At 69.5% G+C, this 56,251-nt stretch carries 49 protein-coding genes, 3 tRNA genes and 1 pseudogene (1 of these 53 cut by a window edge); 16 read left to right on the top strand and 37 right to left on the bottom strand.

The window, feature by feature from the left end; genetic code table 11:
* A protein-coding gene (locus EXE50_RS11405; RefSeq protein WP_053770133.1) for a bifunctional 4-hydroxy-2-oxoglutarate aldolase/2-dehydro-3-deoxy-phosphogluconate aldolase crosses the window boundary here: on the top strand, positions 1 to 110 show its final stretch. It extends 535 nt beyond the left edge of the window; 110 of the gene's 645 nt are visible here — the last part of the coding sequence; its start codon lies beyond the left edge, outside the window; its stop codon occupies positions 108 to 110.
* Between the two features lie 210 nt (positions 111 to 320).
* On the opposite strand, the gene polC is transcribed toward EXE50_RS11405, so the two are convergent.
* The 13 genes from polC to rnz all read right to left on the bottom strand — a co-directional run bounded on the left by polC (position 321) and on the right by rnz (position 18,910).
* Positions 321 to 5,417: a DNA polymerase II large subunit gene (gene polC, locus EXE50_RS11400; RefSeq protein ID WP_053770134.1), complete on the bottom strand. Its 5,097-nt coding sequence runs from the start codon at positions 5,415 to 5,417 to the stop codon at positions 321 to 323.
* A 40-nt stretch (positions 5,418 to 5,457) separates the two neighbouring features.
* Complete coding sequence (locus EXE50_RS11395) at positions 5,458 to 5,877, bottom strand: PPC domain-containing DNA-binding protein (RefSeq protein WP_053770135.1); 420 nt, start codon at positions 5,875 to 5,877, stop codon at positions 5,458 to 5,460.
* A gap of 236 nt (positions 5,878 to 6,113) precedes the next feature.
* Positions 6,114 to 6,494: an iron-sulfur cluster biogenesis protein NfuA gene (locus tag EXE50_RS11390; protein WP_053770136.1), complete on the bottom strand. Its 381-nt coding sequence runs from the start codon at positions 6,492 to 6,494 to the stop codon at positions 6,114 to 6,116.
* A 78-nt stretch (positions 6,495 to 6,572) separates the two neighbouring features.
* A complete protein-coding gene (locus tag EXE50_RS11385; RefSeq protein WP_137705137.1) occupies positions 6,573 to 6,902 on the bottom strand; it encodes a DUF5783 family protein in 330 nt (109 codons plus the stop codon).
* A gap of 293 nt (positions 6,903 to 7,195) precedes the next feature.
* Entirely contained in the window at positions 7,196 to 9,325 is a 2,130-nt protein-coding gene (gene katG, locus EXE50_RS11380; RefSeq protein ID WP_137705136.1) for a catalase/peroxidase HPI, read from the bottom strand.
* Positions 9,326 to 9,644: 319 nt separating this feature from the next.
* The gene (lpdA, locus tag EXE50_RS11375) at positions 9,645 to 11,072 is read right to left on the bottom strand and encodes a dihydrolipoyl dehydrogenase (protein ID WP_137705135.1); all 1,428 of its coding nucleotides are present in this window, start codon (positions 11,070 to 11,072) and stop codon (positions 9,645 to 9,647) included.
* On the bottom strand, positions 11,072 to 12,706 hold the full coding sequence (locus EXE50_RS11370) for a 2-oxo acid dehydrogenase subunit E2 (RefSeq protein WP_053770140.1): 1,635 nt from the start codon (positions 12,704 to 12,706) through the stop codon (positions 11,072 to 11,074). Before EXE50_RS11370 ends, lpdA begins: the two co-directional genes overlap by 1 nt.
* 45 nt (positions 12,707 to 12,751) lie before the next feature.
* Positions 12,752 to 13,738, bottom strand: coding sequence for an alpha-ketoacid dehydrogenase subunit beta (locus tag EXE50_RS11365; protein WP_137705134.1), 987 nt, complete (start codon positions 13,736 to 13,738; stop codon positions 12,752 to 12,754).
* On the bottom strand, positions 13,739 to 14,842 hold the full coding sequence (gene pdhA / locus EXE50_RS11360; protein WP_137705159.1) for a pyruvate dehydrogenase (acetyl-transferring) E1 component subunit alpha: 1,104 nt from the start codon (positions 14,840 to 14,842) through the stop codon (positions 13,739 to 13,741). It abuts the gene before it with no gap.
* A 352-nt stretch (positions 14,843 to 15,194) separates the two neighbouring features.
* Positions 15,195 to 15,599 carry a CopG family transcriptional regulator gene (locus EXE50_RS11355; protein ID WP_053770142.1) on the bottom strand — a complete coding sequence of 135 codons (405 nt, stop codon included), beginning with the start codon at positions 15,597 to 15,599 and terminating at the stop codon, positions 15,195 to 15,197.
* Between the two features lie 115 nt (positions 15,600 to 15,714).
* Complete coding sequence (locus EXE50_RS11350) at positions 15,715 to 16,365, bottom strand: RPA family protein (protein ID WP_137705133.1); 651 nt, start codon at positions 16,363 to 16,365, stop codon at positions 15,715 to 15,717.
* Between the two features lies 1 nt (position 16,366).
* Entirely contained in the window at positions 16,367 to 17,293 is a 927-nt protein-coding gene (locus tag EXE50_RS11345; protein ID WP_053770144.1) for a replication factor A, read from the bottom strand.
* Between the two features lie 687 nt (positions 17,294 to 17,980).
* Positions 17,981 to 18,910 carry a ribonuclease Z gene (rnz, locus tag EXE50_RS11340; RefSeq protein ID WP_053770145.1) on the bottom strand — a complete coding sequence of 310 codons (930 nt, stop codon included), beginning with the start codon at positions 18,908 to 18,910 and terminating at the stop codon, positions 17,981 to 17,983.
* A 138-nt stretch (positions 18,911 to 19,048) separates the two neighbouring features.
* Here rnz and EXE50_RS11335 point away from each other — a divergent pair, with 138 nt between their 5' ends.
* A complete protein-coding gene (locus tag EXE50_RS11335; protein ID WP_137705132.1) occupies positions 19,049 to 19,324 on the top strand; it encodes a hypothetical protein in 276 nt (91 codons plus the stop codon).
* A 220-nt stretch (positions 19,325 to 19,544) separates the two neighbouring features.
* Positions 19,545 to 21,488, top strand: a complete 1,944-nt coding sequence (locus EXE50_RS11330; RefSeq protein ID WP_137705131.1) for an ABC transporter ATP-binding protein — start codon at positions 19,545 to 19,547, stop codon at positions 21,486 to 21,488.
* 39 nt (positions 21,489 to 21,527) lie between these two features.
* Here the strand turns inward: EXE50_RS11330 and EXE50_RS11325 are convergent, their stop codons facing one another.
* Complete coding sequence (locus EXE50_RS11325; RefSeq protein WP_199236339.1) at positions 21,528 to 21,863, bottom strand: hypothetical protein; 336 nt, start codon at positions 21,861 to 21,863, stop codon at positions 21,528 to 21,530.
* Between the two features lie 106 nt (positions 21,864 to 21,969).
* Here EXE50_RS11325 and EXE50_RS11320 point away from each other — a divergent pair, with 106 nt between their 5' ends.
* On the top strand, positions 21,970 to 22,731 hold the full coding sequence (locus tag EXE50_RS11320; protein WP_137705130.1) for a creatininase family protein: 762 nt from the start codon (positions 21,970 to 21,972) through the stop codon (positions 22,729 to 22,731).
* A 14-nt stretch (positions 22,732 to 22,745) separates the two neighbouring features.
* Here the strand turns inward: EXE50_RS11320 and EXE50_RS11315 are convergent, their stop codons facing one another.
* The 3 genes from EXE50_RS11315 to EXE50_RS11305 form a co-directional block, all read right to left on the bottom strand.
* On the bottom strand, positions 22,746 to 23,144 hold the full coding sequence (locus EXE50_RS11315) for a DUF5790 family protein (RefSeq protein ID WP_053770150.1): 399 nt from the start codon (positions 23,142 to 23,144) through the stop codon (positions 22,746 to 22,748).
* Between the two features lie 127 nt (positions 23,145 to 23,271).
* Positions 23,272 to 23,487, bottom strand: coding sequence for a hypothetical protein (locus tag EXE50_RS11310; RefSeq protein ID WP_053770151.1), 216 nt, complete (start codon positions 23,485 to 23,487; stop codon positions 23,272 to 23,274).
* A 79-nt stretch (positions 23,488 to 23,566) separates the two neighbouring features.
* Complete coding sequence (locus tag EXE50_RS11305) at positions 23,567 to 24,367, bottom strand: aldo/keto reductase (protein WP_053770152.1); 801 nt, start codon at positions 24,365 to 24,367, stop codon at positions 23,567 to 23,569.
* A 188-nt stretch (positions 24,368 to 24,555) separates the two neighbouring features.
* Here EXE50_RS11305 and EXE50_RS11300 point away from each other — a divergent pair, with 188 nt between their 5' ends.
* The gene (locus tag EXE50_RS11300; protein WP_137705129.1) at positions 24,556 to 26,235 is read left to right on the top strand and encodes a methyl-accepting chemotaxis protein; all 1,680 of its coding nucleotides are present in this window, start codon (positions 24,556 to 24,558) and stop codon (positions 26,233 to 26,235) included.
* Position 26,236: 1 nt separating this feature from the next.
* The gene (locus EXE50_RS11295) at positions 26,237 to 27,001 is read left to right on the top strand and encodes a bacteriorhodopsin (protein WP_137705128.1); all 765 of its coding nucleotides are present in this window, start codon (positions 26,237 to 26,239) and stop codon (positions 26,999 to 27,001) included.
* Positions 27,002 to 27,057: 56 nt separating this feature from the next.
* On the opposite strand, the gene EXE50_RS11290 is transcribed toward EXE50_RS11295, so the two are convergent.
* Both EXE50_RS11290 and EXE50_RS17480 read right to left on the bottom strand, forming a co-directional pair.
* Positions 27,058 to 28,116 carry an Lrp/AsnC family transcriptional regulator gene (locus EXE50_RS11290; RefSeq protein ID WP_137705127.1) on the bottom strand — a complete coding sequence of 353 codons (1,059 nt, stop codon included), beginning with the start codon at positions 28,114 to 28,116 and terminating at the stop codon, positions 27,058 to 27,060.
* Positions 28,117 to 28,238: 122 nt separating this feature from the next.
* Positions 28,239 to 28,397 (bottom strand): hypothetical protein, encoded by a 159-nt coding sequence (locus EXE50_RS17480; RefSeq protein ID WP_167551882.1) that lies wholly within the window; start codon positions 28,395 to 28,397, stop codon positions 28,239 to 28,241.
* Between the two features lie 327 nt (positions 28,398 to 28,724).
* On the opposite strand from EXE50_RS17480, the gene EXE50_RS11285 reads away from it, so the two are divergent.
* Together EXE50_RS11285 and EXE50_RS17475 are read left to right on the top strand one after the other, a co-directional pair.
* Positions 28,725 to 29,822: an anthranilate phosphoribosyltransferase gene (locus EXE50_RS11285; RefSeq protein WP_053770156.1), complete on the top strand. Its 1,098-nt coding sequence runs from the start codon at positions 28,725 to 28,727 to the stop codon at positions 29,820 to 29,822.
* A gap of 243 nt (positions 29,823 to 30,065) precedes the next feature.
* Entirely contained in the window at positions 30,066 to 30,215 is a 150-nt protein-coding gene (locus EXE50_RS17475; RefSeq protein WP_167551883.1) for a hypothetical protein, read from the top strand.
* A 94-nt stretch (positions 30,216 to 30,309) separates the two neighbouring features.
* Here EXE50_RS17475 and EXE50_RS11280 read toward each other — a convergent pair whose 3' ends face one another.
* The 3 genes from EXE50_RS11280 to EXE50_RS11270 all read right to left on the bottom strand — a co-directional run bounded on the left by EXE50_RS11280 (position 30,310) and on the right by EXE50_RS11270 (position 32,256).
* Positions 30,310 to 31,143, bottom strand: coding sequence for an NAD+ synthase (locus EXE50_RS11280; RefSeq protein WP_053770157.1), 834 nt, complete (start codon positions 31,141 to 31,143; stop codon positions 30,310 to 30,312).
* A gap of 127 nt (positions 31,144 to 31,270) precedes the next feature.
* On the bottom strand, positions 31,271 to 31,909 hold the full coding sequence (locus tag EXE50_RS11275) for an NUDIX hydrolase (protein WP_053770158.1): 639 nt from the start codon (positions 31,907 to 31,909) through the stop codon (positions 31,271 to 31,273).
* Entirely contained in the window at positions 31,906 to 32,256 is a 351-nt protein-coding gene (locus EXE50_RS11270; RefSeq protein WP_137705126.1) for a hypothetical protein, read from the bottom strand. The genes EXE50_RS11275 and EXE50_RS11270 overlap by 4 nt, the downstream gene beginning before the upstream one ends.
* Before the next feature lie 81 nt (positions 32,257 to 32,337).
* On the opposite strand from EXE50_RS11270, the gene EXE50_RS11265 reads away from it, so the two are divergent.
* The 4 genes and pseudogenes from EXE50_RS11265 to EXE50_RS11250 all read left to right on the top strand — a co-directional run bounded on the left by EXE50_RS11265 (position 32,338) and on the right by EXE50_RS11250 (position 35,952).
* Entirely contained in the window at positions 32,338 to 33,294 is a 957-nt protein-coding gene (locus tag EXE50_RS11265; protein WP_137705125.1) for a DUF5787 family protein, read from the top strand.
* Between the two features lie 34 nt (positions 33,295 to 33,328).
* Entirely contained in the window at positions 33,329 to 33,736 is a 408-nt protein-coding gene (locus EXE50_RS11260; protein ID WP_053770161.1) for a cyclic nucleotide-binding/CBS domain-containing protein, read from the top strand.
* A 114-nt stretch (positions 33,737 to 33,850) separates the two neighbouring features.
* Positions 33,851 to 35,215, top strand: coding sequence for an LLM class flavin-dependent oxidoreductase (locus EXE50_RS11255; protein WP_137705124.1), 1,365 nt, complete (start codon positions 33,851 to 33,853; stop codon positions 35,213 to 35,215).
* A gap of 363 nt (positions 35,216 to 35,578) precedes the next feature.
* A pseudogene (locus EXE50_RS11250) lies at positions 35,579 to 35,952 on the top strand (tautomerase).
* 46 nt (positions 35,953 to 35,998) lie between these two features.
* Here the strand turns inward: EXE50_RS11250 and EXE50_RS11245 are convergent.
* Positions 35,999 to 36,472: a deoxyuridine 5'-triphosphate nucleotidohydrolase gene (locus EXE50_RS11245; protein WP_053770163.1), complete on the bottom strand. Its 474-nt coding sequence runs from the start codon at positions 36,470 to 36,472 to the stop codon at positions 35,999 to 36,001.
* Between the two features lie 275 nt (positions 36,473 to 36,747).
* On the opposite strand from EXE50_RS11245, the gene EXE50_RS11240 reads away from it, so the two are divergent.
* A complete protein-coding gene (locus tag EXE50_RS11240; RefSeq protein WP_121600376.1) occupies positions 36,748 to 38,733 on the top strand; it encodes an aconitate hydratase in 1,986 nt (661 codons plus the stop codon).
* 246 nt (positions 38,734 to 38,979) lie between these two features.
* Here the strand turns inward: EXE50_RS11240 and EXE50_RS11235 are convergent, their stop codons facing one another.
* The 9 genes from EXE50_RS11235 to EXE50_RS11195 form a co-directional block, all read right to left on the bottom strand.
* A complete protein-coding gene (locus EXE50_RS11235; protein WP_053770165.1) occupies positions 38,980 to 39,633 on the bottom strand; it encodes a 30S ribosomal protein S7 in 654 nt (217 codons plus the stop codon).
* Positions 39,630 to 40,058 (bottom strand): 30S ribosomal protein S12, encoded by a 429-nt coding sequence (locus tag EXE50_RS11230; RefSeq protein WP_006111505.1) that lies wholly within the window; start codon positions 40,056 to 40,058, stop codon positions 39,630 to 39,632. Before EXE50_RS11230 ends, EXE50_RS11235 begins: the two co-directional genes overlap by 4 nt.
* A 202-nt stretch (positions 40,059 to 40,260) precedes the next feature.
* Positions 40,261 to 41,073, bottom strand: coding sequence for a hypothetical protein (locus EXE50_RS11225; RefSeq protein WP_137705123.1), 813 nt, complete (start codon positions 41,071 to 41,073; stop codon positions 40,261 to 40,263).
* A gap of 44 nt (positions 41,074 to 41,117) precedes the next feature.
* Positions 41,118 to 41,537 (bottom strand): NusA-like transcription termination signal-binding factor, encoded by a 420-nt coding sequence (locus EXE50_RS11220; RefSeq protein ID WP_053770167.1) that lies wholly within the window; start codon positions 41,535 to 41,537, stop codon positions 41,118 to 41,120.
* Positions 41,537 to 42,751 (bottom strand): DNA-directed RNA polymerase subunit A'', encoded by a 1,215-nt coding sequence (rpoA2, locus tag EXE50_RS11215; RefSeq protein WP_053770168.1) that lies wholly within the window; start codon positions 42,749 to 42,751, stop codon positions 41,537 to 41,539. Before rpoA2 ends, EXE50_RS11220 begins: the two co-directional genes overlap by 1 nt.
* Positions 42,744 to 45,677, bottom strand: a complete 2,934-nt coding sequence (locus tag EXE50_RS11210; protein WP_199236338.1) for a DNA-directed RNA polymerase subunit A' — start codon at positions 45,675 to 45,677, stop codon at positions 42,744 to 42,746. The genes rpoA2 and EXE50_RS11210 overlap by 8 nt, the downstream gene beginning before the upstream one ends.
* Positions 45,678 to 47,507 (bottom strand): DNA-directed RNA polymerase subunit B, encoded by a 1,830-nt coding sequence (rpoB, locus tag EXE50_RS11205; RefSeq protein WP_053770170.1) that lies wholly within the window; start codon positions 47,505 to 47,507, stop codon positions 45,678 to 45,680. It lies immediately after the preceding gene.
* Positions 47,508 to 47,509: 2 nt separating this feature from the next.
* The gene (locus EXE50_RS11200) at positions 47,510 to 49,075 is read right to left on the bottom strand and encodes a DNA-directed RNA polymerase subunit B'' (RefSeq protein ID WP_137705122.1); all 1,566 of its coding nucleotides are present in this window, start codon (positions 49,073 to 49,075) and stop codon (positions 47,510 to 47,512) included.
* Positions 49,072 to 49,302: a DNA-directed RNA polymerase subunit H gene (locus tag EXE50_RS11195; RefSeq protein WP_004599097.1), complete on the bottom strand. Its 231-nt coding sequence runs from the start codon at positions 49,300 to 49,302 to the stop codon at positions 49,072 to 49,074. The genes EXE50_RS11200 and EXE50_RS11195 overlap by 4 nt, the downstream gene beginning before the upstream one ends.
* A 276-nt stretch (positions 49,303 to 49,578) precedes the next feature.
* On the opposite strand from EXE50_RS11195, the gene EXE50_RS11190 reads away from it, so the two are divergent.
* Positions 49,579 to 49,651, top strand: a tRNA-Asp gene (locus EXE50_RS11190).
* A 30-nt stretch (positions 49,652 to 49,681) separates the two neighbouring features.
* Positions 49,682 to 49,754, top strand: a tRNA-Asp gene (locus tag EXE50_RS11185).
* Positions 49,755 to 49,860: 106 nt separating this feature from the next.
* Here the strand turns inward: EXE50_RS11185 and EXE50_RS11180 are convergent.
* The 3 genes from EXE50_RS11180 to EXE50_RS11170 all read right to left on the bottom strand — a co-directional run bounded on the left by EXE50_RS11180 (position 49,861) and on the right by EXE50_RS11170 (position 52,840).
* Positions 49,861 to 50,865 (bottom strand): histone deacetylase, encoded by a 1,005-nt coding sequence (locus EXE50_RS11180; protein ID WP_053770172.1) that lies wholly within the window; start codon positions 50,863 to 50,865, stop codon positions 49,861 to 49,863.
* On the bottom strand, positions 50,866 to 51,297 hold the full coding sequence (locus EXE50_RS11175) for a histone family protein (RefSeq protein WP_004599099.1): 432 nt from the start codon (positions 51,295 to 51,297) through the stop codon (positions 50,866 to 50,868).
* A gap of 79 nt (positions 51,298 to 51,376) precedes the next feature.
* Complete coding sequence (locus EXE50_RS11170) at positions 51,377 to 52,840, bottom strand: single-stranded DNA binding protein (RefSeq protein ID WP_199241433.1); 1,464 nt, start codon at positions 52,838 to 52,840, stop codon at positions 51,377 to 51,379.
* Positions 52,841 to 53,088: 248 nt separating this feature from the next.
* Here EXE50_RS11170 and EXE50_RS11165 point away from each other — a divergent pair.
* A tRNA-Arg gene (locus EXE50_RS11165) sits at positions 53,089 to 53,161 on the top strand.
* A 370-nt stretch (positions 53,162 to 53,531) separates the two neighbouring features.
* Here the strand turns inward: EXE50_RS11165 and EXE50_RS11160 are convergent.
* Positions 53,532 to 53,888, bottom strand: a complete 357-nt coding sequence (locus tag EXE50_RS11160) for a hypothetical protein (protein ID WP_137705120.1) — start codon at positions 53,886 to 53,888, stop codon at positions 53,532 to 53,534.
* A gap of 196 nt (positions 53,889 to 54,084) precedes the next feature.
* Positions 54,085 to 55,920, bottom strand: a complete 1,836-nt coding sequence (locus EXE50_RS11155) for a cation:proton antiporter (protein WP_053770174.1) — start codon at positions 55,918 to 55,920, stop codon at positions 54,085 to 54,087.
* Between the last annotated feature and the right edge of the window lie 331 nt (positions 55,921 to 56,251).

Here is a 56,251-nt window from a genome sequence, read left to right as displayed (position 1 = left end):
GCGGCGCGCTCGTCGACTACGAGGCCGCCGAGCGCGGCGACTACGAGACCATCACCGAGACCGCCCGCGAGTTCACGCGGGTCGTCGAGGAGGCGCGCGACGACGACTGACCGCTCGGTCCGCACGGTCCTGCCACCGCGTGCCACAGATTCAATAGCGTGGAGACATAACGCGCGATCGGCTTCCGGCCGGCCGACGAGAGGCACGGGCTGGAAGTCGCTCGCAACACGCTGTCGGTATACCCAACCACGCTCGCCGTTTCCTCCCCGCCCGGGGAGGTCGACCCCGTCGTCGCGGAACAGGACGCGACGGCGGGGTCGTCACATGAAGTCCGCGATCCCGGACTGCTTGTTCGTGTCGTCCTCGAATATCGACTCCAGCGACCCCTCTAACACCTTCAGCCGCTGTTTCGTGTAGGGCCGGCAGTCGAACCGCTCGGCCACCTCGATGGCGGTGTCGACGTACTTGCTCACCGACCCCTCGTGGACCGTGAGGTTCACCCGGCCGCCGCACTCGCGGCAGTCCCCGGTCAGCGGCATTCGGCGGTACTTCTCGCCGCAGTCGAGACAGCGCGTCTCCTGCCGCGAGAACGCGCGGAGGTTGCCGATGATGTCCGGCAGGAAGTGGTACTCGATGACGCGCTCGGCCACGTCGGTCTCGTCGACCGCGCGGAGCTTCCGAGCCAGCTCCAGCTGCGCGTCCATCTTCTCCATCATGTCGCCGAGCGTCTTGTACGCCGAGAGGTCCGGGCCCATCGCGATGTCCGTCGTGTCGTGGGTGTGGTCGAACCCGTGGTACTCGTCGTCGGTCCCGAGCGTGTCCTCGCCGATCCGGATCAGCTCCTCGACCGCCTCCGGGTCGGCCAGCTCGCGCGACGCCTCGTACAGCTCCAGCGGGTACTCCCGCACGATGTCGACGTTGTGCGCCTCGTCGTCGATCTCCGAGGGGTCGATTCGCGAAGACATCACTAAGGGTGCATCCATCCGCCCGCCGCGTTGGTCTGGTAAGAAAGTTTTGGAAAAATTAAGTAAACCGTCCATGAGCAGCATTACGCAATCCTCGTCTCCATCGCACTGATCGACCGACAGATCGTTCGCGACGAGTGAATGCGTGTCCTCAACGGTGAGACAGTACACGTGGTCGACGTCGCTCTCGACAGCCTCGACCTCAGCGACGTCTTCGACGAGATACTCGCCGGACCCGCCGTCAGACGCTTTTCGCGCGTACGGTTCGACGGACGAGACGTTCTCAGTCAATCGGTCCTGCTTCCGGGAGAGGTGGAATCCGGCGATTTCGGAGAATCGAACGGCGTCGTGTGACGAGACACTGAGGACGTACGTCTGTGCGGTCATCCGCGTGTCGCTGTCGTCGTAGAATTCGGGGAACTTATCACGGAGCTGAACCCGCTCGGGTCGGTCGACGCTCGCGTGGACTTCGAGCCGCCGCAGAAGGCCGAGCAAGTCTTCGCGAAGCTCTTCGCTGACCGTCGTTGCCGTGATTCGGAGCGATCCGTCGTCGACGCTGCCGTCGCCGCTGAAGTATCCGCTCAGATACGCACCGATGATCTCGTCGGATACGTCGAATATTTGATCGGGGACGCGCTTCGTGTGTGCGTACACGCCGGAGTCGAGCACCGAGTCGAAGAACGCACGCAACAGGCGACCGGAGACGGTCACTTTCGCGTGGTTCTCTTCGTACGGGTCGACCCCGAACTCCTCCCGCAGAACGTCGAGGAAGAACTCCCTCGCTTCCGTTTCCGTCCCGCAGATCGTTGTCTGGTGGATCGTCCCCTTCGGCGTCTCCTGCTCGCGGGCGAACCCCTCCGCCGCGTAGTACCCGAGCAGCGTCGCGACGCGCTCGTTGAGATCGACGAACCGATCGATCTCCGTGCGATCGCGTTTCATTCCGAGCGAGACGTCGTCCGGAACGAAGGCGAGCATCTCGTCGAGCGAGGAGAAGCACCGCAGGAGATACGACACGGGGAAGCTCTCTCTGTACAGGTAGTTACTCAGCGTCTTCTTGTTCGTCCCGAAGACCTCCGTCATGCTCTGGAGCGGGTAGAATCCCCCCTCCCAGTCGTCGGCGAACGCGTCCTCGAAGAGCTCGTACAGGCGGTCCTTGTCCAGCCCTTTGATCATGAGACGGTCGGTCGGAACCGCGTCGGACCGAATAAATTCGGCGAGCAAATCGAACCGGCGTGAGTCGCGGTCGACGTCGTCGACCCCGACCGAATCGGGAATTACGAGTCTGTCGTCCGCGTCGATTTCCCGCGCTTCCTTGCCGGCGACTGCGTCCCGTTCGCCGTCGTACACGTGGACACCGTGGTCAGGAGTGACGGTTATCGATCTGCCGGATTCGGTCCGGACTCGGACGAGGTGGTCCGGTGCGTCGTGCTTGCTGACCGCCTCTACCGGACGAGAGACGCGATCTCCGTCCGCGGTCAGCGACGGAACGCGCAGGTCGCCGTCGACATGTTCCAGTTCGCCGACGGCCGTTCCGAAGTCGTCGAACTCGACCTCAGACCGATCGAGGTACCTCTCGACGAACGCTTCGATTTCGTCGTATCGTAGCTGACCGGTCTCGTCCTCGTACCAGAGTTTCGTCTCCGGGTGGAAGCAGTTCCGCCGCTTGGCGGCGTGGAAGTACGGATGAGCGTATCCCACCGCGGCCGATGTGAATCCTACCACTCTACCGACAGTTGCCGCGCTCGTGTGGGGCGCCATCCCGAAGACGAGCTCGCCGACGAGGTCGTCGCGCTCGTTGACCTCGTAGAAGCGGTCGAGCCCGTAGAACTGTTCGAGCAGGTCGTCGACGAAGTCGGCGGTCTTCAGCATGTGCTCGGCCGCGCCGTCGGAGAGGACGATGTCCTGGACCCGGAGCTCGACCACCTGGTCGTCGTGGCGGAGGGGCTCGCCGTCGATGTCGGTCTCGTACCCGAGTTCGCGGAAGTGGTCCGCGGTGACGTCGAGCTCCTCGGGCCGGACCGCGGTGACCGGGAGGTCGGTCATGTCGTACCGGACCGTCCCGTCCTTGAACGACGTGACGCCGTTCTTCGCGCGGAGGACCCCCTTCTCGATCGGCTCGGGCGTCTTGTTCCGCGAGGTGAGCCCCTGGACCCCCTTCAGGATCTCGAAGGCGGACTCGCGCTCGCCGACCCGCTCCAGCGCGGAGCGGTACGCGTCGTTGACGTCGACCTCTTGATAGCTCGCGGCCGTCACCTCCCACTCGCAGTTCGGGCACTCGACGCGGCCGGCCTCGTCCGGCTCGCAGACGGTGCCGCAGTCGTTACACTCGTAGTGCGGCTCGGTGTGCGTCTCGCAGTCGGGACAGAGCGCGGCGTAGGTGTGCTCGCCGCAGTCGGGGCAGACGCGGTCGGAGACCTCCAGTTCGTGCCGCCCGCGGCGGCCGGTGTCGTCCATGACGCCCGCGGCCTCCGCTACGTCGCGCTGCGGGCCCCCCGCCTCGTTGATCGGGAAGAGCGTGTGGACCGCGGGCGAGAGGTCGCGGCTCTCGGACTTCTCCGGCCGACCCATCCGGTTGCCGATCCGGGTCGGCGCGCGCTCGCGGACCTCGAACGGGGCGACCTCGTTGACCGCGCGAATCGCGTTCTCGCCGTCGGCGTACTCGCGGGCCGCCGCCGAGAGGTCGTCCGCGTCCCACTCCCTGCGGAGGCCGTCGTCGATCCCGAGCGACCGCGCGAGCGGGCGCCACGTCGGGATCCGGAGCGCGTCGGGAGTCGCGGCGTGTTCGACCAGCAGCGACTCCAGGGCGTCCCGGACCGGCTCGGTGCGCTCGATCGCGAGGACGCCGTCGGCGACCTCGCCGGCGGCGACGGCGTCGGCCAGCGCCGCGAACGCGTCGACCGAGACGTCGTGCCAGAGGTAGGTGTACTCGGGGTGGAGCGGGCAGTCGTACTCGCGAGCCCACGCGAGCGCCCGGTCGACGCCCGGGTGTTCTAAGTCGACGTGCGGGTCGTCGCCCATGGCCTGTACGTCGGCGCCGGCCGCCTCGAACTCCTGGACCCACCACTCGGGGGCGTACGACGCGGGCGCGAGCGGGTGGTTGTTCTCGACGAACTCCCCGTAGTTGACGAGGTACTCGCCCAGGTCGAGCACCTTCTCGACCCCGTTGCTGACCGCCTTCGCCTCCTCGGGGTCGTCGATCCGCCGCACCTCGCCGTTCGCCAGGCGGACCGTCGGCCCCTCGATGGAGTCGACGGGGACGACGCCGTGGGCCTTCCCGGGCCGCTCCGTCTTGATCTGCGTGCCCGCCGCGAGGAAGTCGTCGACGATGTGCATGGTCGCCGGGTGGACGCCGCCGGTCGCGAACCCGTGGTTGCGCGCGCGACCGTACCGGAGGCGGAAGCCGCCCGCCTCGCTCGGGTGCGTGAAGACGGGGCGGCCCGCGATCAGGTCCCGGAGGAACTTCTGGGAGGGGTCGGCGCGGGGCGGGCCGTCGGGCGAGTCGTCGGCCGCGGGGTCGGCCGCCGGCTCGTCGGGTTCCCCGTCGGCGTCGTCGCCGTCCTCGTCCGCGTCGCCCTCGGACGCCGGCGCGTCGCCGTCGCCCGCGCCGTCCTTCCCGATCGTCCCGTCGATCAGGTCCTGGAGCCACGGCCAGTCGACCTCGTCGAGGTTCCGGGTGTACCGCTGGATCTTCGGGGCCTTCAGCGCGATCCCCTCGGCGGCGACGAGACACATCCCGCCGCGCGCGGAGTTGGTGTCGACCCGTTCGAGGTCGCGGAAGCCCGAGACCTCCTCGTCGCTCGTCGCCTCCCCGTCGAGCATGACGGGGATGTGCTTCGCGATGAACTTCGACTCCTTGTCCTTCGGGGTGTACTGGAGCCCGGTCTCCTTGTCGTATAAGGCGATCTCCTCGGCGTAGCGCTCGACCTCAACGTCGCGGGGCTTGTACTCGTCGACGTCGAGCAGCGACCGGGCGTAGTCGGCGACGAGCACCGACAGCGCCTGGGCGGTCCCGCCCGCCGAGCGGATCGGGCCCGCGTAGTAGACGTTGACGAACTCAGTGCCGTCGTCGTTCTCCAGCAGCTCCACGCGGTCGATCCCCTCGATCGGCGCGGCGACGACGCCCTCGGTGAGCAGCGCGACGGCGGTCCGGACGGCGCCCTCGATCTTCCCCTCGCGGGAGTCGTAGTCGCCGACGTTCCCGTCGACGAAGTCGGTGACCAGCTCCAGCGCCGCCTCCTCGCGGGACATCTCGCCCTCCAGCTCGCGGACGCGCTCCGCGACGCCGTCGATCCCGAGGATGTTCTCGACGCGGTCCGCCATGTCGCGGGCGACCGGGATCTCGATCTCGGGCTCCGGGTCGCGGCCCTGCTCTTTGGCCGTCTCGGCCACGTCCCACGCCTCGTCGAGGCGCTCCTCGATCCGCGCGAAGTAGCGCTCGTCGTCCGGTCTCATCGCGGCTCGGTCGCGGGGGAGACGCGGTGCGCTCGGCGGGTCACAGCCACAGGTCCAAGTCGGTGGCCTCGTCGTGCGAGCGCTCCAGCGGCTCGGCGAACGCGCGCAGGTGGCACTCGCCCGCCCAGACGGTCGCCGAGTCGAGGTGCCCCGCGAGGGCCTGCCCGCTCGGGCGCGAGAGCACCGCGTGGGTGTGGGCGAACACGTCCCCCTCCAGAAGCGAGACGTTGCCCACGCAGGCGGCCACCTCCAGCGGCTCGTCGAACGTCACCGACCGGTACTCGGTCTCCTCCTGGTCGTAGAACCAGACGTCCGCGTCCTGGACCGCGCCGAGCGCCGTGAACCAGCCGGCCTCAACGTCCTCCTCGCGGGCGAGGGCCTCTATCTCCTCGCGCCAGTCGGCGCCGGTCTCGAACCGCGCGACGTACTCCGCCGTGGGTTCGACCTCGCGATGGTACATAGCGATTCCCCACGGCTGCCGGGGAGAAAAAGGCTTCAGTCGGACTGAGATCGGGGCGGCGTACGAATTTGATATAGCGCCATAAGATTTACTCCGGGATCCGGTTCGATAACCGTATCCCACGGATTCAGCTCCGAGGAGGCCGCTTCCGTGCGAAATCGGCTACTGGGCGGTGGACGGCGATGCGACTCGGGAGTCGGAGAGAAAGGGAGAGAGAAACCGTCGGTCGAACCGATTCAGAACGGGGCCTGCGGGCCTTCGTCGTCGCCGCCGTCGTCGTCGGTCGTCTCGCCGGGGAAGGAAGGAGACATCCCGCCGCTGCTGGTCCCGCCGAGGTCGCCGTCGGCGCCGGCCGCCGCGCCGGTGTCCGCGTGGACCGTCTCGATCTCGGGGATCTCCTTGACCATCCGGGACTTGATCGCCTGGATCGTCATCGGCGAGATGCCGCAGCCGGAACAGGCGCCGCCGAGCTGGACCGTCACCTCGCCCTTCTCGCGGTCGAGGTGGGCGATGGCGGCGCTCCCGCCGTGCATCTGGATCTGCGGGAAGTTACGCCGCAGGAAGTTCGTGATCCGCTCGCGGAGCTCGTTTTCCGCGTCAGTCGTGTCCGTGCTCATGCCCGCGAGTTGGCGGGCGGCGGGCTTATGCCTTTGGTTCGGCCGGATCCGGGCGCGACGCGGACCCCTCACGGTTGGTCACTCCGGGCGGTCGACGCCCAGCGTCCGGTACAGCTCGGACTCGATCCGCTCGACGTACTCGTCGAGCGTCTCCTCGAACGTCTCGTCGTCGACCGCGACGGCGCCGCGGATGCGCTCGCGGGGGCTCTCCGGGAGTTCGACGCGGAACTCGCCGTCCTCGTAGAACGGCTCCGACTCGTTGAGCACGGTCTGGTCGATGCCGTGGATCAGCTCCGAGTCGTGCCGGTCGTTCATCTGGTTGAACGCGTTCTTGTACGCCCGCTGGAGCTCCTGGAAGTAGTTCGCGTACTTGTCTTCGAACTTCTCCGGGTCGAACTCGTCGGCCATGTCGCGAACGAGGGCCCGGCGGGAAAAAAGGCGGTCGATCGCCGCCGAGACGCCGGTTCGGGCCGGGAAATCGGGCCTGCGGTCGAACGGGAGATTCGGCCGTCGGCGCAGTAGTAAATCACATGTCGCGATATAGAATTCGTTGCGCACGGCGATAGCCGGAAAGCCAGCCGTCCGTTACAAGCCGAGGGTTCGGCAGGTGAGAGGGTCGATTCGGGCCGCGTCGGCGAGGAAGAGCCGGAGCTACCGGAACCGCGCTGCGAGACCGAAAAAATCCGACTGCGACGGGGGCGTTACTCGAGGTCGAAGCGGTCGAGCGTCATGACCTCGCTCCAGACCGCGACGAAGTCCTCGACGAACTTCTCCTCGTCGCTGGCGTACACGTCGGCGATGGTGCGGAGCCGCGCGTTCGAGCCGAAGATGAGGTCCGCGCGCGTCGCCTCCCACGCGACCTCGCCGGTGTCGCGGTCGCGGACCTCGTAGACGTCCTCGGCGTCGGTCACCTCGTCCCACTCGTACGCCATGTCGAGCAGGTTCACGAAGAACTCGTTCGTCAGCGTCCCGGGCTCGTCGGTGAACGCCGTGCGGTCGCCGTAGGTCGCGCCGAGCGTTCGCAGCCCGCCGGCCAGCACGGTCATCTCGCTGGCGCTCAGGTTCAGCAGGTCGGCCTTGTCGACCATGAGGTCCTCGACGTCCTCGTCGGTGTCGCCGAGGTAGTTGCGGAACCCGTCGGCCTTCGGCTTGAGCGCCTCGAACGACTCCTCGTCGGTCTGCTCGGCGGTGGCGTCGACGCGACCGGGCTCGAACGGCACCTCGACGTCGTAGCCCGCGTCGGCCGCGGCCTGCTCGACGGCCGCGGTCCCGCCCAGCACGATGAGGTCGGCGAGCGAGACGCGCACGTCGTCGGAGCGCGACTCGTTGAACTCGGCCTGTACGTCTTCGAGCGTCGAGAGGACGTCGGCGAGCCGTTCGGGCTCGTTGGCCTCCCAGCTCCGCTGCGGTTCGAGGCGGATGCGGGCGCCGTTGGCGCCGCCCCGCTTGTCGCTGTCGCGGTAGGTGGACGCCGCCGCCCACGCGGTCTTGACGAGCTCGCCGGTCGAGAGGCCGGAGTCGAGGAGGGCGCCCTTGAGGTCGCCGACCGCCGCGTCGCCGATCGGTTCGTAGTCGGCGTCCGGCAGCGGGTCCTGCCAGATCATCGTCTCCTCCGGGACCTCGGGGCCGAGGAACCGCTCCGGCGGGCCCATGTCGCGGTGGATGAGCTTGTACCACGCCTTCGCGAACGTCTCCTGGAACTCGTCGGGGTCGTCGCGGAACTCCTCGAGGACGGCCCGGAAGTCGTCGTCGTGTTTCAGGGCGACGTCCGTCGTGAGCATCATGACGTCCTCCTTGTCGTCGGGGTCCGCGACGCCCGGGGCGGCGTCGTCGAGCTCGTCGTTCTTCGTGGTCCACTGCCACGCGCCGCCGGGACCCTTCTCCGGCTCCCACTCGTACTCGAGCAGGTTGTCGACGTAACTCGTGTCCCAGACGGTCGGAGTGGCGTTCCACGGACCCTCGATGCCGCTCGTGATCGTGTCGGGGCCCATCCCCTCGCCGAACTCGTTGTCCCAGCCGAGGCCCTGGAGGTCGATGGGGGCGTCCTCGGGCTCCGGACCGAGGTTGTCGCCGTCGTCGGCGCCGTGGACCTTCCCGAAGGTGTGGCCGCCGGCGATGAGCGCGACGGTCTCTTTGTCGTTCATCGCCATCCGACTGAACGACTGGCGGATGTTCTTCGCCGAGCCCTCAAGGTCGGGCTCGCCGTTCGGCCCCTCGGGGTTGACGTAGATGAGGCCCATCACGGTGTTCCCGAGCGGGGCCTTGAGGTCGCCGTCCTCGTCGAACCGGTCGGGGGAGGTGGCCTCGAACTCGCTCTCGGGGCCCCAGTCGACGGCGTCGTCGCCGCGGAAGTCGTCCGCGCGGCCGCCCGCGAAGCCGAACGTCTCGAAGCCCATCGACTCCAGCGCGACGTTGCCGGCGAGCACGATGAGGTCGGCCCACGAGAGCTTCTCGCCGTACTTCGTCTTGACCGGCTCCAGCAGCCGCCGGGCCTTGTCGAGGTTCACGTTGTCCGGCCAGCTGCTGATCGGCGGGAGCCGCTGGTGTCCGCCGGCGGCGCCGCCGCGCCCGTCGAGCGAGCGGTACGTGCCGGCGCTGTGCCACGCCATCCGGATGAACAGCGGGCCGTAGTGCCCGTAGTCGGCGGGCCACCACTCCTTCGAGTCGGTCATCACGTCTTCGAGGTCGGACTTGACCTCGTCGAGGTCGAGCTCCTCGAACGCCGCCGCGTAGTCGAACTCCTCGTCGTACGGACCGATATCGGCGGCGTTCTGGTCGAGCAGTTCCAGATCCAGCTGATCCGGCCACCACTCTTTGGTGTTACCAGCCATCAAAAAACGGTCGCTCCTCTTCGCAGATAATATTGTCTAATTCTGTGAGGGAAACATCGTTATAACGGAGGGTTTCTATCGAAATAATGAAGTTCTATTTGCGGATCCACGAATTCCCCGTCGGAGACCGTAGCGGCGCTCCGAGGGGTTTACCGCTCGGAGAGGCCCGCTGCCGGCGCATATCTGTCAGAATTCCGGTAATCCGACGGGTGTGAGCGAGAGTAACACGCGAGGGTCCGGCGGTCATCAGTACGCCTCGTCGGGAGACCTCCGCGGGACGGGACCGGGGTCACGCGTGACGGGGAGGGATCGAACGCGGTCAGCGGTTCAGCGTGTGGATCGCTTGCCCACGCGCGTTCTCCGCGGCCTCCATCACCGCCTCCGCGAGCGTCGGATGGGTGTGGACGGTGGCGGCCACGTCCTCGAGGGTGGCGCCCATCTCGACCGCGAGCGCGACCTCGGCGATCAGCTCCGACGCCTCGGGGCCGACGATCTGTCCGCCGAGGACGAACCCGGTCTCCTCGTCGGCGACGATCCGGACGAACCCCTCGGTGTGGCCGGTCGTCATCGCCCGCCCGGAAGCGTTGAACGGCATCTCGCCGACCGCGGGCTCGAAGCCGGCCTCGGCGGCCTCCGCCTCCGTCATCCCGACCGTGCCGATCTCGGGGTCGGTGAACACCGCGGCGGGGACCGCCTGCCTGTCGAGCGCGGCCGGTTCGCCGGCGATCACCTCGGCGGCGACGACCCCCTCGTTGGAGGCCGCGTGCGCGAGCATCGGGTCGCCGGCCACGTCGCCGACGGCGTGGACGTGCTCGACCGCCGTGCGGGTGCGGTCGTCCGTCTCGACGAACCCGCGGTCGTCCGTCTCGATCCCGGCGTTCTCCAGGTCGAGCCCGTCGGTGACGGGCTGGCGACCGACCGCGACGAGGATCTTGTCGACGCCGTACGTCGACTCCTCGCCCTCCTCCGTCTCCGTGCGGAGGAGGTAGCCGCCGTCGGGCGCCTCCGCCCACTCGCTCGCGCCCTCGCCGAAGTTGAAGTCGACGCCGAGCTCCTCGGCGCGCTTGCGGACGACGCGCTTCACGTCGTCCTCGTAGGGGTCGAGGATGTCGTCGAGCATCTCGACGACCGTGACCTCGGCGCCGAGCTTGGCGTACGTCGTCGCCAGCTCCATGCCGATGTAGCCGCCGCCGACGACCCCGAGGCGGTCCGGAACCGTGTCGGCGTCGAGCGCGTCGGCGGAGCTCCAGACGTGGTTCTCGCCGAAGTCGAAGCCGGGGACCTGGATCGGCCGCGACCCGGTGGCGATCACCGCGTGTTCGAACTCCAGCGTCTCCGAGCCCTGCCCGTCGCCGCCGTGCGCGACCCGGACGGTGTTCTCGCCGACGAACGAGGCGACGCCCTCGACCAGGTTCACGCCGTTCGCCTTACAGAGCTTCTCGACGCCGCCCGTGAGCCGGTCGACCACGCCGTCCTTCCACTCGATCATCCTCCCCATGTCGACGGCGGGGTCCGCGTGGACGCCCATGAACTCCGCGTTGCCGGCCTCGTGGGCGAGCCCGCTCCCCGTGATCAGCGCCTTCGAGGGGATACAGCCGCGGTTGAGACAGGCGCCGCCGTAGGCGTCCTTCTCGACTAAGGTCGTGTCGAGCCCCTCCTGTGCGGCGCGGATGGCGGCGACGTAGCCGCCCGGCCCCGCGCCGATGACCAGTACCTCCGTTCCCGTGGTGACGTCTCCGACGACCATTATTCGTTGAGTAGCAGCAGGGGGGTTTCTAAGTGTTCCATGACGGTGTTCGCGAACTCGGCCGCGACCGCGCCGTCGACGACCCGGTGGTCGATCGACAGGGAGAGCGGCAGCGTCGGCGCCGGGACGACCTCGCTGTCGCCGCCGTCGCCCTCGCGGACGACGGGGCGCTCCTCGATGGCGCCGAGCCCGAGGATCGCGGTCTCGGGGTAGTTGATGATCGGCGTGGCGTACTCGCCGCCGATGGCGCCGAAGTTGGTGATCGAGAAGGTGCCGCCCTTCATCTCCGCGGGCTTGAGCTTCCGCTCGCGGGCGCGGGCGGCGAGGTCGTTCACCTCGTCGGCCAGCTCGAAGAGCCCCTTCTCGTCGACGTCCTCGACGACCGGGACCATGAGGCCGGCGTCGGTCGCGACCGCGATCCCGAGGTTGTAGTCGCCTTTCAACACGATCTCCTCGTCGTCCTCGCGGAGCTCGCTGTTGAGGTACGGGTACTCCTTCAGGCCGGCGACGATGGCCTTCATCACGAACGGCATGTAGGTGAGCTTCACGCCCTCGGCCTCGGCCTTCGGCTTCAGCTCCTCGCGGGCCTCGACGAGCGCGTCCACCGCGGCGGTGTCGTGGTGGGTGACGTGCGGCGCCGTGTACTTGGACCGCTCCATCTGCTTCCCGATGGTGCGCCTGACGCCGCGGTAGGGGACGGTCTCGTCGCCCTCGGCGCTCACGGCGGCGTCGGTCGCGGCGGTCGCGTCCGGCGCGGTGTCAGCGTCGACGGTCGCCGGCGCGGTGTCAGCGTCGACGGTCGCCGGCTCCGGCTCGGACGGCGACTCCAGCGCGTCGGCGTACGCGTTCACGGCGTCGACCGTGACGAACGCCTCGCCGTCGCGGGTCTCGTCGGTCGGCACGTCGTCGAGGTCGACGCCGCGCTCGCGCGCGACCTTCCGGGTCGCGGGCGTCGCGAGCGTCGTCTCGCGGCCCGCGGGCTCGGGCGCGCCGGCGGCGGTCGCCGACGCCCCGTCCGAAGAGTCGCCGCGCTTGCTGACCGCGGACTTCCGGCCGGTAGAGCCGGTGTCGGTCGGCGCGGGGCGGGGTTCGGGGCCGTCGTCCGCGCCGCCCGCGTCGGCGGATCCGCCGCCCTCGGCGTGGGCGCGCACGTCGGCCTCGGTCACGCGACCGCCGGGGCCGCTCCCGTCGACCGCACCGACGTCGACGCCAAGCTCGCGGGCGAGCCGGCGGGCGGACGGCGGCGCGAAGGTGCGACCCGAGGGCGTGTCGGGCTCGCTCGTCGTCCCGTCGTCCGCGTCGGCGGTCGCGTCCGGCGCCGGCTCGTCGCCCGCGTCGGCCTCGGGCTCCGGTTCGGCTTCCGCCTCGGCGGTCGCCCCGCCGTCTCCGTCCTCGTCGATCCGGAACGAGATGATCACGTCGCCGACCGGGACCATGTCCCCCTCGTCGACGAACAGCTCCTCGACGGTCCCGTCGTAGCTCGACGGCACCTCGACGAGCGCCTTGTCGGTCTCGACCTCCGCGACGGGCTGGTCCTCCTCGACGCGGTCGCCGGGCGCGACCAGCCAGCTGACGAGTTCGCCCTCCGCGACGCCCTCGCCCACGTCGGGCAGCTTGAACTCCTCGACCGTCACGCGTCGGTCACCTCGGCGTTCATGGGTGTATCTCCGGCGGCCATGTTAAAATTCGACCGCCTCCAGGATGCCGTCCTCGATGCGCGCCGCCGACGGGAGGTAGTAGTCCTCCAGCGCGTACAGCGGGTACGGCACGTCGAACCCGGTGACGCGCCCGATCGGCGCCTCCTGGTACAGCAGCGCCTCCTCTTGGAGGATCGCCGTGACCTCGCCCGCGAGCCCGCCCGTCTTGGGCGCCTCGTGGACGACGACCGCGCGGCCGGTCTTCTCGAACGCCTCGACGATCGCCTTGCGGTCGAGCGGGGAGACCGTCCGGAGGTCGACGACCTCGCACTCGATCCCCTCCTCGCCGAGCGTCTCGGCGGCCTCCAGCGTGGGGCGAGTCATCGCGCCGTAGGTGAACACCGCCACGTCGTCGCCCTCGCGGCGCGTGGCCGCCTCGCCGATGGGGACCGTGTACGGCTCCTCGGGCACCTCCTCGCGGAACGCCCGGTAGATCAGCTTCGGTTCGAGGAAGACCACCGGGTCGGGGTCGCGGATCGACGCCGCGAGCAGGCCCTTCGCCTCGTAGGGCGTCGAGGGTATCACCACCTTCAGCCCCGCCTCGTGGGCGTAGAACGCCTCCTTCGACTCGGAGTGGTGTTCCGGTGCGCGGATGCCGCCGCCGTAGGGCGCCCGGAGCGTCATGGGGAGCGTGAACCGCCCGCGACTGCGGGTGCGGAACCGCGCCATGTGCGAGACGACCTGGTCGAAGCCGGGGTACATGAACCCGGAGAACTGTATCTCCGGGACCGGGCGCATCCCCATCGCCGCCATCCCGACCGCGGTCCCGACGATGCCCGACTCGGCGAGCGGGGTGTCGATCACCCGGTCGCCGCCGAACTCGTCGTAGAGCCCCTCCGTGGCGCGGAAGACGCCGCCGTTCTTCCCGACGTCCTGGCCCATCACGACGACGTCGTCGTCCTCGCGCAGTTCGGTGTGTAGTCCGTCTCGTATCGCCTGTACCAGCGTGAGGTTCTGTGTGTCAGTCATTCAGTCCTCCAGGAACGCCGCGTCACCGCGTTCGTCGCGCAGCGCGGCGAACTCCTCGTACTGCCGCTCCAGTTCGGGCGGGAGCTCCGCGTAGGCGTGCTCGAACAGCTCCCGCGGGTCGGGCCGCGCCATCGACTCCGCCGCGTCGATGGCGTCCGCGACCCGCGTCTCGACCGACGACTCGACCTCGGCCACGCGCTCGTCGTCGAGGACTCCCTCGTCCCGGAGGTACGCCTCCAGTCGGTCGATCGGGTCCTTCCGCTTCCAGCGCTCGACCTCGTCGTCGTCGCGGTAGACCGTCGGGTCGTCGGCGGTCGTGTGCGCGCCGAAGCGGTACTGGACCGCCTCGATGAGCGTCGGCCGCGGGCGGTCGGCGTCGGGGTCGCGCGCCTTCTCCAGGGCCGCTTCCGTGACGCTGTACACCGCGAGCGGGTCCATGCCGTCGACCTGGACGCCGTCGATGCCGTACGCCTCCGCCTTCTGCGCCAGCGTCGCGCTCCTGGTCTGCCGCTCGCGGGGGACGGAGATGGCCCACTGGTTGTTGTTACAGAAGAAGACGGTCGGCGTGTCGAACACGCCGGCGAAGTTGACTCCCTCGTGGAAGTCCCCCTCGCTCGTCGCGCCGTCGCCGAAGTAGCAGAGGAACGCGTCCTCCTCGCCGCGGAGCTTCGAGGCCCAGGCGGCGCCCGTCGCGTGGGGCACCTGCGACGCGATGGGGACGGCGACCGGGAAGACGTTGACGTCGTCCGGCGCGCGGTTGCCGTCCTCGTGGCCCATCCAGTAGAGCAGCGTCTGTTTCAGCGGGAGCCCGTGGACCAGGGCGGCGCCGTGTTCGCGGTACGACGGGATCATCCAGTCGTCGTCGGCGAGCGCGTACGCCGAACCGATCTGGGCGCCCTCCTGGCCGGAGAGCGGGGGGTACGTCCCCATCCGGCCCTGCCGTTGGAGGCTCACCGCGCGGCCGTCGAAGTGCCGCGCCAGCCGCATGTGCCTGTACATCTCGACGAGCGACTCGTCGTCGAGGTCGGGGACGTCGCCGACGACCTCGCCGTCCTCGTCGAGGACGCGAACCGTATCGTCGTACGCCCTGTCGAACACGGTCACGGTCGAACCCACCTTCGCATGTCCGATCCGTCCACCGCCCGGGTAATATCGTTTTCGTAAATAATTTAGTATAATCAGAAATAGCGCCTTCGCACTGAGAAACCGTCCATCGCACTGGAAGAGAATCGGACGTTTCTGAACAAACTTCGGGCCATCCGGCAATATTTTCGCCAAGATGTGCGGTTCGGCGGTCAGTAACGGACAAACAGGAAGGTTTTCGCGCCGGGGGGCGCCGGTCGGAGCGGGACCCGGGCGGCGCGGCGCCGCGGCTCGGCGGGCGAGCGCGGCGAGAGAAGCGCCGGGGGGGACGGTCTCGGTCGGAGCGGAAGGCGGTCCGGGGCGACGTGTGCCCCTATCCGAGTCGGAACGACGGCTCGTCCGACTCGCCGTCGAGGTCCTCTAGGTGGATCACGTCCTCGTCGTCGCCCTCGACCTGCTCCCGGAGGTGGTTGATGTACCGCTTGTGCTCTTCGAGCTGTTCGCGGAGGTGTTCGGCCTCGAGCTCTAGCCGCTCGTGCTCCCGGACGAAGCTCTTCGGCACCTCGACCCGGGGCGGGAAGGCCTCGCCGTCGCCGTCCGCGTCGGTCAGCTCGTGTTCCGGGACGACCCGGACCTGACCGTCGTGGGCAACGAGCATGTCCACGTAGTCCCGGAAGACCGCCGACAGCGAGATGTCCCGCTCCTCGGCGATGTCGCGGAGCGCCTCGAACGCGTCCTCGTTGACGCGGAATGAGACCGTCTTGTTCTTGTTGCCCATTAGCGGGTCGTAGGTCTCGCTGCGTACTTAACAGTTTGTCAGACGGTCGCACGGCGAGCGGCGCCGTCGGGGCGCCGGGCGGGCGTCCCCGGATCAGGGCTGCGGCGCGCTCGCCTCAGGGCTCCGGTGCGCCGGCCGAGTCGGACCCGTCGGGGGCGTCGCTGAGCGCGGCGTCGTCGCCGGCGAGCTCGTCGCCGCTCTCGTCGAGGTCCTCTAACGCCGACAGCGCGGCGGCCTTGTACGTCTCGGGGTCGAGGTCGTACTCCTCGCGCGCCATGCGCGCGTACTCGTTACCCTCGTCGTCGAACGCGGCGACGCGCTCGACGGTGCGGCGGGCGGTCTCCGCGACCCAGCGGTCGCGGGTGGCGGCGTCGACCTCGGTGATCGACTCGGGGCGGACGGAGACCCGGACCGTGCCGTCGTCGGTCTCGTAGGTCCGGGGCTTCCCCACGACTGCGACGTAGGCCGGGGGCTCCAGGTCCCGGAGCTTGGAAGCGGCTTCCGGCTGGTACTGGCCGGCGTACACGAAGAACGTGCCCGTCGGGTCGACGATGCGGCCGCGCCAGTACTCGCTGTCCTCGCCGACGTCCTCCTTCTCCGTGAGCGTGCCTACAAAGAACACGCGGTTCGAGGACTCGCCGGTCGGGAGCAGCGCGTAGACGGGGGCGCGCTCGTCGTCGGACTCGGTGAACGTGTAGCCGGCGTCGTTGAACTCGCTCGCGAACACGCGCCGGGCGACCTCTCGGGTGGGTGCTGACCCGCTCATTTCAGATCGACCTCGCTTCGATCAGCGCGCTTTCAACGTCGACCGCGCCGGGGTCCTCCATCTCGTCGACCAGGACGTACCGGCCGAAGGTGGGGCCGGTGACCCGGTAGTAGCGGCCGAGCACGTCCTCGCCCATCTCCTCGGCGACGACGGTGGTGTCGAGCGCGTCCATCGCCATGTCCTTGGCTTCCTCCAGGGTCATGCCGGTGAGTTCCTCGGTGGCCTCGCGGTCGAAGATGACCTCGGTGACCGTCTCGCCGTCGTCTAAGACGCCCTTGATCCGGAGGTCGAACTCGCCTTCGACCTGGCCGTGTTCGGAGCAGCGCCCGTTCTGGAGGACGCGCGTACAGTCCTCCTCGGGGCACCGCTTGATCAGCCCGGAGCCGGACTGGATGTCCACGAGAGCGCCCTCGACGGTGTCGGCGTTGTCGCCGACCTCGATCGCCTCGTCGATCTCGGTGATACCAGTCGTCCGGTTGAGCTTCACCGAGTAGCTCCCCTCGTACTCGTCGGTGACGACGTTCGAGAGCTCGTACGCCTGCCCCTCCGTCAGCTCGGGGAGGTCGGAGGTCTCGAAGGCGACGAACTTGATCGTGCCCGACTCGTCGCCGAGCAGGCCGACCTGCGAGATGGAGTCGCTGCGCGGCTCCCAGAGGTCGACCAGCGTCACGCGCAGGTCGACCCACTGCTCGTCCTCGTCGATGTCGTTGACGAGGACCTCCTCGCTGCCGCCGCGGCCGAGCTCGTCGCGCTCCATGCCGGCGTCTTCGAGGTAGCTGTTGGTGACGCTCCGGCTCGCCTCGTCGAGCGGCACGCGGTACTCGTCGACGAGCGTTTCGAGGCGCTCCTCGACGTCGTCGGGGTCGACGTCGGTGTGGTCCGAGAACTGTTCCGCTATCGCTTCCGCTTCCTGTCGCAGTTCGCTCATGGGGTGTCTCCGCCTCCGGTCTTGTTTTCAGTGGGAGGCGTACGACAGTTGGTTCCAGATGGTATTAAAACGTACGTGACCGCGGTGAAAGTGGAACGAAACGCCCGCCTGAGGGCCGCTACGTGGAGTTCTTTCGATCCGCGGAGATCGACCGACGGGACGACCTCGCTCGCGTCAGACGCCCGTCAGCCGTGCGCGGGCTTCGTTTCAAGTGGAACTGTCTCACGGGTCAGAGTGACACAAAAGCGGATCCGACGGAGGTGACGAAGCGGTGGCGTCGCCGGCGGCTCTGCCGCCGGCTGCAAGAGGCGCGTCGCGCCTCCCTGCGTGCCTTCGAGCGCCCGTCGGGCGCGAGAAGCACGCGCGAGGGAGGCGCGAACGCAGTGAGCGACGAGGCTGGGGAGGCGTGAGGTGCGGTCGCTGTGCGGGCGGGACTCGAAGGGGCAGTCGCGAGGCGGGCGCAGGCGACGCAAGCACCGCGGCGAAGGAGCGAGCAGCGCGAGCGACTGAACGAGGCGCACAGCGAGCGTGCGCCCGCCTCGCGACTGGGCCTTCGGCGGTCTCCGTGTCGAACGACCGCTTATAAGTAAAACCGTCATCGTACGGTCGAGCGACCGGGGCTTCGGCAGTCTCCATGCCGGTCACGAAGTCATCCGAGTGGGACCGGCCGGTCGAACCCTCAGTAACTCAGTCCGCGTCGGGGAACGGCACCTCGATGAGGTCGCCGTCGTCGGGCAGGAGACACTCGCCGTCGAACGCCTCGCGGGCGTCCCGGAGGATCGGGCTCGGGTCCGCGGCGTAGCGCGAGGAGATGTGGACCAGGGCGAGCCGCTTCGCGTCCGCGCGGTCGGCGATCGACCCCGCCTCGCGGCCGGTGGAGTGGGCCGTGTCGCGGGCGCGGTCGGCCATGTCGTCGGCGAAGGTGGCGTCGTGGATCAGCAGGTCGGCGCCCTCGGCGGCCTCGACGGTGCTCTCTCGCGGGCGGGTGTCGGCGGTGTACGCCAGCTTCCGGCCCGGGCGCGGCGGGCCGACGACCTGCTCCGGCTCGACGACCGTGCCGTCCTCGGCCTCGACCGCCTCGCCCTCGTGGAGGCGGCCGAACTTCGGGCCGACGGGGACGCCGAGCGCCTCCGCCTTCGGGCGGTCGAAGCGGCCGGGGCGGTCGTCCTCCTCTAAGACGTACCCCTGCGAGACGGTCCGGTGTTCCGTCTCGAAGGCGCGGACCGCGTACTCGTCGGTCTCGTAGGCGACCTCGCCGGGGGCGACCGGCTCGATCCGGACCGGGAACGCCGGGTCGTGGCCGACCGCGTGGACGAGGTCGCGGAGGTGGTCGTCGGTCCCCGGCGGGCAGTGGACCGTCAGCGGGTCGGTGCGGTCGTTGAACCCGAGCGTCTGGACGAGGCCGGGGATCCCGAGGACGTGGTCGCCGTGGAGGTGCGAGACGAACACGCGGTCGACGGCGAACCCCGTGCCGCTGCGCATCATCTCGCGCTGGGTGCCCTCGCCGCAGTCGAAGAGGAAGCGGTCGCCCTCGCGGTTGACGAAGACGGCGCTGGCCGCGCGCTCGACGGTCGGGACGGCGCCGCCCGTCCCGAGGAACGTGACGCGAAGAGACATGGCGGGTCATCGGGACGGCGGTTGTAAACCGGTGTCGATGCGGGCGGAGCGGGGAGCGGGCGACCGGGCCCGCCGGCGAATAGCCTCGGTCGCGACCCCGGCCGACACCCACATGTGTCCGGGCCCCCGAGCGCGGCCATGCGAGACCCGATCGCCGCCTTGGTCAGACAGGAGGGGTGGCGCGCGGAGGGCGCGGCCGCCCGCGTCCACTACGAGGGAGGCAGCGACCGATACGCGGTGGAGTTCTACGCCGAGACGCCCCGCGTCCTCTACTGGTCCGTCCCGACCGACGACGAGGGCGAGACGGCGGCGCCGGTCCCCCGCGACGAGGTGCCGGACCCGCTGCGCCGACGCATCCGGGAGGACCTCGACGAGGCCGGGGTCGATCCCGACGTGGAGCGGCGCGAGCTGTGAGGCCGACCCCGGGCCGCGAGGAGCGAGTCCGCGGTGCGGTCGTCGGAGCCGGGACCGGCGCGCGCGACGGTCGCGCTCTCGGATCGGCCGAGGCGTCCGCGCGGCGACCGCGGTCGGCCGGGCGAAATCGCCCGAACGGCCGCGCGCTACCGGCGTTTTCTGCCGATGTATTTCGGTTCGAAGGAAACCTATTTGCCCGCTTACCTGATACGACCGGGTGATGAGTGGCGTCGAATGGGAGGAAGACGATCCCTTCGAGGAGCAGCGGGACAAGATCGAGAATCCGATGAAGCGGCTGTTCGTCGAGTACGGCCGTGACTACGTCCCGCAGGTGACGGTGGGGATCCTCGCGAGCGTCTTCGCGCGGCTGCTCGACCTGCTCCCGCCCCTAATGTTAGGGATCGCTCTCGACGCCATCTTCCGCGGCGAGGCCGCGTTCGACGAGCAGATCCCGCTGGTGCTACTGCCCGACGCGTGGCTCCCGACGACGCAGGTTGACCAGTTCTGGTTCACGATCGCGGTGCTGGCCGGCGCGTTCGCCTTCGGCGCCGGGTTCCACTGGGTCCGGAACTGGGGGTTCAACGCCTTCGCCCAGAACATCCAGCACGACGTCCGGACCGACACGTACGACCAGATGCAGCGGCTCAACATGGACTTCTTCTCGGACAAGCAGACCGGCGAGATGATGTCCATCCTCTCGAACGACGTGAACCGCTTGGAGCGGTTCCTCAACGACGGGATGAACTCCGTGTTCCGGCTGTCCGTGATGGTGATCGGGATCGGCGTCCTCCTGTTCTGGATCAACTGGCAGCTCGCCTTGGTCGCGTTGCTCCCCGTCCCCGTCATCGCCGGGTTCACCTACGTGTTCATCAAGATCATCCAGCCGAAGTACGCCGAGGTGCGGTCGACGGTCGGCAAGATGAACTCCCGGCTGGAGAACAACCTCGGCGGCATCCAGGTGATCAAGGCGGCCAACACCGAGTCCTACGAGTCCGAGCGCGTCGACGACGTCTCCTTCGACTACTTCGACGCCAACTGGGACGCGATCGAGACGCGGATCAAGTTCTTCCCCGGCCTCCGCGTGCTCGCGGGCATAGGCTTCGTCCTCACGTTCGTCGTCGGCGGACTCTGGGTGTTCCAGGGGCCGCCGGGCCCGTTCACGGGCGAGCTCTCCGAGGGGATGTTCGTCGTGTTCATCCTCTACACTCAGCGGTTCATCTGGCCGATGGCACAGTTCGGGCAGATCATCAACATGTACCAGCGCGCCCGCGCCTCCTCCGCGCGGATCTTCGGGCTGATGGACGAGCCCTCGAAGCTGGAGGAGGACCGCGACGCCGAGGAGCTCGTCGTCGACGACGGCCGCGTCGTGTACGACGACATCTCCTTCGGCTACGACGACGAGACCATCGTCGAGGACATCGACTTCGCGGTCGAGGGCGGCGAGACGCTCGCCTTGGTCGGCCCGACCGGGGCCGGCAAGTCGACCGTGCTCAAGCTGCTCCTCCGGATGTACGACGTCGACGACGGGGAGATCCGGATCGACGACCAGAACGTCAGCGACGTGACGCTGCGGTCGCTGCGCCGCGCGATCGGCTACGTCGGGCAGTCGTCGTACCTGTTCTACGGCACCGTCCGCGAGAACATCACCTACGGCACGTTCGACGCGACCGACGAGGAGGTCCGCGAGGCGGCCGAGGCTGCCGAGGCCCACGACTTCATCCAGAACCTCCCCGACGGCTACGACACGATGGTCGGCGAGCGCGGCGTGAAGCTCTCCGGCGGCCAGCGCCAGCGGATCACCATCGCCCGCGCCGTGTTGACCGATCCGGACATCCTCGTCCTCGACGAGGCGACCTCCGACGTCGACACGGAGACCGAGATGCTGATCCAGCGCTCGCTCGACCGCCTCACGGAGGACCGGACGACGTTCGCGATCGCCCACCGGCTCTCGACGATCAAGGACGCGGACACCATCCTCGTTCTGGAGGGCGGGAAGGTCGCCGAGCGCGGCACGCACGACGAGCTGCTCGACAACGACGGGCTGTACGCGCACCTCTGGGGCGTTCAGGCCGGCGAGATCGACGAGCTGCCACAGGAGTTCATCGACCGGGCGCAGGAGCGCACCGCCCGGATCGTCGAGGACGCCGAGAGCGACGACGACTGACCGCGGTCGATCGGAGCGACCCGTCGGCCCGGTCGACCGTCACCGCGGCAGCCGAGTCCACTCGTCGGCGGGCGCCGGGGAGTCGTCGGCGTACCCGAGCGCGTCGAGGACCGCCTCGCGGACCTCTGCGGGGTCGCGGAACTGCGTCTCCTCGCGGCCCTCGAGCAGGCTGTCGAGCCGCTCCGTCGTCGTCTCCGCCTCCAGCGTCGCGGCGCCGTACTGCTCTATCAGCTCCGCCGCCGTCACCGGGTAGCGGTGCTCGCGGAGCGCCCGCTTCAGCGGGCCGAACGTCACGGCGGGGGCCGGCTCGTGCGCCTCCGAGTCGTGGTCCGCGTTGTCACCGCTCATGCGGCCCGGATCTACGGGGAGGGGCATAATACCTCGGGAGCGCCCGCGACACCGGTCTCGCCGCCAGTGGCCGCCGGACGGCGGCGTCGGCGGTGACCGCCGCCTATACCACGCCGCGCGCCGAGGTGCGGATATGCGCCTCAGCGAGGTCACGTGGACCGACGTCCGCGACGCCGACGTCGACGTCGCGTTCCTCCCGGTCGGCAGCACGGAACAGCACGGGCCGCACGCCCCGCTCGGCACCGACACCCTGAACGCCGTCGCGGTCGCCGAGGCGGGCGCCGACGCCTACGAGGCGGCGGCGTCGAGCGAGGCCGCCGCCGCGGAGCGCGGAGGGGTCGCGGTCGCGCCGGCGGTCCCGGTCGGCGTCGCCGAGGAACACCGCGCGTTCGACGGGACGATGTGGGTCTCGCCGGAGACGTTCCGGGCGTACGTCCGGGAGTCCGCCGAGTCGCTGGTCTCGCACGGGGTCGACCGCGTCGTGTTCGTCAACGGCCACGGGGGGAACGTCGAGGCGCTCGCGGAGGTCGCCCGGCGGTTCTCGCGCGACGACGCCCACGCGGGGTACGGCGTCGCGTTCACCTGGTTCGAGGCGGTCGGCGACCACGCGAGCGACATGGGTCACGCCGGGCCGCTGGAGACCGCGCTGCTGCGCGCGACGAACCCCGACTTGGTCCGCGAGGAGCGGGTCGACGAGGCGAGCGCGGGCGCCGCCGAGCGGTGGGGCAAGTGGGTCGCCGGGGTGAACCTCGCGCACGACTCCGACGAGTTCACCGACAACGGCGTCGTCGGCGACCCGCGGGCGGGCGACGCGGAGCGCGGGCGGGAGCTGCTCGACCGCGCGAGCGCGTCGCTCGCCGAGCTGGCGGCGGCGGTGGTCGACCGGGAGACCTGAGGAAGCGAGAGGGGCTACTCCTCGTCGGCCGCGTCCTGGAGCGCGCCGCGGATCGCGGGGACGGTGCCGGTGAGGGAGGCCACCTCGTCGGCCGCGCTCTCGATGTCGCCGACGAGCGACTCCAGCTCCTCTATCTCCGCCTTCAGGTCGTCGGCGTCGTCGAACGCGTCGGCCCGCTCGCCGAGGACGTACGCCTTCTTCGCCGAGCGCACGCTGTCGACCGCGTCGCCGGCGTCGAGCGCGGACTTCAGCCCGTTGAGCGCGCCGAGGACGTTGTCCGCGTCCGTCTCCCACACCGCGTCCGGGTCGGGGAGCTGGTCGCGCGCCGCCGCGAGGTGCTCTTCGACCTCCGCGCGGGTCTCCTCGGCCGCCTCGCCGAACAGGTCGTCGTCGTCGAACGTGGACTGAGCCATGTCCGGACTGTCGTGCCCGCACTTTTTAAAAACGCGCCCGAAAGCGGAAGTGAAACTACCGGGGAGGACGGATCCGCCGGCGGATCGGGGAGATCTGGCGTTCAGTTTCGGTCCGGCGGCGGACGGGTCAGAGACGGACGAGCAGTTCCAGCGCGATCAGCGTCAACAAGAGACCGAGGAGGCCCGCGAGGGCGGCGAGCGTGCGGAGCCGGTCCGACACCGCCTCCGGGTCGGGCGTGGCGGCGAGGAGGGCCGGACGGTCGCGGGGACCCGACTCGCCGTCCGCGTCGCCGTCGGCTTCCGGGGCGGGGCCGCGGTCGGACCGTGGGCTCGACTCCGGCACACACTATCACTCGACACGGAAGACCGTTAAACCGACTATGAGGGGACAGTAGCGGTATTGAACGCTCCGGAGCGCGGGCTCAGTTCCAAGGGGCCTCCGCGAAGTCGACGACCCGCTCGCCGCGGTCGAGCCCGTCGATCCGGGCGATCTGCTCGTCGGTCAGGTCGATCTCGCGGGCGGCCCAGTTCTCCTCGACGTGACCGTGGTCGGCCGCCTTCGGGATCGGCGCGACGCGCTCCTTGGAGAGCAGCCACGCGAGGCTCACCTGCGCGGGGGTCGCGTCCTGCGCCGCGGCGACCTCGCGGAGCGCGTCGACGTCGGCGACGCGGTTGCGCGCGATCGGCGAGTAGGCGACGAGCCAGTGACCGTCCTCGACCGCGTACTCGCGGAGCCGCTCCTGTTGGAGCAGGGGGTGACACTCGACCTGGTGGGCGAACACGTCGTGGTCGAGGCGGTCAATCGCCTCGTCCAGTTGGTCCGGCTCGAAGTTCGAGAGCCCGATCCGGTCGATCACGCCGTCGTCGACGAGGTCGTCGAGCGCGGGCAGCGTCTCCTCGGGGTCGTAGCTGTTGATCGGCCAGTGGACGTACAGCAGGTCGATCGAGTCGACGCCGAGCCGGTCCCGGCTGGCGCGGGCGGTCTCGACGGCGTCGTCGTACGAGAGGTTGTCCGTCGAGAGCTTCGTCGCGACGAACAGGTCGTCGCGGTCGACGCCGCTCCGGTCGATCCCGTCGCCGACCGAGGCCTCGTTGTCGTACCCCTGGGCGGTGTCGACGTGGCGGTAGCCGGTCTCGATCGCGTGCGCGACCCCGGCCGCGCACTCCTCGCCGTCCGCCAGCTTGTACGTCCCGTATCCGAGCCTGTCGAAAGCGGTCGCCATGTCTCACCGTGCGGCCGGCGGCGGCCTCAACGTACCGGTCCGGAGCGGGTCGAGAGACCGGCCTCGGTCGGACCGCGTCGCCGGAGTCGCCTCCCCGCGACCGCCGGGCGCCGCGCCGAGAGTGATTATCACCGTTAATATCCTGGGGAGGGTTATTATCACGGCGCGATCCCTGCGGTCGAGTACACATGCAAGCAGGATCGGCCCCGGGCGTCCGATCGAGCTACGGCGCGAAGCTCGCTCTGTCGCTGGTCGGGGTCATGGGGGTCTCAGTCTCATACGGAGTTATCGTCTACCTTCGCGCCGAGGCGGCCGGCGCCGCGGGCGAAGCGGTGCGGTCCGGGCTCGTCGGGATGACGCTGTTGACGGTGATCGGGCTCGCGCTCATCGGCGTCACGATCGGATCGAACACGGTCATCTCCCTGCGGCAGCTCACGGGTAAGGCCGAGCGGATGGCCGAGGGCGACCTCGACGTGCGGCTCGACACGGGCCGGACCGACGAGATCGGGCGGCTGTTCGGGGCGTTCGACGAGATGCGCGGCTCGCTGCGCTCGGAGATCGCCGACGCCGAGTCGGCCCGCGAGGAGGCGGAGCGGGCGCGGCGGGAGGCCGACGCGCGCGCCGAGACGGTCGAGGAGAAGGCGACCGAGTACGAGACCGCGATGCGCGCGCTCGCCGACGGCGACCTGACGCGGCGGGTCGACCCGGAGAGCGACAGCGCGGCGATGGCGCGCGTCGGCGCCGCGTTCAACGAGATGGCCGACGAGCTGGAGGGGACGGTCGCGTCCGTCGCGACGGTCGCCGAGGACACCGCCGACGTGGCCGGGACCGTCGACGACCGCACGGACGACCTGCGGGCGACGACTGGGACCGTGAGCGAGGCGGTCTCGGAGATCGCCGAGGGGGCCCGCACCCAGCGCGACGACCTGCGGGCGGCGACCGACGAGGCGGAGAACCTCGCCTCGTCCGCCGAGGAGGTCGCCTCCACCGTCACCGACGTCGCGGAGACCGCGGAACACGCGGCCGAGGTCGGCGAGGAGGGCCGCGAGGCCGCCGAGGAGGCGCTCGCGGAGATGGACGCGGTCGAGGAGACGACCGCGGAGACGACCGCGGAGGTCGAGGCGCTCGCGGCGGAGGTCGAGGAGATCGGCGAGGTGGTCGACACCATCTCGGAGATCGCCGAGCAGACGAACCTGCTCGCGCTGAACGCCTCCATCGAGGCCGCCCGCTCCGGCGCCGAGGGCGCCGGCTTCGCGGTCGTCGCCGAGGAGGTGAAGTCGCTGGCTGAGGAGACGCAGGCGTCGGCCAGCGAGATCGAGGCCCGGATCCACGCCGTTCAGGAGCGCGCGGAGACGGGCGCCGACGCGATGGCGCGCACCGAACAGCGGATCTCCGCCGGCGTCGACACGGTCGAGACCTCCATCGACGCCTTAGAGCGCCTCGCGGAGGCCTCCGAGCGTACCGACGCCAGCATGACCGAAATCACCCGCGCCACCGAGACGCAGGCGGACTCGGTCGACGCGGTCGTCGGCCACGTCGAGGACGTCTCCGCGATCAGCGCGCAGACGGCCAGCGCGGCCGGCGACGTGACCGGCGCGGTCGACGAACAGGAGCGGACCCTGGGGGCGGTCGAGACCGCGGCCGGGTCGCTCTCCGACCGCGCGCTCGCGCTGCGCGACGCGGTCGACGACTTCGCGTTCGCGACCGACGAGGGCCTCGACGGCCCGAACAGAGCGACGGGGCGCGGCGCGGCGCCCGACGCCACCGCGGCTCCCGACGGAGGGACCGCTGGCGGTGCGGGGGCCGAGTTCGATTTCTCGCGCGACGACGGCGGCGACGGCGCGGCCGCCGGGGAGGAGGTGAACTGAGATGCTCGTCGACACCGCCGTCTGGGCGTGGATCGGCGCCCTCGCGATGGGCGCCGGGACGGTTCCCCCGCTGTGGGCGTGGTTCTCCCGGTCCTCGGAGGCCGGCAAGTCGCACGCCGTCTACTACGGCACCCTCGCCGGCGTCACCGGTATCGCGGCGGTCGCGTACCTCCTGATGGCGCTCGGGTTTGGCAGCGTCTCGCTGTCGGCCGGGGAGCTCGACGTCGCTCGATACGTCGACTGGCTCCTGACGACGCCGCTTCTCCTCCTCTACCTCGGGCTGCTCGCGCGACCGTCGCGGCGCGTACTCGCCGGGCTGATCGGGGTCGACGTGGTGATCATCGCCGGCGGTATCATCGCCGCCGCGACGACCGGAGCGGTCTCGTGGGTCGCCTTCGGCGTCGCCGGGGCGGCGTACCTCGCGCTCGTCTACGGGCTCCTCGTCTCGCTCCCGCGGTCGGCCTCGGCCGAGAGCGACCGAGTCCGCGCCGTCTTCGGCACGCTCCGGAACATCACGGTGGTGCTGTGGACGCTGTACCCGGTCGTGTGGCTGCTCGCGCCCACCGGGCTCGGGCTGCTGACGCCCGCGACGGAAATGCTCGTGTTCGTCTACCTCGACATCGTCTCGAAGGTCGGCTTCGTCGTCGTCGCGGTCGCGGGCGCCGACGCGCTCGACCGCCTCGGCGCCGACCGCGGCGTCGACGGCGACCGCGTCGCGGGCGACTCCGCCGCCGGCGAGCGGACGACCGTCCTCGGCGACGACTGAACCGCGGCCCGGGTCGTCCCGTTTTCCTGTCCGTTCCCGCTCGCCTTCCAGTCTGTTTACTCCCCGTCCGCGACCAGGTCCTCGTAGCGCGCGCCGGTCTGTTTCAGCGTCTCGGTCGAGTAGAGCCGCTCGTGGGCGAACGGGAGGTGGTCGGCCGCCAGCTCGTCGATCTTCGCGTCGACCGCCTCGGCCTCGCGGCCGTGGATCATCGTGAACATGTTGTACGGCCAGTCCCGGTCGGGGCGGCGCGGTCGGTGGTAACAGAGGGTGACGTACGGGAGGCTGCCGACCGCCTCGCCGCGCTCGTCGAGCTCGTCGTCCGGCACGTCCCAGACCACCATACAGTTGTTCGTGAACCCGGTGACGACGTGGTTGACGATACAGCCGACGCGCTTGATACAGCCGTCGGCGAGCAGGCGCTCGACCGCGGCGAGCACGTCGTCGACGGGGGCACCGATCTCCGCCGCCACGTCTTCGTAGGGGGTCGCGGACAGCGGAAAGCCGTCCTGGATCGCCAAGAGGAGGTCGGCGTCGAGCGCGGAGAGGTCGCCGCGCGCGTCCTCGGAGATGCGGGTGGCGGACACGTCGGTCTCGTCGAGGGACTCGCGCGCGAACCGGTCGGCGTTGACGACGGGGAACTCCAGGTCGATGTAGTAGTCAGTGAGCATCGGCAGGGCGAGGACCTCGCAGCCGGTCCGTTCCTCGATCTCGTCGAGGATCTCGTCGCGTCGCTCCCGCGAGCCGGCGGTGACGACGAACCACTGGTTCCACTCGTGGTCGCGGCGGTAGTTGTGGTTCACCTGCCGGTAGCCGTTGATGACCTCGGCGACCTCGTCGAAGCGGTCCTCGGGGGCGCGCACCGCCGCCAGCGTCGAGGAACCGATGACCGGCGGGTTGAGAACTGCACCGAACCGGCGGAACACGCCGCGCTCGCGGAGGTCGCGGACGCGCCGGAGGATCTCGTCGGCGTCGACCGCGGCGCCCGTCTCGGTCGCTATCTCGTCGGCGACCCGCTCGAACGGGCGCTCCGCGACGGGGAAGCCGCTCTGGTACTCGTCGATGAGGGCCGCGTCGACGGCGTCGACGTCGGCCCGCCAGTCGGCGTCCAGACTCATTACCTCGAATAGGGGGCGGGCGTACGTACGGGTTTCGGAGGGCGTCGAGCGTCAGCGGGAGCGCGTCAAGCGTCAGCGCGTCGAGCGTCAGCGAGACGGGTGTCGATGCGGACGAGCGCGCGTCAGTCGTCGGCGGGGGGCTCGCCGGGCGTCGCCGCGAACGCCCGGGCGCTCTCCTCCAGCTGCGCCGTCGAGCAGCCGCCGACGGTCGCGGCCTGTTCGAGCGTCAGCGTGCGGGACCGGTACAGCGTGAGCGCGGTGGCGACGGATTTGGACGTCATCGGGTACAGCCGGCCAGTAGATGGACAAACATATAACTCTAACGCTGATTAGGCCCTGATACAGAATTAGAAAAGCGCAGAACAACCGAAACGTATTACATTTCTTTGTATAAACAGACATCCATACGGTTATTGTTTGCGAACAACTACCACGATTCCCGAGAGAGCGACCCGGTCGGCCGGGCCCGGCGCTCGCGCGCGATGCGAGGGACGGGCGGGCGCGCGTCGCCTGCGGTCGCGTTCCAAAGGGACGGTCCCGGCCCGACGCGTTCCCGACGCGCGGGAGTCGAACGGGGGACTTTTCGTCCGAGAACCCGAACGATGCGTATGGCTCAGGCGACCCAGGAGTTCGGCGACTGGCCCCTCAAGCGGCTGATGACCGAGGTCTGCGGCTCCGGCCACAAGTCGGCCGACGACCTGACGCGCGCGCAGGCGACCGAGGCGTTCGAGCGCATCCTCGCGGACGAGCCGGACCCGACGACGCTCGGGGCGTTCTGGCTCTCCAACCGCTGGAAGCGGAACACGCCCGAGGAGCTCGGCGCGTACGTCGACGTGATGTGCGACCGCGTCGAGTACGCCGAGCCCGACGCCGACCCCGTCGACTGCGGCGCCAACTACGACGGGAAGGGCCGGACCGCAATCTTAGGCGTCGCCGCGGGCGCCGTCGCGGCCGCGGCCGGCACCCCGGTCGTCGTCCACTCCGGCGACCGCGTGCCGACCCAGAAGCAGGACGCGTACAAGCACGTCTTAGACGAACTGGGCGTCCACACCGAGCTGACGCCCTCGGACTCCGCCGACATGGTCGACGAGACCGGCTTCGGCTTCTACTACCAGCCCGCGTTCAACCCCGCCATCGACGACCTGTTCGACCGGCGCGACCAGATGGGCGTCCGGACGTTCGTCAACACCGTCGAGACGCTGGCGAACCCCGCCGGCGCCTCCGTCCACCTCGGCTCCTTCTACCACCTCGCGTTCGCGAAGAAGGTGGTCGACACGTTCGTTGAAAGCGAGTTCCACGACCTCGACCGCGTCCTGATGTTCCAGGGCATGGAGGGGTACGACGACGTGCGCCCGGGTTACACGAAGGTCGCCGAGTGGGACGCCGCGGGCGACGACGGCGACGAGGCCGGAAGCGAGGGCGCCTCCTTCGACGACTTCGAGATCGAGACCGCGGAGTACGGGATGGACCTCGAGGAGGAGGACCTCGCGGTCGACGACGTGGCCGCCGACTCGGCGGCGGTCACGGAAGAAGTGCTGGCCGGCGAGCGCGACGGCGCCTTCGCCGACGCGGTCGCGGTCAACGCCGCGCTCCGGATCTACGCCGGCGGCGACGCCGACTCCATCGAGGACGGCCTCGACGCGGCCCGCGAGGTCATCGACGACGGGAGCGCCTACGACGTGCTCGACGCCCTGCGCGAGTTCTGACCGCCGGGCCCGTCGGCGGCGCGTCGCGCGGAGCGATCGACGGTCGCGGGGAGAGCGGCGGCGCGACGGGACCGCGTCGCCGTCCCGCCCGCTAACCCCCTTCTCGGCCCGCGTTTTTCGCCCGTGTTCCGGCTTCGGTCCCCCAATTTGGGCCTGATTTGGGACGGAGTTTGAAAAGCGCTCTTGAGGTCTGGGCACCAAGTGAACGTGTGTCGAATATGACCCGCGATACCATTCACCGCCATGCCGACCTGTGAACACTGCGAGGCGCACGTCTCCGAGCGGTTCGTCCAGGTCTTCGGGGACGACCGGAGACGGGTACACGCGTGCCCGAACTGCTCGGCGAACGCCGGGATCGCCGAGGTGGCGAAGGAACGGGCGCAGAACGCCTGACCCCCGCTGACCGCTCCGGCTCGCCGTCCCGCACGGTCCTCCCGACCCCGGCGGCTCCCCGCCGCTCCGACCCCTCTTACCGCTCTGAGCCCTCTTACCGCTCCGGCGCCGGCGGCATCGCCCGCTTGTGGGCGCTGCGCTCGTGGAGGTCGACCACGCGGTCGACGGCCGCCTCGGGCACGTCGAGTTCGCGGACCGTCGCCGCCCGGGACAGCCCGCCGTCGACGTGGACCGCGAGGATCGCGTCGACGGTGTCGTAGTCGAGTCCCATCTCCTCGGCGTCGGTCTGCCCCTCCCACATCCCCGCGGTCGGCTCCTGCATCACCAGTTCGCGGGGGACCCCGACGTGCGCGGCCAGCTGGCGCACCTGCTGTTTGTAGAGGTTGCCGATGGGGTTACAGTCGACCGCCTGGTCGCCGTACTTCGTGTAGTAGCCGGTCATCGCCTCCGCGCGGTTCCCGGTCCCGAGGACGACGCGGTCCTCGGCGTTGGCGACGAAGTAGTTCAGCACGGCGCGGGTGCGGACGTAGACGTTGCCCGCGGCCGTGCGGTCGTCGGCCGCATCGGGGACGGCGTCGAAGACGGCCTCCGCGATCGGCTGGATCTCGACCACGTCGTACTCGATGCCGAGGTCCGCGGCGACCCGCTCGGCGTCGCTCATCACGTCCGGGTCGTTGACCGCGGAGGGCATCGTGAGCCCGTGGAGGCCCTCCTCGCCGAGCGCCTCGACCGCGAGGTACGCGGTGAGCGTGGAGTCGATACCGCCCGAGAGGCCGAGGACCGCGCCCGTCGCGCCCGCGTCGTCGACCACGTCGCGGATGAACGAGACGATCCGCTCGCGGGTCGCCGCAAGCTCCGACTCCGAGAGGCGGAGGTCGAGCGGGGGGTCGTCCGACAGCAGCACCGACTGCTCCGAGGTCTGGCTCATGACAGAGTACAGGGGCCGAGGCGACTAATACCTCCCCGTCGGCGCCCGGAACTGGACGTGCGTCGGGTTCTGCGCCGGTTCGCGGCGGCGGTCGGGCACCGACGGGTCGCGGTCCGGCGGCGGGCGCCTACAGCAGTCCCTCGCGCTCGGCGAGCAGGAGCCCCTCAAGGGTCGCGTCGTTCGTCGGCGGCTCCCGCGCGGTCGCCAACGCCTCCTCGACCGGGACCGACCGCGGGGCGAGGAACTCGTTGCTGTCGTGGTCGACGTCGACCGGCTCCAGCCCCTCGGCGAACACGTAGCCGCGCCGGTGGCGCAGCACGCCCGTCGAACACCACACCTCCTGGAGCAGCGAGGTCGACGACGGCTCGAAGCCGGTCTCCTCGGCGAGCTCTCGGGCCCCGGCCTCGGTGTACGACTCGCCGGCCTCGACGACCCCCGCCGGGAGCTCCAGCTGCGTGTTCCGCACGGTGGGGCGGTACTGCTCGACGAACAGCACGCGGTCGTCGGCGACCGCGACGATGACGGTCGCGGGCGACAGCTCCGCCCAGTAGTACTTCTTCTCCGTCCCGTCGGGCTGTTCGACGCGGTCGTAGCCGCCGACGAACCACCCCTCGTCGTACTCGACCGCGACCTCCCTGACGGGCCACTCCGGCTCGCCCGGCAGCGAGTGGTTGCGGCCGTCGGAGAACGCGGGGAGGTCGCGGAGGTCGGCCGCCGGCGCGTCGGCGGGGGCGTCGCCCGCGTGCCCGCCGCGGTCGCCCGTCACGGTCGGACCACCTCGGCGTGGTACACCTCGCCGTCGCGGCGCACCCGCACGCCGCCCTCGGTCGCGGCGCCGGGCACCTGTTGGGTGAGCGCGTCCACCTCGTCGAACGGCGTGTGCGTGAACCACTCCTTCACGCCGTACGGGCCGGTCTGGTAGCCCTTCGACCGACCGTCGTCGCTCTCTATCGCGCCGATCAGGTACGGGTACCGGCGGTCGGAGACGTTGTTCACGTCGGCCGCGGTGCCGTTCGTCTCGATCGGTTCGACCGTGAGGTAGTAGGGGTCGCCGCTGCCGAGGTAGCTGGGGAGCGCGCCGAGCGCGAGCAGCGCGACGACGACCAGCGCGATGGCGACGACCGGGGGCGGGCGGAACCGGAGCCCGAGCGCGGTCGCCGACGCGCTTTAGCCCGCCGCGTCCCTTCCTCACCCATGGAGTACCGGTTCGAGCTGGCGCTGTGCGCCGCGCTCGAATCCCCCGACCGGATCGTCGCCCGCCAGCTCGGCGCGGGCGTCGAGACGCCCGGGACGCGCATCGTCGACGTCTGCCTGCTGTCGCGGGGGCCCGGCTTCGACGACCGGGCCGCGATCAGCGCCGAGCGGATCCCGGACCCCGCCGTCGAGGCCGCCGTCGGCCCGGGCGAGGCCGTGCCCGTCGCCGAGGCGTTCGACCTCCCGCCGGACCGCGCCGCGGCCGTCGTCGACCGGGCCGTCGAGGTCGGCTACCTCGAACGCGAGCGGCGGGACGGGCGGGACGCCGTGCGCGCGACGGCGCGCTACCCGGACGACTGGGTCGGCGGCCTCGTCGCCGTCGAGAACAAGCCCGACCTCGGGACGCCGGGCGAGCTGGAGGCGCAGCTGCGCTACGACGCCGCGCTCGGCCTGTTCGACGAGGTCGTGCTCGCGACCGCCTCCTACGTCACCCGCGCGCACCTCAACCGGATCCCGGAGGCGGTCGGCGTCTGGCGGTTCGACCCGGAGACGGGCGAGCGCGAGGTGGTCCGCGAGCCGACGCCGCTCGACCCGGACGCCCCCGGCGTCGAGATCCGCGCCGAGCGCCCCTCCCGCACGGACGTCGCCCTGGTCGGTCCCGAGGCGAAGGCGCGCAAGCGGCGCCGGGTCGCCGAGCGCGCGTACGGGAAGGGGTGGCGCCCCGAGCCGCCGGCGTGCGCGCACGGCGAGGCGACCGCCGACGGGCGGCCCCGCTGCGCGCACTTCGACCGCGTGGTCGACCCCGGCCGCGAGTGCGGGAGCGGGTGTCCCGCCTTCGAGCCGGCCGACCCGACCACGGCGGACCGCGACCGCCTCCGCGACGAGCGGACGGCGTGGGTCGCGGAGCCCGAGGGGGCCGGGCCGCGCCGGCAGTCCGGGCTCTCACGGTATCTGTGAGAACGCTTATACGGTGAGGGCGGCTGTTTCGGGTATGGACGAGATCGAAGACGTGTTCGTCGCGCGGCTGATGTCGACGGACCTCCACACGGTGACGCCGGACACGCTGGTCGAGGACGCGGCCGCCGTGCTGCTCGACAACGACATCAGCTCGGTGCTGGTCGTCGACGACGACGGGGAGCTCGTCGGAATCTTGACCTCCACGGACTTCGTCGACATCGTCGCGAAGAGCCGGCCGAAGGCAGAGACGACCGTCGAGCGGTACATGACGCGCGATCCGATCACGGCGGGCGCGCAGGACGGCGTGGCGGCCGTCGCCGAGACGATGCTCGAACACGGGTTCCACCACGTCCCGGTCGTCGACGGGGGGACGCCCATCGGCATCATCACCACCTCCGACTTCGCCGCGTACGTCTCCTCGCCGGAGTCGGTCTCGGCGTAACGCGCCCCGCGTCGACCTCGGCCGCGGTCGTCGAGTCCCGGGAGTCCGTCCGTGACCGCGACAAGTCCCGCCACTTCCTGTGCCCGTATTACCCCGGAGCGCGTACCGAGGGCCGTGTCCGATCACCTACACCTCAACCTCTTTACCATGGCCTCGGTGGAGCACGTCTCGCCCGGGTCGTGGCGGTACCCCGGCGACCGGTCGGCGGACTACGCCGACCGCGAGTACTGGACCGAGGTCGCGCGCACCGCCGAGCGCGGGGGGTTCGACGCGGTGTTCTTCGCGGACGTGCGCGGCATCTACGACGTGTACGGCGACGACCGCGAGACCGCCGTCGGGAAGGCCGTCCAGACGCCCGCGAACGACCCGCAGCTCGTCGTCCCCGCGATGGCGGAGGTCACGGACGACCTCGGCTTCGCGGTGACGCGCTCGACGACGTACACTCACCCCTACCAGCTCGCGCGCGAGTTCTCGACGCTCGACCACCTCACCGACGGGCGGGTCGCGATCAACGTGGTCACCTCCTACCTGGAGTCGGCCGCCGAGAACCTCGGGCTCGACGAGCGGATCGACAAGGAGACGCGCTACGACCGCGCCGACGAGTTCCTCGACGTCTGCTACAAGCTGTGGGAGGACTCCTGGGAGGAGGACGCCGTCGAGGGCGACCGCGAGGCGGGCCGGTACACCGACCCGGAGAAGGTCCACGCGGTCGACCACGAGGGCGACCACTTCTCGGTGCCGGGCCCGCACGGCTGCGAGCCGTCGCCGCAGCGCACCCCGGTCGTCTACCAGGCCGGCTCCTCCGACTACGGCCGCTCGTTCGCCGCGCGCAACGCCGAGGCCGTCTTCGCCAGCCAGCCGACGGAGGAGGGCGTCGTCGAGTACATGGAGGACGTGAAGGCGCGCGCGGCCGACGCCGGCCGCGACCCCGAGAGCCTCCGCTTCTTCATCGGCGTGGTGCCGGTCGTCGGCGAGACGCAGGCGCTCGCGGAGGCGAAGTACGAGGAGTACAAGCGGCACGTCGACGTCGAGGCGACGCTCGCGCTGCTCTCCGGCTTCCTCGACATGGACCTCTCCGAGCTCGACCCCGACCAGAAGGTCGAACACATCGAGACGGACGCGATCCAGGGGACGATGAACGCCTTCACGAAGGCCCAGCCCGACCGGGAGTGGACGGTGCGCGAGGTCGCGGAGTTCTGCGGGCTCGGCACCACCTCGCCGAAGATCGTCGGGACCCCCGAGCGCGTCGCCGCCGAGCTCCAGCGCTGGCACGAGGAGGTCGGCGTCCACGGGTTCAACGTCAAGGAGGTCGTCCGCCCGGACTCGCTCGTCGACTTCGTCGACCTCGTCGTCCCGGAGCTGCGCGAGCGCGGCCTCGTCCCCCCGGCCGACGCCGAGCCCCCGGGGGAGACGCTCCGCGAGCGGCTCCTCGGCGAGGGGCAGACGCGGCTCCGCGCGGACCACCCCGCACGGCAGTAGTCGGGTCGGATCGACAGACAGATCGGCGGTCGTCGGGTCGCAGTCGGGCGGATTCCCGGTTCCTGTTGACCGCGTGTTGTGAACGCGTCGCCGCTGACTAATACGACAACGCTGCCGCCCCCGGCACGCTTAAGTGTCTACCACCGCTTGTTTTAGGTGACGCTTCGCTTGGAGGGCCGAAGCGTCAGCGGGGACCTACAGAACGACACGCTCGTGCCATCTTTTCCCGGCACGGGCGTGCCGTTCGTTCCTTTACGTACCGAGCGACGCGCTCGCGCAGCCGCCGCGCGGGCCGAGGCGTCCGCACGCGAAGTCGCACTCCTGGGCCGATAGCGCGAAGTCGCACCCGGCCGAACCGCAGGTATGCCCCTGTTACACTTCTCGACCACGCTGTCGCTGTCGCCCGCGGAGCGGGAGTCGTTCGTCGCGTTCGTCACCGACCGGTACACCGAGGAGATGGAGACGACGGCCGGACACGTCGCCGTGACGATCGCCGAGCGCGAGCCGTCGGCGATGGCGATCGGGCGGGCGGTCGACGGCCCGCTCCTGTTCTTAGACGCCGAGATCCGCGAGGGCCGCCCTTCGAGTACAAGCGCGCGTTCGCGCTGGCCGTGATGGAGCGGGCGGTCGAGGCGTTCGGCGTCCCCGGGCCGAACTGGAAGGTCGCGTTCACCGAACACGCGGGCGAGGACATGATGGGCATCGACCGCGTCGGCGGGGACTGGGACGAGGCGTAGTCGCCCTCTGGGGGTTCCCGGACGGGGGCGGCCCCGGACCGCCCGCTCAGAGGTTCTCTTCCTGGTAGGCGCCCTCGTACGTCCCGTCGTGGTCGGCCGCGGCGAGGACGAGCTGCGCGATCCGCGCGCCCGGCTCGATCTCGATCGGGTGACCCACGTCGAGCCGGCCCTCGCCGACGCCCTCGTAGCCCGCGTCCCACACCGCGGTGTCGAGGGTACAGGCGTTCCGCAGCAGCGTCGAGCGCGGGAGGACGAAGCCGATCCGGCCCTCGGGGATCCGCACCGGCTCGCCGTAGCGCACGACGTAGCTCCCGCGTTCGAGCCGGTAGCAGTCGCCACGGGGCTCCAGCTCCCGCCGCTCGCCCACGCGCTTGCCGTCGCGTCCGAGGCGGCCCGGTTCGGTCTGTGCGAACACCGCGTCGACGGTGAGGTCGACGCCGTTCGGCTGTCGCTGCGCGTCGTCGAGGTCGGCGCCGGCCGCCTCCAGCGCCGCCGCGACCGCGGCTCCCGAGTCGAACATGCGCGTCCGGAACCGCGGGCGAGCCAAAACGGTGTCGCCCGCGAGTCGCGGCGCCGGCGGGGGAACCGGCCGGTATCTCCGGGACCGTCTATTCGGCCGATTTCGGCCGTTTCAGGCGTTTAATGTCCTAAAACACTCGGGACGGCTACGTATTTCACGGTGCGTGGTACCACGCGGAGATCGGGGCGAAGGTTGCCGTATCGCGGGATCTAACACGGTCGATCTTCTGGAAACTCGCGGGTTTTATATCCACGGGAGGGCCATCATCGCGTACTATGGGACAAACGATTACCGAGAAGATCCTCGATGACCATCTCGTCGAGGGCGAGCTGACGCCCGGCGAGGAGATCGGCATCGAGATCGACCAGGTGCTGACCCAGGACACGACGGGGACGATGGTGTGGCTCCAGTTCGAGGCCCTCGAGATGGACGAGGTCCAGACGGAGCTCGCCGCGCAGTACTGCGACCACCAGACGTACCAGTTCGACTTCAAGAACACCGACGACCACCGCTTCCTCCGCTCCGCGGCCGGCACGTACGGCGCCTACTTCTCGCGGCCCGGCAACGGCATCTGCCACCAGGTCCACAAGGAGAACTTCGCCGCGCCCGGCAAGACGCTGCTCGGCTCCGACTCGCACACGCCGACCCCCGGCGGGCTCGGCCAGCTCGCGATCGGCGCGGGCGGGCTCGACATCGCCGTCGCCATGGGCGGCGGCCCCTACTACGTCGAGATGCCCGAGGTCGTCAACGTCCACCTCGAGGGCGAGCTGCCCGAGTGGGCGACCGCCAAGGACATCGCGCTCCACCTGCTCGGCGAACTCACCGTCAAGGGCGGCGTCGGCAAGATCTTCGAGTACACCGGCCCCGGCGCCGAGAAGCTCACGATCCCCGAGCGTACCACGATCACGAACCTCGGCACCGAGCTCGGCGCCACCTCCTCGATCTTCGCGACCGACGAGAAGACGAAGGACTGGCTCGCGCGCCAGGACCGCGAGGACGAGTACGTCGACCTCCAGCCCGACGACGACGCGGAGTACGCGGAGACGATCGAGGTCGACTTAAACGAGCTCGAGCCGCTCGTGGCCGCGCCCTCGATGCCCGACAACGTCGCCCCCGTCAGCGAGTACGAGGGCACCGACGTCGAGCAGGTCATCGTCGGCTCCTGTACCAACGGCGCCTACGAGGACATCCTCCCCAGCGCGAAGATGCTGGAGGGCCGCGAGGTCGCCAAGCAGACCGAGATGATCGTCGCGCCCGGCTCGAAGCAGGCCTCCGAGATGCTGGCCCGCGAGGGCTGGACCGCGGAGATGATGGCGGCCGGCGTCAACTTCTCCGAGGCGACCTGCGGCGCGTGTATCGGTATCGGCCACGTGCCCGCCTCCGACTCCGTCTCGCTGCGCACCTTCAACCGCAACTTCGAGGGTCGCTCCGGCATCGAGGACGACTCCGTCTTCCTCTGCTCGCCCGAGGTCGCCACCGCGGCGGCCATCACCGGCGAGATCGTCGACCCGCGTGACCTCGCGGACGAGCTCGGCGACCTCGAGGCCCCCGGCCTGGAGATGGGGACGAAGTACGGCCCCGGCATGGGGAAGGACGACTCGGACATCATCTCGCCCGACGAGGCGATCGACGACGGACTCGTCAAGGGCCCGAACATCGGCGACGTGCCGCTGAAAGACGGGATCGACGTGGACGGCGGCGAGGCCCTCCTCAAGATGGAGGACAACATCACCACCGACCACATCATCCCGGCGACGGCGGACATCCTGAAGTTCCGCTCGAACATCGAGAAGCTCTCCGAGTTCACGCTCTCGCGCGTCGACGACACGTTCGCCGAGCGCGCGCTCGACGCCGACGGCGGCGTCCTCGTGGCCGGCGAGAACTACGGCCAGGGCTCCTCGCGCGAACACGCCGCGCTCTGTCCGATGTACCTCGGCATCGAGGCCGTCTTCGCCCAGAGCTTCGCCCGCATCCACAAGGCGAACCTCTTCAACTTCGGGATCGTCCCGCTGGCGATCGACGAGGAGACGTACGAGAAGATCGACCAGGGCGACGACCTCGAAATCGTCGACGACGTGCCCGCGGGCGTCCGCTCCGGGCAGGAGGAGTTCACCGTGAGCGTCAACGGCGAGTGGGAGTTCACCGCCGACCTCGACGCCTCCGAGCGCGAGCGCGACATCCTCGCGGCCGGCGGCAAGCTCTCGTGGGTCAAACAGCAGCACGCCGACGGCGGCTCCGGCGCGGCGCCGGCCGACGACTGAGCCGACGGCCGAGCGGACCGCTCGACGCCGACGGCCGAGCGGACCGCTCGACGCCGACGGTCTCGTTTTTTCACGCGCCGACAGCGACGGTGCGACGCCCGGCTATTCCGACCGGTACGCGACGAATTTACTGACCGACGAGAAGTGGGGACGCGACGACGGAATCGACGACCGGCGACCCGATCGGGACGGACCCGCGGGTGGCCGACGGGAGAGAGACGAGAGAGAAAGCGCCGGCGGCCGAGTTCAGCGGGCCGCGGCGGCGACGCGCTCGCGCTCCTCCTTCTGCGAGATGGAGTAGGAGCCCTCGACGTCGTAGTCGGCGGCGGCGACGAGTTCGTTCGCGAGCGCCTCGGCGGCGGGCGTCGACGACTTGTACGTCGCGCTGGCGACGGCGTCGGAGATGAACAGCAGCGCCTGGTCGACGCGGCGCTGGGGCGCGACGTCGACGGCCTTCGGGACGGAGATGCCGCCGTACTTCAGGCGGACGGTCTCCTCGCGGGGCGCGGCGTTCTCGACGGCCGTCACGAGGATCTGGACCGGGTTCTCCTCGGTCCGCTCGTGGACGATGTCGAAGGCGTCGCGGACGATCCGCGTCGCCTGCTGCTTCTTGCCCGTGTTCTCCTCGGTCTGCATCAGGCGGTTGATCAGCCGCTCGACCAGCGAGATCTCGGACTTCTTGAACTGCTTGGACGCGTGGCGACCCATCGTATGGGCGATGGGCGTCACCGTCATGTACCGCTTCGTCGAGGGGTCCTCGTAGGCGATCTCGGTGACGTCCCAGACGCCGAACAGCTGGGCGTTCTCGTTGGCGGCCTCGCTGGAGGCGGGCGCGTCCGGGTCCGGCTCGTCGGCGGCGACGTCCTCCTCGGACGGCGCCTCGGTCTCCTCGCCGCTCATCTGACCGGCTTCTCCGCGTTCCCGCGAACCAGTTCGATCATCGACACGCCGTTGACCTTCTCGACCTTGTAGTTGACGCCGGAGAGGTCGCCCATCGCGCGACCCTTCGCACCGCCGATCCCGGCGATGGTGACCTCGTCGTGCTCGTCGATGAAGGAGATCGCGCCGTCACCGGGACAGAACGCGGTGACCTGCTTCCCGTTCTTGATGAGCTGAACCCGAACGCACTTTCGGATCGCCGAGTTCGGCTGCTTTGCCTCGATGCCGACCTTTTCGAGGACGATGCCGCGCGCCTGCGGGGCACCCTCCAGGGGGTCGGACTTCGTCTTGAGCCCGCGCTCTCGCCGAGCGTACTCGGAGTCGGACCAGCGGCGCTTCTGCCGGTCCTTTTTGAGCTTACGGGCCGCGTACTTGCCGTTCGCCATCGTACGCCTATTTCCGAACGGAGCTACTTAAGCGTCGTCTTTCTCCGTCGCGAAACGGCCTCAGATCCTCCGAGCGGTACCTCTCGACGGATCTGAGGGTGTTTCACGGGGCGTCGGTTGTCGGAAACGACGGACGTTCGCTCCCGCTGAGCCGGTAAGCGGACGAGAGCGCCCGTCGTTTCGTCCGGAACGGGACGGGGCGTCAGCCGCTCGTCTCGTCGCGCGCCGTCGCGACCCACGCCGGCTCCGTCACCGTCGCGCCGAGGTCGCGGTAGTCGATGTCGACGTCGACCGTCGCCCCCTGCCCGTCGTGTTCGCCCGCCCACGACTGTTCGAGCCGCGGCACGACGCCGGACTCGTACACGTGGACGGTCGCCGACGCCGTCTCGACGGTCTCGGGAACGTTCCGGTCGCCGTCGAAGGAGTCGGACGCGAACCGCGCGGTCGGCTCCCCGCGCACCTCGCCCGCGCCGTCACTCGTCGGGGCCCAGAGGTTCAGCCCCTCGTACGCCGTCTCGCCGCTCGCGGTCTCGTTCCCGACGCGAATCCCAGTCAGGACCTCCGCGCGCATCGCCGATTCGAGCTCGCTCGCCGAGCGGTCCGTCGACTGCCGACCGTACCGCGTCCCGTCGGCCGTCTCGCGACGGATCAGCGCCACCCCGTCGGCGACGTACAGCTCCGAGACGTCCGGCTCGTCGGTCTCGGTCACCTCTTGTCGCACGTACTGGCGGCCGTTTTCGAGGTCGTAGGCGGCCTCGTACTCCTGTGACGGGAGCCACGGGGTCGGCTCCGCGTCTCCGTCGTGGCTCGTCGCCGCCGTCGAGAACAGCGTGGCGCCCCCGGCGTCGACGAGCGCGGCGGCGTGCCGCTCCGCGAGGGTCGCGACGTCGAGGCCGTCCTCGCTCCGCCAGTCGGCGTCGGGGAACGGCCGCTCCGCCGAGTCGCCGCCGAGACAGCCGGCGGCGCCGACCGCGGCGCCGGCGCCGACTCCGGCGAGGAAGCGTCTCCGGTCCATGCGACGAGGAACGGGCGCGTCGGCAAAAGGGCGTGGGTTCGCCGTCAGGTCAGCTGCACGTCGTCGACGTCGTAGTGCCGCTCCGCGAGCCGGCGGGCGGTCTCGATGTTCGCGCCGTCCGCGCCGATGGCGACGCCGCGGTCGGCCTCCGGGACCTCGACGTACGCCACGCGGTCGTTCTGCTCGGAGATGGTGACGGCGTTGACGGCCGCCGGCGCGAGCGTGCTGGCGACGAACGCCTCGGCGGTGTCCGCGTCCTCGACCAGTTCGATCGACTTGTCGAGCCGCCGTTCGGCCTCCGCGACGGTCTCGCCGCCCTGGCCGATCGCGGCCGCCATCTCGCCGGCCGGGACCACGAACACGAGCCGGTCGCCCTCCACGAGGCAGTCGGTCGGCGTGACCCCGGTCAGATCGTCGAACCGGCCGATGTACCGCCGCGCCTCGTCGGAGAGCTCGACGCGCATTAGTCGTCGCTCACGACGCGCGACCCCATCCGGAGGTCGACGTCGCCGGTCCCCATCGAGATGGGCTTGCCGGCGATGACGTTCTCGATGACGCCGTCGAGGTCGTCGTACTCGCCGTGGATCGCGGCGTCGAGCAGGTGGTTGACCGTCACCTCGAACGCCGCGCGCGCGAGCACCGAGTCCTTGTTGCCGGAGATGCCGTGCCGGCCGATCGACTCGATCTCGCCGTTGTTCGTCATGATGTCGGCGACGAGCATGAGGTGCCGGACGTTCACGTCGTCGAGCCCCTGCTCTTCGAGCGTGTTCTTCGTCTCGTCGATGATCGTCTCGCGGGCCGCCTCGACCCCGAGGTTCCGGTAGATCTCGTGGATGTTGTTACACGTCGTCCGCGAGGCGTCGACGCCCTCGATGTCGAGGGTGTCGCCGAACGCCGACCCCTCGGTGTAGAGGACGAACTCCTCGTCGCCGTCGATCTCCTCTTTGCGGATGACGACGCGCTCGATCTCCTCGATGCCCTTGAACACGATCTCCCGGAGCCGCTCGACGAGCTGGAGCAGCTCGCGGTAGCTCGGCTCGTTGGGGCCGAACTCGATGACCGTGCCGGCCTGTCGGGTCTCGACGCCGAGCGAGTCCTCGATCGTCTCGGCGATGATCTCCGCGACCTCCGTCGGGTCAGAGTGGGTGGGCCACCGCTCCAAGAGGGTGTCGTCGTTCAGGTCGATCCGGACCAGCATGTCCGCGACGTTCGTCGACACGTCGCCGAGCGCGAGGATGCGCGTCGCCTCGATCGACCAGACGACCTCGTGGGCCTTCTCGCGGTCGGTCGCGTACTCGCCGTCGAGGTGGACCGTCATCATCGGCGTGTCCGGCGTCTTCCGGGCGTCCACCAGCTCGATGAGCCGGGGGAGCCCCTGCGTGACGTCGATCTCCGCGACGCCCGCGTAGTGGAACGTGTTCATCGTCATCTGCGTCCCGGGCTCGCCGATCGACTGCGCCGAGACCGTCCCGACGGGGTCGAGGGGGTCGACCCGCGTCTGCTCGTAGCGGTTCACGACGCCGTCGACGATGTCGGTCGCCTGCTCGATGGTGACCTCGCCAGCCTCCTCGGCCTTCCGGTCGATGGCCTCGTACACCTTCGTCTTGAGCCGACGTGGGAGCTCGGTCGCCTCCACGACCGCCTCCATGTCGTCGGTGACGTGGTCGTACTCAGTCATCGGACTCCACCCCCGGCCCACCGGCCTTGTTCAGCCCCGGCCCGGCGTGCTCCGAGAGGTTCGTCGGCGGCTCGCGCTCGCCGAGGAACCGCTCCTTCTCCTCGTCCGAGGCGAACTCCGCGTCGACCACGCGGTCGACGATCCCCTCGACGTCGATGCCGTCCTCCTCGCCGGAGGAGACCTTCACCGGCGAGGTGCCGTCCTCGCCGAACTCGAACTGGACGATCCGGCCCGAGGTGTCCCGGACCGTGCCGTCGTACTGCGCCTCCAGCTCGGAGAGCGCGTTGATGAGCCGGCGCTGGAGGTAGCCGGACTTGGAGGTCCGGACCGCCGTGTCGACGAGCCCCTCGCGGCCGCCCATCGCGTGGAAGAAGAACTCCTGGGGCGTGAGCCCGCCGCGGTAGGAGTTCTCCACGAAGCCGTGGGCCTCCGAGGAGAGGTCGTTCGGCCGGTAATGCGAGAGCGTCCGGTCCTCGTAGCCGCGGTTGATCCGCTCGCCGCGGACCGCCTGCTGGCCGACCGAGCCGGCCATCTGCGTCAGGTTCAGCATCGAACCGCGGGCGCCGGAGCGGGCCATCACGACCGCCGGGTTGTCGTCGCCGAAGTGCTGGTCGGCGATCTCGCCGGCCGAGTCGCGGGCCTTCCCGAGCGTCTGCATGATCTTCATCTCCAGGGTCTCGTCGACGCCGCGGCCCGGGAGCGACTCCAGCTCGCCGGCCTCGTACGTCTCGATGAGCTCCTGGACGCGGTCGTAGGCGCTCTCGATGGCGTCGTCGACCTGCTCTTCGGCCTCCGGCGGGATCGACTCGTCGTCGATCCCGATCGAGAACCCGAAGTTCATGATCGCGCGCATCGCCAGCGACGCGATCTCGTTGATGAACACGCGGGCGCGGGTCTCGCCGTACTCCTTCGTGAGCGTGTCGACGACCTCGCCGCCGAACGCGCCGACCGCGTCCTCGTCGATGGTGCCCTCGATCAGCTGGCCGCCCTCGATGACGACCTCGTCGCCGGCCGAGGAGGCGAAGGAGAGGTCCAGGTCGTCCGGGAGCAGTTCCGAGAACAGCGTGCGACCGGTCCAGAACTCGCGGCCGTCGTCGTCGACGCCGTCGGCCTCGGGCAGCTCGTCCACGCGCGTGGCGCGGAGCAGGTCCAACGCCTGGGTCTCCGTGAACTCGGGGTTCGAGTGGGTGAGCAGGTAGGTGCCGGAGATGTGGTCCTGGATGGCGCCGATGATGTTCCCGCCGAAGCGGGGCGAGAGGATCTGCTCCTGGACGCGCATGAGGACGCGGGCCTCGGCGCGGGCCTCCTCGTTCTGGAGCGCGTGCATGTTCATCTCGTCGCCGTCGAAGTCGGCGTTGTACGGCGGACAGACGACGGTGTTGAGCCGGAACGTCTTGTACGGCATCACCACGACCTCGTGGGCCATGATGGACATCCGGTGCAGCGAGGGCTGCCGGTTGAAGATCACGATGTCGCCGTCCACGAGGTGGCGGTTCACCTCCCAGTCGGCCTCGACCTTCTCGGCGAGCTCCTCGCAGTTCTTCTCGGTCACCTTCAGGCGGCGACCGTCGGGGCGGCGCACGTAGTTCGCGCCGGGGTGGGCCTCGGGCCCGTTCCGGACGTACTGCCGCGCCTCCTCGACGTTGCGCTCAGTGACGTTGAGCGTCTGGGTCATCTCCTTGGCCACGCGGTCGGGCACGCCGACCTCGTTCAGCGAGAGCGTCGGGTCGGGCGAGATGACCGTCCGGGCGGAGAAGTTGACGCGCTTGCCGGACAGCGAGCCGCGGAAGCGGCCCTCCTTGCCCTTCAGCCGCTGGCTGAGGGTCTTCAGCGGGCGCCCGGAGCGGTGTCGCGCCGGGGGCGTCCCGCTGATCTCGTTGTCGACGAACGTGGTGACGTGGTACTGGAGGAGCTCCCAGAGGTCCTCGATGATCAGCTGCGGGGCGCCGGCCTCGCGGTTCTCCATGAACCGCTGGTTGATCCGGATGATGTCGACCAGCTTGTGGGTGAGGTCGTCCTCGGAGCGCTGGCCGTTGTCCAGCGTGATGGAGGGACGGGTGGTCACCGGCGGCACCGGCAGCACCGTCAGGATCATCCACTCCGGCCGGGAGTGTTCGGCGTCGATGCCGAGCACTTCGAGGTCCTCGTCCGGGATGTCCTCGAACCAGTCGCGGATGTCCGAGGGCATCAGCTTGTTCATGTCCTCCTCGGTGAGGTCGACGTCGAGCGCCTTCTCGATGGCGCGGCGGTCCTCCTTGCGCGGGCGGAACTCGCCGGCCATGATCTCGTTGATCCGGTCGAGGGCGATGTCGGTCGCGTCGGCGAGCTCCTGCGGGGAGGTGCCCGGGTCGTCCTCCTCCTCGTCGGGCTGCATCGCGGCCGCGATGCGCTCGGAGTAGTCGCCCGAGAGCACGTCCTGGACCTCGTAGTAGGTGGTCGGCTTCTCGTGTTTGATGTCCGCCTGCGGCTCGCCGCAGAACGGGCAGGTCGACGCCTTCCGGGCCTGCCGGACGGCGGCCTTCAGCACGTCGTGCTCGTCGTCGCCAAGCTCCTTCGCCCGCTCGTAGCGGTCGCGGAACTCGTCGCGCTGCGCGTCGTCTAAGGCGAGCCGCCCGCACTCGCGGCACGTCGAGCGGAGCAGCCGCCGGATGAGCTTCGTGAAGCCCACGTGGATGACCGGGGCGGCCAGCTCGATGTGGCCGAAGTGGCCGTTACAGGACCCGGAGTGGGAACCGCAGGTTCGGCACTCCAGGCCGGGGTCGATGACGCCCAGTCGCGGGTCCATCAGCCCCATGTCGATCGGATAGCCGTCGTCGTCGTACGTGTCGGCCGTGATCACCTTCGTCGCGGACATGTCCCGGTACGTCTCCGGGTCCATGAGGCCGAAGTCGATCCCGCCGAGCACTTTCGGTGTTTGCGTTGACATCTAAATCGCGTCCTCCAGTTCGAGTTTCGGTCGGATGCCGAGGGCGATCATCTCGTCGAGCAGGAGCTTGAACGCGTAGCTGACCTCCAGCTCGTGGATGTCGTCCTCGTCGCCCGTGACCGGGTCGTACACGCGGCGCTGCTCGCGGTCCTCGACGGCGACGAGCCCGGTCTCCGCGGAGACGTGGACCGTCTCGGCGTCGGAGGACTCCAGGAGTCGCTCGTTGAGCACCATCGACGCGCCGTGGCCGATGATCGTGTCGCGCTCCATCTCCCCGACGCGCAGGCCGCCCTCGCGGGCGCGCCCCTCGGTCGGCTGGCGCGTGAGCACCTGCACCGGCCCGCGCGAGCGGGCGTGGAGCTTGTTCGACACCATGTGGTACAGCTTGTGGTAGAAGATCGTCCCGACGAAGATCTCGGCGTCGATCTTCTCGCCCGTGACGCCGGAGTACATGACCTCCTTGCCGGAGGACTTGAAGCCGTACTCCTCGAGCTGGTCGCGGAGCTCCTCCTCGTCTTCGCCCTGGAACGGCGTGCCGTCGACCCGCGAGCCGCGCAGCGAGCCGACCTTGCCGCCGAGCATCTCCAGCACGTGGCCGACCGTCATCCGCGACGGCAGCGCGTGCGGGTTCATCACGAGGTCGGGGACGACTCCCTCCTCGGTGAACGGCATGTCCTCCTGGGGCGCGAGGTGGCCCACGACGCCCTTCTGTCCGTGTCGGGACGCGAACTTGTCCCCGAGCTCGGGGACCCGCTGGTCGCGCACCTTCACCTTCGAGAGCTTGGAGCCGTCCTCGCCCTCCATCAGCGTCACGGTATCGACGACGCCCGACTCGCCCGAGCGCATCGTCACCGAGGTCTCGCGGCGCTTCTGCGGGGAGAGCCCGCCCATGTCGTCCGGCTCTTCGAGGAAGCGCGGCGGGCTGGTCTTGCCGAGCAGGACGGAGGACTCGTCGACCTTCGTCTCCGGGTTGACGAGGCCGTCCTCGTCGAGGTGCGTGTAGGCGTCCTCGCCGCGGGCGCCGCGCACGTCCTGGTCCGGGATCTCGAAGCGGTCCTCCTGGCCGCCGGGGTAGCGGCGCTCCTCGCCCTCGTAGGTCCGGAAGAAGTGCGAGCGGGTGAGCGCGCGGTCGACGGAGCCCTGGTTCATCACCAGCGCGTCCTCGATGTTGAACCCCTCGTAGGACATCACGGCGACGACGAAGTTCTGCGCCGCCGGCCGCTCGTCGAAGCTGATCTGGTCGGAGGTCTGCGTCTTCACCATCGCCAGCTGCGGGTAGTGGAGGAGGTGCTGGCGCGTGTCCGGCCGGATCCGGTAGTTCGCCGAGGGGAGCCCGAGCGACTGCTTCATCATCCCCGCGCCCATGGTAATCCGCGGGCTAGCGTTGTGTTCTGGGTACGGGATCATCCCCGCGCCGATGCCGAAGACGAGCTGCGGGTCGATCTCGAGGTGCGTGTGGTCCTCGGTCACGTCCTCCTCGTCGACGGCGACGAGGATGTCCTCCTCCTCCTCGGCGTCGATGAACTCGACGTAGCCGCGCTCGACGAGGTCCTCGAACTCGACGTCGCCGCGTTCGAGGGCCTCGATCTCCTCGTCGCCGAGGAGGGGCTCGCCGTTCTCGACGACGATGAGCGGGCGCCGCGCCCGCCCCGCGTCGGCGTTGACGATGACCTCGCGGGTCCGGTCTTTGACCGAGACGTTCACCATCTCCGAGACGTCGCCCCGGCGGCGCGCCTCGCGGATCTGTTCCGCGAGCTCGTGGGGGTTCTCGTGGGTGCCCACGAGGCTCCCGTTGACGTACACCTTCGCTTCGCGTTCTGCTTGTGCCATGATCAGTCGTCCGCCGTCTGTCGGTCGACGCCCTCGATGCCGGGGATCCCCTCGACACCCATCGACGCCAGTTCTCGTTTCAGCCCCTGTTCGTCCTCGACCGTCTGCGAGAGCTCCATCGCCTGCGCGAAGTTCTTCACGAGCCCGCAGTTCGGCCCCTCCGGGGTCTCGGAGGGACAGATGCGACCCCACTGGGTCGCGTGGAGGTCCCGCGCCTCGAAGTGCGGCTGCGACCGCGACAGCGGCGACCGCAGGCGCCGCAGGTGCGAGAGCACGCCCATGTAGTCCGTCCGGTCGACGAGCTGGGAGACGCCCGAGCGGCCGCCGACCCAGTTGCCCGTCGCGATCGGGTGTTCGAGCCGCTCGGTCAGCACGTCCGAGCGGACGACCGTGTTGACCGTGAGCTGCCGGTTCCGCATGTTCGCGCGTTCGAGCTGGTACTTCACGTCGCGCGCCAGCTTGTTCAGGGCGGTGCGGAACAGGTCACGCATGAGGTCGCCGGAGACCTTCAGGCGCTTGTTCGCGTAGTGGTCCTTGTCGTCGGCCTCCCGGCGGTCTAAGGCGAGCTCGAAGCACGCCTCGGCCATCCGGCAGAGGTAGTACGCCTTGTTGATCCGCACGTCCTCCTCGTCGACGCCCTCCTCGTGGAGGTGCGGGAGCAGGTAGCGGTCGATGACGTAGTTCGCCCGCTTGAGCTGGTAGTTCTTCCCCTGACCGGAGGCGACGCGCTCGCCGAGGGTCTCGATGGCCTCCTCGGTCGTCTGGACCGAGGCCTCCTCTAAGTTCTCCAGCATGAACTTCACGATCTCGGGGTCGTCCGAGACGCGGTGGACGATCTCCTCGTCGGATTCGAGCCCGAGGGCGCGGACCAGCGTCACGAAGTCGATAGAGCCGGAGACGGAGGGGAACGACACTTCGAGCAGCCCCTCGCGGTTGCGCTCACAGAGGACCAGCGCGCGGTACCCGCGGCGCTGGGAGAACGTCTTCGCGACCTGGATCTCGTCGCCGTACTTCGAGTCGTACTCCGCGAGGATCTTGTTCGGCGCCAGGTCCTCCGAGGTCATCAGCACGCGCTCGGAGCCGTTGACGATGAAGTAGCCGCCGGGGTCGACGGGGTCCTCGCCGATGTCGATGAGCTCCTCGTCGGAGAAGCCCGCCATGTTACACTTGTCCGAGCCGACCATGATCGGCATCCGGCCGACCTTGGTCTCGGTCGTGTTGACGACCTGTTCGGGCTCGTCCTCGCCGCCGCGCACGATGGACATCTCCATGAACACGGGCGCCGAGTAGGTGATGTTCCGGAGGCGCGCCTCCTGCGGGTAGAGCAGCTCCTCGGAGCCGTCGGCCTCGCGGACCCGCGGGGTGACCATCCGCACGTCGCCGAGCTCGACGTACACCGGTTCCTGGCCCTCCTTGTCGCCGATGTCCGTCTCGATCGTCTCCTTCTCGTCGACCACCTCCTGCATGCCGCGGTCCAGGAAGTTGTTGAACGAGCGGAAGTGGTGTTCGGCGAGCCGTTCGTCCGAGAAGTACTCGCGTGAAACCACGCGTCGGTCTTGCCTGTTCATGAGACGACCAGTCGGTACACGACCGCCTCGTCGGTCGTACGGGAGTCGCGGACGATCTTCACCACGTCACCGACTTCGGCCTCGTCGGGGAGCGCGGGGTCTGTGCGCTTGATCTTCGGTAAATTCGTTTTCTTCACGTCGTACTCCGCCAGGACCTCCTCGACCTCCTCGGGGTCGTCGAGGAGAACGTGGTCCGGGACGAGTTCGTGTTGGCTTACGTCTACCATGGGTGCTGGTGGTGGGGAGAAGCTATCACGAGATACTACAGATTCATATATACGCCAGCGGCATAAGAGTTACCAAGCGCGCCGCGCGCGGCTCACGGTCGCGGGGCGAGCGACACTCCCATACACGCGCGGTCGGCACAAAAGCATACCGGCCGCGACCCCGACCGGCCCCGCAACGTCGCGGCCCGCGGGCCGCAGTTCCCTGTCACCCACCCGCACTCCCGTCAGGGATGACAAGCCTTATTTGCCAGACAGGGATACGAACTGATGCGACAAGCCCGGATGGTGTAGTGGCCCATCATACGACCCTGTCACGGTCGTGACGCGGGTTCAAATCCCGCTCCGGGCGTCCCCACGTTTCGGGGCGCTGTCGCTGTCTGCCCGGATGGTGTAGTGGCCCATCATACGACCCTGTCACGGTCGTGACGCGGGTTCAAATCCCGCTCCGGGCGTTCTTCTCGACGCCGACTACGAACGAGGAGCGGTAGCGACGAGCGAATCCGGCGTCGACGTACCCAGAAGGGATTTGAACAAGAAAGCGAAGCGACTCCCCGCGCCTTACAGGCCCAGTTCCGCCCGGAGGTCGTCGACGAGCGACTCCGTCTTGGCGTCGGGATCCTCGTCGGTGTCCACGGGCGGCCGCCCGTCGTACGTCTCGTGGACCATCGAGACGCCCTCGGCCAGCGTGTCCAGCCCGTAGCCGCCCTCCAGCACGTACGCGTCCGCGGCGCCGACGTTCTCGGCGAGCGTCCGGATCCGGTCGGTTAACAGCGCGTACCCCTCCGAGGAGACGCGCATCCGCGAGATGGGGTCGTGGCGGTGCGCGTCGAAGCCCGCGGAGACGATCAGCAGGTCGGGGTCGAACCGGTCGACGGCGGGCGCGATCCCCTCGTCGACGGCGTAGAGGTAGTCGGCGTCGCCGGCGCCGGCCGCCAGCGGGAGGTTCGCGGTCGCCCCCTCGCCGTCCCCCTCGCCGGTCTCGTCGAGATCGCCGGTGTCCGGGTAGAGGCCGTCCTCGTGGAGCGACGCGTAGAAGACGTCGCCGCGGTCGTAGAAGATGTCCTGCGTCCCGTTGCCGTGGTGGACGTCCCAGTCGAAGATCGCGACGCGGTCCGCGAGGTCCTCGTCGAGCGCCGTCTGGGCCGCGACGGCGGCGTTGTTGAAGAAGCAGAAGCCCATCGCGTCGTCGGTGACTGCGTGGTGGCCCGGGGGGCGGCCGAGCGCGAACGGCGTCTGTCGACCGGTCGAGCCGTCGAGCGCCGCGCGGGCCGCCCACTGGGCGAGGCCGGCGGAGGCGAGCGCGGCGTCCCACGTCCCGTCGCTTGCGACGGTGTCGGGGTCCCAGCTCCCGCCGCCGTCCGCCACGAACGACTCGAGCTCGTCGACGTACGCGGCGTCGTGGACCGCCGTGACCGCCGCCTTCTCGGCGGGGTCGGCCTCGACGTACTCGACGCCGTGGCGCTTGGCGAGCCCGCGGCGGATCGCGCGGAGCCTGTCCGGGTTCTCCGGGTGTCGTTCGCCGGTGTCGTGGTCGAGGCACCGCTCGCTGTAGCCGAACCGCATCTACTCGAACAGCGCGAAGTACGTCTCGATGTCCTCGGCCTGTACCGTCCGTCGGTCCGCGTGGCGGGCCAGCGTCGCGGCCGCGCTCGCGACGTTGTCCGCGTAGTCCTCCAGGATGTCCGCCAGCGCGACCCGCGCGTCGACGCCCACGCGGTACCGGTCGTCGATCCGGAGCCGAGCGATCCGGTCGATGGGCGCGACCGGCAGCGTGAGGTCCTCGCGGCTGACGACCTGCTCGACCCCGAAGTCGGCCGCCATCAGCGTTTTCCGACCGTCCGCGGTCGCCCGCTCGGCCGCGTCGACGGCCAGCTCCGCGCCGTGCGACTGGATCCGTCGCGCGAGCTCCTCGGCGGCGTCCGCGCTGACGCGGAGTTCCCCCGCGTTCCGCCGGATGATCCCGTCGACCGGCGCGAACGGCAACTCGACACTCATACACACAGTCGCGTCCGTGTATCGTATAACGCTTTCCGTTACCCGCGTGGCCGCCGGTTCCGGAGGGGAGCCGGCCGCGTCAGAAGACGTCGTCGGCGTCGATGGTGCCGTCTCGCTCCGGCCCGCGAACGGTAATCTCCTCGCCGAGGCGGAGGCTCGCGTCGGTCTCGACCGTCTTCGTCCGCTGGCCGTCGTCGAGGACGACCGGGTCGCCCGTCTGGACGACCGTCCCAGTGAACTCCACCGCCTCGCCCGACTGCTCCGCCGTCGCGGCCGCGGCGCCGCCCGCGCCGCTCGCCTCGTCCTCGCCGCCCTCGCCGGCGACGGCCTCCGCGGCCGCCTTCCGTCCGTCCTCGGCGAAGGCGCCGAGCCCGGTCTCGTCGGCGTCGCGGTCGTCGCCCGAGCGTCCGCCGCCGGCGGCGTCCGCCGCGTCGCCCTCTCCCTCCAGGACCGAGACGGTCGAGCGCCAGTTCGCGGACGCCTCCAGGTCGTCCTGCCAGCCGTCCTGGATCTCCACGTCGGTGAAGACGACGCGGTCGGCCAGTTCGATCTCGCGGTCGGCCTTGTCGCCCCACAGCGCGACGCGGATCTCGCCCGTCTCGTCTTTGATCCGGACGTTGCGGACCTGCCCCTCGCTGCCGTCGTCGCGGTCGAACGTCCGTTTCGGGTCCGTCTCGATGACGCCGCCGGCGACGTCGACGGTCTCGCCGATCTCGAGGTCGGCGATGTCGGTCGTCTCCGGGACGTACTCGACGTCCTCGTCGACGCGCTCGACGGTGCCGCGGTCGCCGACGTGGAGCTCTAAGTCGCCGTCGCGCTCGCGGACGTAGCCGTCGCCGACCTCGACGACCTCGCCGGGGTCGAACTCCTCGGCGAGGTCGGCCTTCCCGTCCCACAGCGTGACGCGGACGCGCCCCGTCTCGTCGCCGACGGTGAGGTTCGCCACGCGCCCCTCGCTGCCGTCGTCGCGGTCGAACGTCCGGATCGAGTCGGTGTCGAGCACCTGACCGACGAGGTCGACGTCGGACGCGCCGAGCGTGAGGTCCTCGACGCGGTAGGTGTCGAGCACCTGGACGTCGACCTCGGCGTCCTCGTCCGGTTCGACCTTGTCCGCGCTCACTTCGAGGCCGCTGTACCCCTCCTTGGGGCGGCCCATGACGCGGAGGACCTGCCCGACTTCGAGCTCCTCCTCGGCGGCCGCGGCCATGTCGTCCCACAGCGCGACCCGGACGGAGCCGGAGGCGTCCGCGACGTCGACGTTACACACCCGGCCCTCCTCGGCCTCGTCGTCGTCGCGCTCGAAGGTCCGGACCTCGCCGATGGCGGTCACCTTCCCGAGGAACTTCACCTCGTTCATTCCCGGCTCGATGTCGGCGATGGTGTCGGCCTCCTCGTCGCGCAGCTCGTGCGCGATGAGCATCGCGGCGGTCTCCTCGTCGGCGAGCCCGCCCATCTGCTCGACCTTGTCCTCGACCGCGGCCTCGAACTCCTCGAACTCGACCTCGGTGTCGAGGTCCTCGTACACCTCTTCTATGGCTCCCATACTCGTCCCTCCGTGGTCGGCGAGGTCGCGCATAAGCGTTGCCGTTGCCCGGGGTTCGCGCCGGCTCCCGGCCGGTCGGCGGGGCGACCGGCGCGGGGCGCGGTCGCGGCTCGAAGGCGTCGCATAGCGGTTCATGGTGCCCGTCGATACAAAAGGTGTTCATCCCGCCCGGAGAGTCCGTGCGGACCGGGAGCACGCGGCCGCCGGACCGTAACCGTCTTAAGTTCTACCGCGATATGTAGAGATGAGTCCTGGTAGGGTAGTGGACTATCCTCTTGGCTTGCGGAGCCAGGGACCGGAGTTCAAATCTCCGTCAGGACGTTTTCGGACACACAATACGGCGAGCGTAGCGAGCCGTGCGTGTGTCCGAAAACTCCACGGAGATTTGAGCAGGAACGTCGCAGCGGCCGAGCGAAGCGAGGCTGACCGTCGTTCCGAGTTCAAATCTCCGTCAGGACGCTCACTTTGCGGCTGTCTCACTTCGTTCGACAGCCGCTGCGTTCGGTCCTGACGGGCCCTGCGCTCGCTTCGCTCGCGCAGGACTCCGTCAGGACGCCTCGTTGGTGCGGCTCGGCTCTGTTGAAATCCTCAGGCGGTGACAGGTTCCGGGCTACTGTGGTCAGTACAGGTGAACCGCGGATCGCTCAAGACGGAACAGTAGTAGACTGGTCAGTACAAGAGATCAGGACTGTCAATCAGTGTCTTCTGATCCTTCAGCAGTTGTTTGTCGAGTAGGAAATATCGCTGTGTCGGGTGCGTTGAACGGACTGTTTGGTCCGGTAAGCCACGCAGAGAGGTAGACAACACAGGCGGCGATGACAGCCACCGGCAGCTGGCGCATAAAAATGCCATAGGCAACCGTGACAGCGATCGCAGCACGAGTGAGCGTATGACGTTCGGAATCGCCGTAGTACACCAGTGCCGCGACACCAAATGCTGAAAGCGTCAACCACGCTCCAATTATGACTTGACCAGTCAGTACCGAATACGCCAATCCAATGATACCGATCAGTACCAACACCGCCGCAATACGTTTTGAGGAGGGCATATGAAACTCGTTATGTCCGAATGTCTTAAATTACAGTCATTAGTCACGAAGCGGATCTCACCGACCGGCTGTTTCGGACGAGAATATGTCTGAATGGTGGTATTTCAACAACGCCTACGGCTGCTAAATGGCTCAAAATCAGGTCATCAGCCGCAGTTCCCCCACCGCGAGCGGTTCGAACGCCGTAATGTACGTCTTAGTCGTGCGGGTGGAAGCGCTCCATCGCGCGGCGGACCCCGTCGGTGTCGCCGATGAACGTCAGGTGGTCACCCACCTCGACGACGCTGTCCGCCGAGGGGACGCGGTTGTCGCCGTCGCGGCTGACCACGGCGACGAAGGTGCCGTCGGGGATCTGCGCGTTGAGGTCGCGGATGCTCTGCCCCGCGAGCGTCTCGGAGGTCACCTCGATCTCCTGAACGTCGTGGCTGTCGCCGAGCTCGTTCATCCAGTGGGTGAGCGCGGGCCGCTCGATCTCGTCGTCGATGGCGACCGCGGTCGCGGTCGTGGCGTCGATGCCGGTGACGCCGATGCTGTCGAAGGCGTCGACGTTGTCCGGGTCGTTCACGCGCGAGTAGACGGACTCGACGTCGAACTTAGTGATCGCGAGCTGACAGGCGAGGAGGTTGATGTCGTCGTCGGCCGTCGTCGTGATGAACCGCTTGGCGTCCTCGATGTGCGCCTCGCGCAGCGTCTCCGTGTCGCTGCCGTCGCCCTCGTAGACGGTGAACCCGGCCGAGCGCGCGCGCTCGACGACGTCGGGGTCCGTCTCGACGACCACGACGTACTCGCCCCTGTTCTCCAGTCGCGTGGCGAGCGCCTGGCCGACCCGACCCCCGCCGATGATTATCGTGCGCATTGGTGACACTCCGAGGAACTCTCCGATCTGCCGCGCGAGCCCCGCCTCCACGAGGACCGTCGCGAAGATGACCGCGAACACCGTGCCGACGAGCAGCTCGCCGGCGGCGACGCTGCCCGCGAGCTCCAGCTCGATGGCGAACAGCGTCGCCACGCTCGCCGGGATGATCCCCCGCGGGCCGACGCTCGCGAGGAACAGCCGCTCGGGCCGGGTGAACCGCTCGACGCCGGCCGTCGCGATGAACGCCCCCAGCGGCCGGAGGACGAGCATGACGACGACCACGATCGCGACCACGCCGAGCCCGAGGCCGGCGATCGCCTCCACGTCGATAAGCGCCGCGAGCGAGATGAACACGAACGATAAGACGATCGTGGTGGTGTTCTGCGCGAACCGCTCGATCTCCTCGCGGTTGTCGATCCCGAGGTTCCCGAGGAGGATCCCGCTCGTCGCCGCCGCCGCGATGCCCGCCTCCGCGGCGACCGCCTCCGCGGCCGCGAACGACCCGATCGCGGCCGCGAGCACGAGGAACTGCGACGCCTGCACGTCGCGTTCGGGGACGAGGTCGCTCTCCAGCAGCGCGTAGATGACGACCGTGGCGAGCAGCCCCGCCGCGACCCCGACGCCGAACCGCTGGAGGAACGAGACCACCGTCGCGGGGACGCCGAGGTCGTCGAGCAGCAGCGTCTCGAAGATGACGACCGCGACGATCGCGGCCGTCACGTCGTTGACGATCCCCTCGGTCTCCAGCGCGGTCGCGACGTGGTCGCGCACTCGGACGACGTCGAGGATCGGCGTGATGACGGTGGGGCCGGTGGCCACGAGCAGCGCGCCGATCAGGAGCGCGATCTCCCAGGTGCCGTCGGTGAAGGCGCGGACCGCGGCCGCGGTCCCGACGAACATCACGAGGGCGCTGACGGTCACCAGCCGGAGCGACGCCGTCGACGCGCGCCGGATCCGGTCGATCCGGAGCGCGAACGCCCCCTCGAAGACGATGATCGCGACGCTGAGCCCGACGATGATCTCCAGGCCGTCACCGAACGTCTCCAGCGTCACCAGCCCCAGCAGCTCGGGCCCCAACAGCACCCCGATCGCGAGGTAGAAGATGACGCTGGGGACCCGCAGTCGGTGCGCGAGGAGCTGGACCCCGAGCCCCGAGACGAGGACGACCGCGATCACCGGGAGCAGGCTACTGGACACGGCTACCGGCGATACGCTCCCGGCCTTCCTTAGTGTACTGGTGATCGGGGGGCGTGGCCGGTCGGCCGCGACCGCCGGGCGCGGCATTGGGTCACACACACGAGCAACTATTAACTCGATTCCGTTTCTGGGTGAGAATACGCCCGGTCGGTCCCCACCGCCGGGTCGAACCCATGACCGTCCGCGACGCCATCCCGACGTTCGCCCCCCGCCGGAGCGTCCGGAAGGTCTGCGGGCCGGTCGCCGCTCTCCTCGGCGCCGTCGCCGCGTGACCCCGACGCGGGGGCGGCCGGCCCGCAGACCTTCCGGA

Origin of the sequence: Halorubrum sp. ARQ200 (genome assembly GCF_005435115.1) — an archaeon.
Lineage (GTDB): Archaea > Halobacteriota > Halobacteria > Halobacteriales > Haloferacaceae > Halorubrum > Halorubrum tropicale.
The sequence above is the reverse complement of the archived record's forward strand: the minus strand, read 5'-3'. Positions and strand labels throughout refer to the sequence as shown.

Bases quoted from the DNA above. Each gene is read 5' to 3' on its own strand.
- polC (WP_053770134.1), bottom strand. From the start codon at position 5,417: ATGAGACCGGACGACGAGCGCTACTTCGCGCGGATCGAGGAGCGCCTC.
- EXE50_RS11395 (WP_053770135.1), bottom strand. From the start codon at position 5,877: ATGTACCATCGCGAGGTCGAACCCACGGCGGAGTACGTCGCGCGGTTC.
- EXE50_RS11390 (WP_053770136.1), bottom strand. From the start codon at position 6,494: ATGAGCACGGACACGACTGACGCGGAAAACGAGCTCCGCGAGCGGATC.
- EXE50_RS11385 (WP_137705137.1), bottom strand. From the start codon at position 6,902: ATGGCCGACGAGTTCGACCCGGAGAAGTTCGAAGACAAGTACGCGAAC.
- katG (WP_137705136.1), bottom strand. From the start codon at position 9,325: ATGGCTGGTAACACCAAAGAGTGGTGGCCGGATCAGCTGGATCTGGAA.
- lpdA (WP_137705135.1), bottom strand. From the start codon at position 11,072: ATGGTCGTCGGAGACGTCACCACGGGAACGGAGGTACTGGTCATCGGC.
- EXE50_RS11365 (WP_137705134.1), bottom strand. From the start codon at position 13,738: ATGACTGACACACAGAACCTCACGCTGGTACAGGCGATACGAGACGGA.
- EXE50_RS11355 (WP_053770142.1), bottom strand. From the start codon at position 15,599: ATGGGCAACAAGAACAAGACGGTCTCATTCCGCGTCAACGAGGACGCG.
- EXE50_RS11350 (WP_137705133.1), bottom strand. From the start codon at position 16,365: ATGAGCGGGTCAGCACCCACCCGAGAGGTCGCCCGGCGCGTGTTCGCG.
- EXE50_RS11345 (WP_053770144.1), bottom strand. From the start codon at position 17,293: ATGAGCGAACTGCGACAGGAAGCGGAAGCGATAGCGGAACAGTTCTCG.
- rnz (WP_053770145.1), bottom strand. From the start codon at position 18,910: ATGTCTCTTCGCGTCACGTTCCTCGGGACGGGCGGCGCCGTCCCGACC.
- EXE50_RS11335 (WP_137705132.1), top strand. From the start codon at position 19,049: ATGCGAGACCCGATCGCCGCCTTGGTCAGACAGGAGGGGTGGCGCGCG.
- EXE50_RS11330 (WP_137705131.1), top strand. From the start codon at position 19,545: ATGAGTGGCGTCGAATGGGAGGAAGACGATCCCTTCGAGGAGCAGCGG.
- EXE50_RS11325 (WP_199236339.1), bottom strand. From the start codon at position 21,863: ATGCCCCTCCCCGTAGATCCGGGCCGCATGAGCGGTGACAACGCGGAC.
- EXE50_RS11320 (WP_137705130.1), top strand. From the start codon at position 21,970: ATGCGCCTCAGCGAGGTCACGTGGACCGACGTCCGCGACGCCGACGTC.
- EXE50_RS11315 (WP_053770150.1), bottom strand. From the start codon at position 23,144: ATGGCTCAGTCCACGTTCGACGACGACGACCTGTTCGGCGAGGCGGCC.
- EXE50_RS11305 (WP_053770152.1), bottom strand. From the start codon at position 24,367: ATGGCGACCGCTTTCGACAGGCTCGGATACGGGACGTACAAGCTGGCG.
- EXE50_RS11300 (WP_137705129.1), top strand. From the start codon at position 24,556: ATGCAAGCAGGATCGGCCCCGGGCGTCCGATCGAGCTACGGCGCGAAG.
- EXE50_RS11295 (WP_137705128.1), top strand. From the start codon at position 26,237: ATGCTCGTCGACACCGCCGTCTGGGCGTGGATCGGCGCCCTCGCGATG.
- EXE50_RS11290 (WP_137705127.1), bottom strand. From the start codon at position 28,116: ATGAGTCTGGACGCCGACTGGCGGGCCGACGTCGACGCCGTCGACGCG.
- EXE50_RS17480 (WP_167551882.1), bottom strand. From the start codon at position 28,397: ATGACGTCCAAATCCGTCGCCACCGCGCTCACGCTGTACCGGTCCCGC.
- EXE50_RS11285 (WP_053770156.1), top strand. From the start codon at position 28,725: ATGGCTCAGGCGACCCAGGAGTTCGGCGACTGGCCCCTCAAGCGGCTG.
- EXE50_RS17475 (WP_167551883.1), top strand. From the start codon at position 30,066: ATGCCGACCTGTGAACACTGCGAGGCGCACGTCTCCGAGCGGTTCGTC.
- EXE50_RS11280 (WP_053770157.1), bottom strand. From the start codon at position 31,143: ATGAGCCAGACCTCGGAGCAGTCGGTGCTGCTGTCGGACGACCCCCCG.
- EXE50_RS11265 (WP_137705125.1), top strand. From the start codon at position 32,338: ATGGAGTACCGGTTCGAGCTGGCGCTGTGCGCCGCGCTCGAATCCCCC.
- EXE50_RS11260 (WP_053770161.1), top strand. From the start codon at position 33,329: ATGGACGAGATCGAAGACGTGTTCGTCGCGCGGCTGATGTCGACGGAC.
- EXE50_RS11245 (WP_053770163.1), bottom strand. From the start codon at position 36,472: ATGTTCGACTCGGGAGCCGCGGTCGCGGCGGCGCTGGAGGCGGCCGGC.
- EXE50_RS11240 (WP_121600376.1), top strand. From the start codon at position 36,748: ATGGGACAAACGATTACCGAGAAGATCCTCGATGACCATCTCGTCGAG.
- EXE50_RS11235 (WP_053770165.1), bottom strand. From the start codon at position 39,633: ATGAGCGGCGAGGAGACCGAGGCGCCGTCCGAGGAGGACGTCGCCGCC.
- EXE50_RS11230 (WP_006111505.1), bottom strand. From the start codon at position 40,058: ATGGCGAACGGCAAGTACGCGGCCCGTAAGCTCAAAAAGGACCGGCAG.
- EXE50_RS11225 (WP_137705123.1), bottom strand. From the start codon at position 41,073: ATGGACCGGAGACGCTTCCTCGCCGGAGTCGGCGCCGGCGCCGCGGTC.
- EXE50_RS11220 (WP_053770167.1), bottom strand. From the start codon at position 41,537: ATGCGCGTCGAGCTCTCCGACGAGGCGCGGCGGTACATCGGCCGGTTC.
- rpoA2 (WP_053770168.1), bottom strand. From the start codon at position 42,751: ATGACTGAGTACGACCACGTCACCGACGACATGGAGGCGGTCGTGGAG.
- EXE50_RS11210 (WP_199236338.1), bottom strand. From the start codon at position 45,677: ATGTCAACGCAAACACCGAAAGTGCTCGGCGGGATCGACTTCGGCCTC.
- rpoB (WP_053770170.1), bottom strand. From the start codon at position 47,507: ATGGCACAAGCAGAACGCGAAGCGAAGGTGTACGTCAACGGGAGCCTC.
- EXE50_RS11200 (WP_137705122.1), bottom strand. From the start codon at position 49,075: ATGAACAGGCAAGACCGACGCGTGGTTTCACGCGAGTACTTCTCGGAC.
- EXE50_RS11195 (WP_004599097.1), bottom strand. From the start codon at position 49,302: ATGGTAGACGTAAGCCAACACGAACTCGTCCCGGACCACGTTCTCCTC.
- EXE50_RS11180 (WP_053770172.1), bottom strand. From the start codon at position 50,865: ATGCGGTTCGGCTACAGCGAGCGGTGCCTCGACCACGACACCGGCGAA.
- EXE50_RS11175 (WP_004599099.1), bottom strand. From the start codon at position 51,297: ATGAGTGTCGAGTTGCCGTTCGCGCCGGTCGACGGGATCATCCGGCGG.
- EXE50_RS11170 (WP_199241433.1), bottom strand. From the start codon at position 52,840: ATGGGAGCCATAGAAGAGGTGTACGAGGACCTCGACACCGAGGTCGAG.
- EXE50_RS11160 (WP_137705120.1), bottom strand. From the start codon at position 53,888: ATGCCCTCCTCAAAACGTATTGCGGCGGTGTTGGTACTGATCGGTATC.